Annotated in this window: 48 protein-coding genes and 1 other annotated feature (1 of these 49 running past the window's edge); of the genes, 38 read left to right on the forward strand and 10 right to left on the reverse strand. The window is 46.8% G+C overall.

What is annotated here, in order from left to right:
• The first annotated feature begins 751 nt into the window (after positions 1–751).
• From BMW94_RS10250 to imm48, 3 genes are all read left to right on the forward strand, one after another.
• A complete protein-coding gene (locus BMW94_RS10250; RefSeq protein WP_090997940.1) occupies positions 752–6,427 on the forward strand; it encodes a S8 family serine peptidase in 5,676 nt (1,891 codons plus the stop codon).
• Between the two features lie 182 nt (positions 6,428–6,609).
• Entirely contained in the window at positions 6,610–7,857 is a 1,248-nt protein-coding gene (locus BMW94_RS10255; RefSeq protein WP_090997943.1) for a hypothetical protein, read from the forward strand.
• Between the two features lie 125 nt (positions 7,858–7,982).
• On the forward strand, positions 7,983–8,426 hold the full coding sequence (gene imm48 / locus BMW94_RS10260) for an Imm48 family immunity protein (RefSeq protein WP_090997947.1): 444 nt from the start codon (positions 7,983–7,985) through the stop codon (positions 8,424–8,426).
• A gap of 191 nt (positions 8,427–8,617) precedes the next feature.
• Here imm48 and BMW94_RS10265 read toward each other — a convergent pair whose 3' ends face one another.
• The 5 genes from BMW94_RS10265 to BMW94_RS10285 all read right to left on the reverse strand — a co-directional run bounded on the left by BMW94_RS10265 (position 8,618) and on the right by BMW94_RS10285 (position 13,254).
• Complete coding sequence (locus BMW94_RS10265; protein ID WP_090997950.1) at positions 8,618–9,475, reverse strand: SDR family oxidoreductase; 858 nt, start codon at positions 9,473–9,475, stop codon at positions 8,618–8,620.
• 137 nt (positions 9,476–9,612) lie between these two features.
• Positions 9,613–10,038 carry an Rrf2 family transcriptional regulator gene (locus BMW94_RS10270; RefSeq protein ID WP_090997953.1) on the reverse strand — a complete coding sequence of 142 codons (426 nt, stop codon included), beginning with the start codon at positions 10,036–10,038 and terminating at the stop codon, positions 9,613–9,615.
• 103 nt (positions 10,039–10,141) lie between these two features.
• Entirely contained in the window at positions 10,142–10,966 is an 825-nt protein-coding gene (locus tag BMW94_RS10275) for a carbohydrate ABC transporter permease (protein ID WP_090997956.1), read from the reverse strand.
• Positions 10,967–11,839, reverse strand: a complete 873-nt coding sequence (locus tag BMW94_RS10280; RefSeq protein ID WP_090997959.1) for a carbohydrate ABC transporter permease — start codon at positions 11,837–11,839, stop codon at positions 10,967–10,969.
• Positions 11,840–11,952: 113 nt separating this feature from the next.
• Complete coding sequence (locus tag BMW94_RS10285) at positions 11,953–13,254, reverse strand: ABC transporter substrate-binding protein (RefSeq protein WP_090997963.1); 1,302 nt, start codon at positions 13,252–13,254, stop codon at positions 11,953–11,955.
• Between the two features lie 176 nt (positions 13,255–13,430).
• Between BMW94_RS10285 and BMW94_RS10290 the strand changes: the two genes are divergently transcribed.
• Both BMW94_RS10290 and BMW94_RS10295 read left to right on the forward strand, forming a co-directional pair.
• Positions 13,431–15,311 (forward strand): cache domain-containing sensor histidine kinase, encoded by a 1,881-nt coding sequence (locus BMW94_RS10290; protein WP_090997966.1) that lies wholly within the window; start codon positions 13,431–13,433, stop codon positions 15,309–15,311.
• 5 nt (positions 15,312–15,316) lie between these two features.
• Complete coding sequence (locus tag BMW94_RS10295; protein ID WP_090997969.1) at positions 15,317–16,075, forward strand: response regulator transcription factor; 759 nt, start codon at positions 15,317–15,319, stop codon at positions 16,073–16,075.
• Between the two features lie 52 nt (positions 16,076–16,127).
• Here the strand turns inward: BMW94_RS10295 and BMW94_RS10300 are convergent, their stop codons facing one another.
• Entirely contained in the window at positions 16,128–16,757 is a 630-nt protein-coding gene (locus BMW94_RS10300) for a YfbR-like 5'-deoxynucleotidase (RefSeq protein WP_064636321.1), read from the reverse strand.
• Positions 16,758–17,008: 251 nt separating this feature from the next.
• Between BMW94_RS10300 and BMW94_RS10305 the strand changes: the two genes are divergently transcribed.
• Positions 17,009–17,716 carry a metal-dependent hydrolase gene (locus BMW94_RS10305; protein WP_090997972.1) on the forward strand — a complete coding sequence of 236 codons (708 nt, stop codon included), beginning with the start codon at positions 17,009–17,011 and terminating at the stop codon, positions 17,714–17,716.
• Positions 17,717–17,874: 158 nt separating this feature from the next.
• Here the strand turns inward: BMW94_RS10305 and BMW94_RS10310 are convergent, their stop codons facing one another.
• On the reverse strand, positions 17,875–18,948 hold the full coding sequence (locus tag BMW94_RS10310) for a M42 family metallopeptidase (protein ID WP_090997975.1): 1,074 nt from the start codon (positions 18,946–18,948) through the stop codon (positions 17,875–17,877).
• Positions 18,949–19,565: 617 nt separating this feature from the next.
• On the opposite strand from BMW94_RS10310, the gene spoVAC reads away from it, so the two are divergent.
• The 17 genes from spoVAC to leuS all read left to right on the forward strand — a co-directional run bounded on the left by spoVAC (position 19,566) and on the right by leuS (position 36,869).
• On the forward strand, positions 19,566–20,069 hold the full coding sequence (gene spoVAC, locus BMW94_RS10315) for a stage V sporulation protein AC (RefSeq protein WP_090997978.1): 504 nt from the start codon (positions 19,566–19,568) through the stop codon (positions 20,067–20,069).
• A complete protein-coding gene (gene spoVAD / locus BMW94_RS10320; protein ID WP_090997981.1) occupies positions 20,066–21,082 on the forward strand; it encodes a stage V sporulation protein AD in 1,017 nt (338 codons plus the stop codon). Before spoVAC ends, spoVAD begins: the two co-directional genes overlap by 4 nt.
• 3 nt (positions 21,083–21,085) lie before the next feature.
• Positions 21,086–21,436, forward strand: coding sequence for a stage V sporulation protein AE (gene spoVAE / locus BMW94_RS10325; RefSeq protein ID WP_053781314.1), 351 nt, complete (start codon positions 21,086–21,088; stop codon positions 21,434–21,436).
• Between the two features lie 207 nt (positions 21,437–21,643).
• The gene (locus BMW94_RS10330) at positions 21,644–22,600 is read left to right on the forward strand and encodes an AAA family ATPase (protein WP_090997984.1); all 957 of its coding nucleotides are present in this window, start codon (positions 21,644–21,646) and stop codon (positions 22,598–22,600) included.
• A gap of 3 nt (positions 22,601–22,603) precedes the next feature.
• The gene (locus tag BMW94_RS10335) at positions 22,604–23,851 is read left to right on the forward strand and encodes a DUF58 domain-containing protein (RefSeq protein ID WP_090997988.1); all 1,248 of its coding nucleotides are present in this window, start codon (positions 22,604–22,606) and stop codon (positions 23,849–23,851) included.
• Positions 23,848–26,061, forward strand: a complete 2,214-nt coding sequence (locus BMW94_RS10340) for a DUF4129 domain-containing transglutaminase family protein (protein WP_090997991.1) — start codon at positions 23,848–23,850, stop codon at positions 26,059–26,061. The genes BMW94_RS10335 and BMW94_RS10340 overlap by 4 nt, the downstream gene beginning before the upstream one ends.
• A 108-nt stretch (positions 26,062–26,169) precedes the next feature.
• Complete coding sequence (locus BMW94_RS10345; protein WP_076288052.1) at positions 26,170–26,697, forward strand: YqeG family HAD IIIA-type phosphatase; 528 nt, start codon at positions 26,170–26,172, stop codon at positions 26,695–26,697.
• A complete protein-coding gene (yqeH, locus tag BMW94_RS10350; protein WP_090997994.1) occupies positions 26,694–27,821 on the forward strand; it encodes a ribosome biogenesis GTPase YqeH in 1,128 nt (375 codons plus the stop codon). Before BMW94_RS10345 ends, yqeH begins: the two co-directional genes overlap by 4 nt.
• Before the next feature lie 41 nt (positions 27,822–27,862).
• The gene (gene aroE / locus BMW94_RS10355) at positions 27,863–28,726 is read left to right on the forward strand and encodes a shikimate dehydrogenase (RefSeq protein WP_090997997.1); all 864 of its coding nucleotides are present in this window, start codon (positions 27,863–27,865) and stop codon (positions 28,724–28,726) included.
• Between the two features lie 278 nt (positions 28,727–29,004).
• A complete protein-coding gene (gene yhbY, locus BMW94_RS10360) occupies positions 29,005–29,298 on the forward strand; it encodes a ribosome assembly RNA-binding protein YhbY (protein WP_063567269.1) in 294 nt (97 codons plus the stop codon).
• Between the two features lie 15 nt (positions 29,299–29,313).
• The gene (locus BMW94_RS10365; protein WP_090998000.1) at positions 29,314–29,904 is read left to right on the forward strand and encodes a nicotinate-nucleotide adenylyltransferase; all 591 of its coding nucleotides are present in this window, start codon (positions 29,314–29,316) and stop codon (positions 29,902–29,904) included.
• On the forward strand, positions 29,888–30,454 hold the full coding sequence (gene yqeK / locus BMW94_RS10370) for a bis(5'-nucleosyl)-tetraphosphatase (symmetrical) YqeK (RefSeq protein ID WP_090998003.1): 567 nt from the start codon (positions 29,888–29,890) through the stop codon (positions 30,452–30,454). Before BMW94_RS10365 ends, yqeK begins: the two co-directional genes overlap by 17 nt.
• A gap of 200 nt (positions 30,455–30,654) precedes the next feature.
• A complete protein-coding gene (gene rsfS, locus BMW94_RS10375) occupies positions 30,655–31,002 on the forward strand; it encodes a ribosome silencing factor (protein WP_072734522.1) in 348 nt (115 codons plus the stop codon).
• Positions 30,999–31,904: a CvfB family protein gene (locus BMW94_RS10380; RefSeq protein WP_090998005.1), complete on the forward strand. Its 906-nt coding sequence runs from the start codon at positions 30,999–31,001 to the stop codon at positions 31,902–31,904. The genes rsfS and BMW94_RS10380 overlap by 4 nt, the downstream gene beginning before the upstream one ends.
• A 139-nt stretch (positions 31,905–32,043) precedes the next feature.
• Positions 32,044–32,814: a class I SAM-dependent DNA methyltransferase gene (locus tag BMW94_RS10385; RefSeq protein ID WP_090998008.1), complete on the forward strand. Its 771-nt coding sequence runs from the start codon at positions 32,044–32,046 to the stop codon at positions 32,812–32,814.
• 215 nt (positions 32,815–33,029) lie between these two features.
• Positions 33,030–33,986 (forward strand): phosphotransferase family protein, encoded by a 957-nt coding sequence (locus tag BMW94_RS10390; RefSeq protein WP_090998011.1) that lies wholly within the window; start codon positions 33,030–33,032, stop codon positions 33,984–33,986.
• Positions 33,987–34,084: 98 nt separating this feature from the next.
• Positions 34,085–34,352, forward strand: a binding site (T-box leader).
• 72 nt (positions 34,353–34,424) lie between these two features.
• Positions 34,425–36,869 carry a leucine--tRNA ligase gene (gene leuS, locus BMW94_RS10395; protein WP_090998014.1) on the forward strand — a complete coding sequence of 815 codons (2,445 nt, stop codon included), beginning with the start codon at positions 34,425–34,427 and terminating at the stop codon, positions 36,867–36,869.
• Here the strand turns inward: leuS and comER are convergent.
• Positions 36,850–37,695 carry a late competence protein ComER gene (gene comER / locus BMW94_RS10400; RefSeq protein WP_063567276.1) on the reverse strand — a complete coding sequence of 282 codons (846 nt, stop codon included), beginning with the start codon at positions 37,693–37,695 and terminating at the stop codon, positions 36,850–36,852. The genes leuS and comER overlap by 20 nt on opposite strands.
• 187 nt (positions 37,696–37,882) lie before the next feature.
• On the opposite strand from comER, the gene BMW94_RS10405 reads away from it, so the two are divergent.
• The 3 genes from BMW94_RS10405 to BMW94_RS10415 all read left to right on the forward strand — a co-directional run bounded on the left by BMW94_RS10405 (position 37,883) and on the right by BMW94_RS10415 (position 42,060).
• Positions 37,883–38,470: a ComEA family DNA-binding protein gene (locus tag BMW94_RS10405; protein ID WP_254790206.1), complete on the forward strand. Its 588-nt coding sequence runs from the start codon at positions 37,883–37,885 to the stop codon at positions 38,468–38,470.
• Positions 38,471–38,565: 95 nt separating this feature from the next.
• Entirely contained in the window at positions 38,566–39,087 is a 522-nt protein-coding gene (locus BMW94_RS10410; protein WP_090998018.1) for a deoxycytidylate deaminase, read from the forward strand.
• Between the two features lie 111 nt (positions 39,088–39,198).
• Complete coding sequence (locus BMW94_RS10415; protein WP_254790207.1) at positions 39,199–42,060, forward strand: ComEC/Rec2 family competence protein; 2,862 nt, start codon at positions 39,199–39,201, stop codon at positions 42,058–42,060.
• A gap of 615 nt (positions 42,061–42,675) precedes the next feature.
• On the opposite strand, the gene BMW94_RS10420 is transcribed toward BMW94_RS10415, so the two are convergent.
• Complete coding sequence (locus BMW94_RS10420; RefSeq protein WP_053781298.1) at positions 42,676–42,978, reverse strand: hypothetical protein; 303 nt, start codon at positions 42,976–42,978, stop codon at positions 42,676–42,678.
• 350 nt (positions 42,979–43,328) lie between these two features.
• On the opposite strand from BMW94_RS10420, the gene BMW94_RS10425 reads away from it, so the two are divergent.
• From BMW94_RS10425 to holA, 3 genes are all read left to right on the forward strand, one after another.
• Positions 43,329–43,877: an RNA polymerase sigma factor gene (locus tag BMW94_RS10425; protein WP_024628507.1), complete on the forward strand. Its 549-nt coding sequence runs from the start codon at positions 43,329–43,331 to the stop codon at positions 43,875–43,877.
• Positions 43,874–45,133, forward strand: coding sequence for an anti-sigma factor family protein (locus tag BMW94_RS10430; protein WP_090998021.1), 1,260 nt, complete (start codon positions 43,874–43,876; stop codon positions 45,131–45,133). The genes BMW94_RS10425 and BMW94_RS10430 overlap by 4 nt, the downstream gene beginning before the upstream one ends.
• Before the next feature lie 257 nt (positions 45,134–45,390).
• A complete protein-coding gene (holA, locus tag BMW94_RS10435; RefSeq protein WP_090998022.1) occupies positions 45,391–46,407 on the forward strand; it encodes a DNA polymerase III subunit delta in 1,017 nt (338 codons plus the stop codon).
• Positions 46,408–46,573: 166 nt separating this feature from the next.
• Here the strand turns inward: holA and rpsT are convergent, their stop codons facing one another.
• Positions 46,574–46,846: a 30S ribosomal protein S20 gene (rpsT, locus tag BMW94_RS10440; protein ID WP_090998024.1), complete on the reverse strand. Its 273-nt coding sequence runs from the start codon at positions 46,844–46,846 to the stop codon at positions 46,574–46,576.
• Between the two features lie 175 nt (positions 46,847–47,021).
• Here rpsT and gpr point away from each other — a divergent pair, with 175 nt between their 5' ends.
• The 9 genes from gpr to dnaK form a co-directional block, all read left to right on the forward strand.
• On the forward strand, positions 47,022–48,023 hold the full coding sequence (gpr, locus tag BMW94_RS10445; RefSeq protein WP_063567283.1) for a GPR endopeptidase: 1,002 nt from the start codon (positions 47,022–47,024) through the stop codon (positions 48,021–48,023).
• Positions 48,024–48,185: 162 nt separating this feature from the next.
• Complete coding sequence (locus tag BMW94_RS10450; RefSeq protein WP_090998026.1) at positions 48,186–49,481, forward strand: stage II sporulation protein P; 1,296 nt, start codon at positions 48,186–48,188, stop codon at positions 49,479–49,481.
• A 69-nt stretch (positions 49,482–49,550) separates the two neighbouring features.
• Positions 49,551–49,910 (forward strand): hypothetical protein, encoded by a 360-nt coding sequence (locus BMW94_RS10455; protein WP_090998029.1) that lies wholly within the window; start codon positions 49,551–49,553, stop codon positions 49,908–49,910.
• Between the two features lie 146 nt (positions 49,911–50,056).
• Positions 50,057–51,871 carry a translation elongation factor 4 gene (gene lepA, locus BMW94_RS10460; RefSeq protein ID WP_090998032.1) on the forward strand — a complete coding sequence of 605 codons (1,815 nt, stop codon included), beginning with the start codon at positions 50,057–50,059 and terminating at the stop codon, positions 51,869–51,871.
• 274 nt (positions 51,872–52,145) lie between these two features.
• Positions 52,146–53,330 carry a radical SAM family heme chaperone HemW gene (hemW, locus tag BMW94_RS10465; protein WP_090998035.1) on the forward strand — a complete coding sequence of 395 codons (1,185 nt, stop codon included), beginning with the start codon at positions 52,146–52,148 and terminating at the stop codon, positions 53,328–53,330.
• A 117-nt stretch (positions 53,331–53,447) separates the two neighbouring features.
• Positions 53,448–53,918, forward strand: coding sequence for an N-acetyltransferase (locus BMW94_RS10470; RefSeq protein ID WP_063567287.1), 471 nt, complete (start codon positions 53,448–53,450; stop codon positions 53,916–53,918).
• Between the two features lie 253 nt (positions 53,919–54,171).
• The gene (gene hrcA / locus BMW94_RS10475) at positions 54,172–55,203 is read left to right on the forward strand and encodes a heat-inducible transcriptional repressor HrcA (RefSeq protein ID WP_090998038.1); all 1,032 of its coding nucleotides are present in this window, start codon (positions 54,172–54,174) and stop codon (positions 55,201–55,203) included.
• Between the two features lie 39 nt (positions 55,204–55,242).
• Positions 55,243–55,818 (forward strand): nucleotide exchange factor GrpE, encoded by a 576-nt coding sequence (gene grpE / locus BMW94_RS10480; RefSeq protein ID WP_090998042.1) that lies wholly within the window; start codon positions 55,243–55,245, stop codon positions 55,816–55,818.
• 156 nt (positions 55,819–55,974) lie between these two features.
• A protein-coding gene (gene dnaK, locus BMW94_RS10485) for a molecular chaperone DnaK (RefSeq protein ID WP_090998045.1) crosses the window boundary here: on the forward strand, positions 55,975–57,671 show its 5' portion. Its footprint extends 148 nt past the window's final position; only the first 1,697 of its 1,845 coding nucleotides appear in the window; the start codon lies at positions 55,975–55,977; the stop codon falls past the right edge of the window.

Below are 57,671 nucleotides of genomic sequence, written 5' to 3' on the forward strand. Positions count from 1 at the left end.
GAAATGGTGGTCTTCTTACTGTCCATTTTAACCTACGATGTGCAGCAATATGGAGGGCTATTTTTTTGCGGTTACGTTCATCATAGCTAGCGCTTGGAGCGAGCCAGAATTCCTTTTGAGACAGCCCCAATTTCTGTGAGTTGAATAACTCTCTTTGTGCATCTGTTTTTACAATACGGTCATTGCAGGTGATAACTCTCATCAACACTGCGATGAATATCCCTTGGTCTGCTGTGGGTCTTTTTTTGTCCTGCATAGATATTAGTACTTGGTTTCTCGTTCCAATAACGTTTCTTTTTTACCCAGCCTCCAGCCAGATTCGTCCGGACTGTGGTTCGCACAAGATATTATAATCAATATATAACCAAAAAAAGTTAAAAAAGCTCACATGGATCATATCTATTGGATAATGATGTGAGCTTTTTTACATTTTTATTTAGATATCATGTATTGAACCTATTGAAAAAATAACATAAAAAGTAATTTTCTTTTGAAAAAACTCTTCATTTTCGAAAGTGGTTTTAGGTCTAAAGATACTTGTTTCGCAAAGTTGTCTTTAAATAAAAGAGCGGAATCCTGGATTTGTAAAATAAAGTATGTAAATCAGATAATTCGGTCTATTTATATGTAAATTTTTTCGAAGATTATCAGAACATTTCAATCTATTAACATACTCAATTACCCCAATTTACATTCCATACATCGCGGAATACGATAATTCTAATCTAATCCAAACCGCAGGAGGTATGAAATGAGACGAAAATCAGCCCGATGGTTATCCGGTATTATAGCAGCAGGAGTCTTGTTATCTTCTATGTTTTCCATGCCTGTTTATGCAGCGCCTGCCTATGGTGCTCTCCAGCAGAGTGAAAGCGCTAAGTCCATTCTGCAATCTCTAACGAAGGAAGAAAGACAAGCTCTAAACCAGCTTCAAGTGATGGATGGAGAAGTTATTGACGCCAAGGTGAATACTAAAAGTTCAGATTTGGTAAAAGTGATTGTCCAATTCAAAAGTGAACCCGCTGCGGTCGCCTTGAAACGGGCTGCTTTGAACAATGAGAAGATGTCCGAGCTTACAGCTACAAGCAGAGTGAAACAAAATCACCAGCAGTTTAAACAGCATATTAAATCTTTGCAGCAGAAGAGAGGGCTATCTTATGATGCTGCCTCGATCCAAATCACTCAAGAGTATGAAACCGCACTAAATGGTGTTGCTCTAACCATTCCCGGCGTAGCCGTAGAAGATTTGATGAAATCCGGGGTAGTGAAAAAAGTGTGGGTTGACCAGGAAGTGGCTCTTGATCTGCCAGAGACAGAAACATCAAATGAATTTGCATCTACATCCGGAATGCAACCTCGAATGGCTGATAGTGTACCTTATCTTGGCATCGACAAACTTCATGAAGAGGGCATTACAGGGAAGGGAATCCAGGTAGGTGTACTGGATACGGGAATTGATTATAATCATCCGGATTTAACAGGTGCGTATAAAGGGTATCGTGCCCATGCGGGTGAGGATCCAAAACAAGTGGATCCGGCTACCGTTAAAGGTTGGGACTTTATCGATAATGATGCTGACCCGATGGAGACGACTTATGAAGATTGGGAAAATTCAGGCTATAAAGAACAAGGGGTATCAGCAGCAGAATATTATACTTCCCACGGCACACATGTATCGGGAACAATAGCTGGACAGGCCAAAAATGACGTAGGGTATGCTGTAAAAGGGGTTGCTCCAGACGCAGATTTGTATGTATACCGTGTACTGGGTCCTGGGGGTAGTGGTGAGATGAGTGGCATTATTGCTGGGATTGAAAAAGCGATTAAAGATGGAATTGATGTTATCAATCTATCTTTAGGGGCTGCTACGAATGATCCGCTAGATCCTTCTTCAATTGCACTGAACAATGCGATGCTGCAAGGTGTTGTGAGTATGGTTGCTGCAGGTAACGATGGGCCCAATGAAGGTACATTAGGTTCACCGGGAGCCAGCGCTTTGGCCATTACGATTGGTGCTTCCGATGTTCCGTTAACTATTCCTACGGCTACTGTGACTTTGGATGTGTATAGCAATCCAGGTGCGGGAGAGACAGAGGAAACACCTGTAATGGAAGAAGAAGCATCTTCTGAGGGTGAGGAAACATCTGTAGAGGAGCAAGAAGAAACACCTGTATTAGAAGAAGAGGCATCCGCAGAGGAAGAAGAAACTCCTGTAGTGGATGAAGAAGCTCCACCAACAGCAGAAGAGATACCAGCAACAGATGAAGAAGCACCATCAGCAGAAGATACACCTGCAGTAGAAGAAGAAACTCCCGCAGCAGAAGTGCCAACGGCAGCAGGAGAAGAAGAAACACCTTCTGAAACTTATACGGAGGAGTTACCTCTGTTTGGTAAAGACTTTACTGATGATCTGACCACCCTTGAAGGCAAAACCTACGAACTTGTTTATGCAGGTCTTGGTGATGTTTCTGATTTTGAAGGTATTGATGTGCAAGGCAAAGTGGTCCTTATCGCTCGGGGGGAAATTGCACTCGATTCCAAAATTGTCAATGCAAGAAAAGCAGGGGCAGCAGCCGCAATTATTTATAATAATGTTGAAGGAACAATCCCCAATTATTTGGGTGATATGAATGGATATATTCCTACATTCCAAATGATGAAAGAGCTTGGAGAAAAACTTAAGGGTACGAACGGCGTGGAAATTACGTTTGGCATAACCGGCGAAACCACTACGGAAGGAAACAAACTGGCTGATTTCAGTTCCCGAGGTCCGGCTGCCGTCAATGATGATATTAAACCAGATATCGTAGCCCCCGGCGTAGCTGTATTTTCGACTTACCCAGTATTTGTGAACGATCACACAGGTGCGAATGATGATATTGCCTATGCCAGAATTTCGGGTACTTCCATGGCAACACCGCATATGGCGGGTATTGCCGCACTTATGCTGCAGGCACATGGAGACTATTCGCCTTTTGATGTGAAGACAGCTCTTATGAATACAGCTGTCGATCTGAATGGTGATTATTCCGTATATGAAGTAGGTGCAGGTCGTGTAGACCCTTATCGAGCAGTCCACACATCCGTATTTGCCAAAGTACAGGATAAAACCATTCACTTCTCGAATGATGAATCCATTCTGATTGATGAAATTACAGGTTCAATCGTATTAGACAGTGCATACCTGGAAGAAAACGGCCAGGAGATCTTATCTGACAGCCGAGTCGTTAAAATAGAGAATAAAGGGGACCTTGCCAAAACGTATAACACTTCCATCAAGCTGTTAAACGATATGAATTTAAATGTAGATCTTCCAGAATCGATTACTGTAAGTGGCGGAAGTACGGAAGAGATGACTGTTTCAGTGGATATACCACAGGACACGCCAAGCGGTCGTTATGAAGGATATGTATATCTGGATACGGAAAATGCGGCGGATCATATTCAGATCCCATTCTCCGTCCGTATTAGCGAAAAGGGCATTACTTCGGTGGAGATGATTCCGCCATCCGTTACAAACGATACCCCATTCCATCAGTTCCTGAACCGGATGACACTGAGTGCCATTCTTTTGGGCAGTCCCATTGATTCTGTAGATGTATTGCTGAAGGATCGCGAAACCGGCGAGGAAATCGGGTTTGTAGGTACCTTGAATTCGCAGTCCCTTCTACCGGGAGTGGAATATCTGATCCTGAATGTGTTTAGAGGTTATGCATTTCCAATTGAAAACGGGGAGATCTCCAACGTTGCACGATTTGTCCCTGAGGGCAGCTACACACTTGAATTCATCGGGACCGATTCGGACTCCAACCAGTATTCATACGAAAGATTGGTAGTTGTGGACAATACAGCCCCAGAGATTGATTTGGATATAGAGCCTGGCGTATACGAAATCAATGATAGTATGCTGACGGAAAGGGAAGGTGGACAGGGCGTCTGGTATGATGGCACAGCTATCGATTCAACCATCCAAACCTTTGTTGATAATGGAATTACGGCTTATGATCAATCGTCCAATCGTGTCATCTTCTACGAGAATGGCAGTCCCTTCTATTCCGGTGATTTGCCTGTTTCCAAAGAAGGAAACATATCATTTGGTATTACCAAAGAAGAATATGATAATGGTTACGAACTTCGACTCTTTGGAATGGATGTGGGTACAGCGGCAAATGCCGTCAAGGACCATCGTTATGGGTTTATTTCCGAAGGAAAACCTTATGTGACCAGCAAATATGACAAAGACCAAGTCCGTAAAGGAGATACGATTACCCAGACTATTCAATTGAACAATGTGGAGAAGTTAAACGGTATTTCGTTTACCCTGGAATCGATGTATGACTATAAACAATTTAACCGGATTGAGCCAACGCCTGAGCTGCAGGCATTACTGGATGAGACAGGTGCTGAGGTGAAATTCAGTGATCCTGTAGTGGACCAAAGAGAACTCAGCTTTGAGGCATCCATCTCAGGTGGGTCCTTTGAAGGAATCACAGGGGATCTTGATTTGTTCCGTGTTGTCTTTGATGTACCCAAGGATGAATTCTATTTTAAGAAGAGCGACGTACCATTTCTTGAAGCGAAATACACGACGGTTGGCATGAAAGAGAACGAAGAGAAATTGGCTTTAGTCGCGTTTAACACAGACAGCTATGATGTAATCTCCAAATCTTCAAGAACATATGGTTTCGTACGTCCCGAAGCTTTTATGGTCAATGGAGAGTATCTGGATTTTGCAAATGACTATTCGGCAATGGGTATTGAGATTTATGCGGAGACGGCTTCCGGAGAAAAATATGAAGGCACCATGCAAAAATACGGTGAGTTCCTGATTGATGGGATTCCGGCAACAGGAGAAACGACGACCATCTACTCACGAGTACCAGGCCATTTACCTTCCAGACTGGCAGTTGTTCTGAGCAAGACGATTAATGGCGAATATTATGGCATCAATCAACTGAATTCTTCTGACTTCACGTATGCGGGAGATATTAATGGGGATGGAGTCATCGATATCTATGACATGGAGCTTGTAACGAAACATTATCATACTTCAGATGAGATCGCTGATATCGACCAGGATGGTTATGTAGGAGACGCGGAAGTGAATTTTATTACAAATAACTTTGGAATGACCGCTAACTATTCTAGCAAGGAGCCTGTCTTGCAAATTGATGACAAAGACCTGGGTTACTTCCTCAATAAAATTCAGGAAATGAATAGTGGTGGTTCTGGTAATAATGGTGGCGGTTCGGGAAATAGCGGTGGCGGCGGATCTTCTGCGACCCCTGCACCTGTCCCAACACCTGCAACAACCACAGAACCAGATCCAAGCCAAAATCAGGTCATAACGGAAAAAGAGTTGAAAGCTGCGACAAATGGTACCGCAAACGTGGATATTACCGTCGGTAAGAAGATTGAGCTGCCTGTCAATACGGGGGATTTGTTGGGTACGAATACACTCACATTATCTCAGCAAGGTGTGCTATCACTCACCATTCCATCTAGCGTATTAAAAGAACTGCAAACAAAAGGAGGTCCTGGTGCTGCTGGTGGCAAGATCATTTTGGATGTGAAGAAACAAGATGTACAAGCACCAGAAACGAAACAAGGTCTTACGTGGACACTTGCAGGGACGGCTTACGAATTCGAACTGTACCTTCAGGTTTCGAGTGAGAAGTTATCCTTGTCCACACTCCCGGAAGATATTACGCTGACACTCTTTTACAATAAGGATCTTAATGGTAATCTCATTGGATTGTACAATGAAAACTCAACTAATAATAACTGGGACTATGCCGGTGGAATTGTAGATCCACAGCAGGGTACTGTTACTTCCAAAGTGTCTCATTTCGGCTCGTTTGCACCATTTGTTTACGATAAATCGTTCGTAGACGTGGCTTCAACGCATTGGGCAAGTGTAGCAATCAAGTCTCTTTCGGCGAAACATGTGCTGACGGGTAAAACAGAGACTGCGTTTGATCCACAAGGTCAAACGACTCGTGCCGAATTCGCCGCCTTAATCGTGAGAACCCTTGGTTTAGAGGTGAAAGATACCGATACACCATTTGGTGATGTGAGTAAGGATGCCTGGTATGCAGATAGCGTGGCTGCAGCATATCAAGCAGGTTTGGTTCAGGGAATAGCTAATGATAGGTTTGCTCCGACCCAAACCATTTCACGTGAAGAGATGGCAGTGCTCATGATGAGAGCATACGAATATCAAACCCAATCAAACCATACCCAGTCGGTTAAAGCCGGTTATACGGATGAAGCAAACATTGCATCTTGGGCAAAAGAAGCTGTCGTTAAAGCTTCCGAGCTCGGTTTAATGAAAGGTTCTACTGGTGGGGCATTTAAACCGAAAAATAGTGCCTCACGTGCTGAAACAGCCCAAACGGTTCACAATGTACTGTCGTTGCTCAAATAAGATATACGAGTATAAGGGGTTCCTCCAGCTTTGGGGGAGCCTCTTATTTTGTTATCATTGTACCTTGTTTTTCTATCCTGAAATTCTCTTCATGAACACGCCAGTCTCCAATATATGCTGGTAGAGTCCACATTCGATCCCTATAATTAGGGATAATATAATGGATTAAAAGAGGTGTAGTGATGATTGAAGGGAAGATTATTAAATTTTACCGGGAGAAACATAGACGAACTCAAGGAGAACTGGTGAAAGGGATCTGCTCGGTCACACATCTGAGCAAAATTGAGCGGGGAATGACAGAGTATTCGCAGGAAATTATGGATATGCTCTGTGAGCGATTATACATTGATATGGCAAGGGAAGTAACGAGATATCATCAAATGAACGATATTCTGGATTCATGGCAAGAGGCCATTATTATGCAGAGAACAGCTGAAGCTATTCGTCTCAAAGACAAGTTGGAAGAAGAACCGTTAAAAGGTATACCTGACTTGCGTTTATCTTATGACTTGCTGCAGATCCGATTTTACTTGTTTATGAATGATATCGATGAAGCAGAAGGACTTATCGCCGAGATGGAGATTCCGGATGAATCGGAGCATTCGTATGAGCATTATTTTTATCACCATGTGATGGGGATTTACTATTTTCTTACCGGCCATTATACCAAATCAATCCAGACCCTAACTTCAATAAATCAATCCAAATATACGAATCACGAGTACTTTTATCATTTGTCTCTCGCCTATCACTCGATATATTCGAATATTACGTCTTACTATTACGCTGAGAAAGCTATCCAGCATTTTCGAAAAACTCTTAATATGGTGCGGATCATTGATACCGAAACCATTATGCTGGTTCAGCTCAATTCACGTGAGTACCATGATTTTCCTGAGACGAAACGCAGATATGAGAATCTCATTCGGATTTGTGAGGATTGTGGTTTTATCGACCGAAAGGCCAAGCTGCTGAACAATCTGGGTTATGAATATAACCGGCGAAATCAATATGAGGATGCTGCCTATTGGTACAAACAAGCGCTTGATATTGTACCGGAGAAACAACCGTTATACCTGATGGTGCTCAATAATTACATAGAAACGTGTAGACTGGGTAAGCTGATTCCTGCCGACACGCTATTGGATATGTCTCTGAAAGCCTTGCACAACTCTAAACTTGTTGCAGACGCAAGTTATATGGAATTGGAACTCCAGTCTGTCATTTTACAAGGGCAGGAGCAAGCGTATTATGAAATGATAGAAGAGCGGATTCTTCCTTACTATCGTGAACTTGGTTCCCAATATCTCGCCGAACGTTATGAAGAGATATTGTTTGAGTACTATTTTAATCATGGTGAACAGGATAAGGCACTTAGGCTCGCAAAAAATCGTTTCAAATCGCAAGCGACTTTACTTATATACGGGTAATAGAAGAGTATGAGAAGTGTCGACGACATATGGGTGATTTGAAACGAACACCCTATCTCCGATACAATGTTCTCATAGAGTTTGAGAGAGTGGAGCAATATGGCTCAGAAATGGAGAAATACAATATGACTGATTTTATCAACGCTGACGATATTAATGACGTAATTTTGGCTGCGGCGGCTTCAGAGTTGGAGCAGATGGTGGGCAAAATATGTGAACTGATCGGTACGCCTTTGGAACAGACAACGGAACTGGAGCGTCAGGTGATAGCTGCTTTTGGATTTGGCGCTGTATATGGCATAACCCATCGGGATCAACTTGCGGAGCCGCAGGCTCATGCATTGAGCATCCGTATGCTGATTAAGCCCTTTAACTATAGTGAGCAGCAGGCAGTGGATTTTGCCGATGATCTGATCCGGGTTGCTTCAGACCGTGAGGTGCATCCTGTGATGAACACGATTATTCAACGTGGCATTGACGGACACCGTCAATTTAACCAGGAAGACGATGAAGGGTTGAGTCGCAACATTCAGGAGATTTTGGCGGCGGTACAACCGGAGAGAAGCTAAGGAGCAGAGCACAATGGATCTGATGAAATGAAGTAAAGAGCTCTAAGTCTCAATTAAACTAGTTTAGTATAAAGAGTACGTTCAACTGCTATATCGTTTTAAAGATTGTTTTATAACACCAAAAGGGACACATCGAACATTCGTTGGTGTGTCCCTCTGTTATTCCCACTCTATTATCTTTTATTCAAAACTTACTTGTCCAAAATCGCTTTAACACCCTCACTCAATGGTTGAGCCGGACGGCCAAGCAATGTCTCCAGTGTATCGCTCTCTACAGCCAGTGCGCCTTCACGGATGGCACTTTGCATATCAACGAGCATGGAGACGACAAAGTCAGGCAATCCTGCACCTTTCATGATGTCAGCGTAAGCAGCATCGTCTACGTTTTGCACGTTGATGTCCTGTCCAAGCACTTCCCCAACGATGGCTGCAAGCTCAGCTTGAGTACGAAGTTTACCAGACAACTCATATACTGAATGCTCATGTCCCTCACCTGTAAGTACTGCAGCAGCAGCATGCGCATAATCACTGCGAGTAGCCCAGCCCACTTGGCTGACGTTAGTTGCATGCACCCAAGGTGCGCCCAGGGTAGCTGCTTGAACGCTGCCTGCTTCATTTTCCAGGTACCAGTTGTTGCGCAGGAAGGAATAAGGAATGCCGGATTCGCGGATAGCCTGTTCTGTGGCACGATGTACTTCAGCCAGTGAAAGGCTGTTTTTCTCCGCATTCACAACGCTGGTATAAGCGATGAATCCAACGCCTGCCTTTTTGGCAGCGTGCACGGCAGCTTGATGTTGGCGAATACGTGTTTCATTGTCACCGTCTGTGGAGATCAGCAGCAGCCGATCCACGCCTGCAAATGCTTTTTCCAGCGTTTCTGGTTGATCGAAATCACCTTGACGAACGTCCACACCTTGAGCGCGCAATGCTTCCGCTTTCTCCGGGTTGCGTACACTTACAGCCAAATCCCCAGCAGATACCGTTTTTAACAAAGCCTCTACGACCAGTGAACCCAAATGACCTGTTGCGCCAGTAACTAAAATTTTCATTGTATTTTCCTCCTATAAGGTATGTTTTGTGTCGACACAAAAGTGGAATGTCAACGACATGAATAGATGTAATCGGTTGTGTTATAACAGGTGTGATTACAACGAAAGGTTTAAAAAAAGCTCGTAATGAGCTTTTTTTATTCAGAGACGTGAACCTGATCCATCATCTGTTGTATCGTGACACGTTTCAAACGCTGTTCCATAGCTAGCTGAGCCTCAATAAGTTCGGCGCGCAAGGTTTGTTCGATCATGCTGCCAACCGGACAATTTGGGTTTGGATGTTTGTGGAAGTTAAACAACTCACCATCCTCCACAATCTCAAGGGCACGATATATATCCAAAAGGGTAATGTCCGCGGGGTCCTTTAACAAAGAAGCACCGCCGACACCGGGTCTGACCTCAATCAGGCCGGAATGCTTCAGCTTGGACATAATGCGCCGAATAATGACGGGATTGGTATTCACGCTTTTGGCAATAAAATCTCCCGTGCACTCATTGGGCACAACAGCGATCAGAGACAGCGTATGAACCGCAATGGAAAAGCGACTGCTGATTTGTTTCATGGATGATCACCACCGTTGTAACTATAATAGTTACAAATAAACCCGGTGTCAATGATAAATTTCGAAGTAGCCAGGTGTATTGAATTCTCATTTCGGATACATCTCAACCCTTAACCGCCCCGGAAGTCAGACCACCCACAATATATTTTTGCCCAATCAGGAACACGATCAACACAGGCAGGGAAGTAAGCACGATATCCGCACTCACCAGATTCCACTGAGCACTGAATTGTCCGAAGAAGTTATACACAGCAAGCGTCATTGGCCACATCTCTACCGTGTTCAGCATATAGAGTGGAGCAGTAAACTCATTCCAGACACTCAGGAAATTAAGAACAAATACCGTAACCAGTACAGAGGTTAACAAAGGCACAATAATTCGGAGAAACAGCTTGATCCCATTGCATCCGTCCATAATCGCTGCTTCATCCAGTTCTTTTGGAATATTGGATACAAACGCATATGTGATGAATAGCGAGATCGGAATACCCATCGCGGTATAGAGCAGAATCATGCCCACATGCGAATTAATCATGCCCAGCGACTTCATGACCTCCATTAATGGAATGTAGTTCAATGGCAGCGTAATGCCCAGAATAAGAAAGAAATATAGGAACTTGCTTAACTTCGAATAATTTCGTGATAACGTGAAGGCAGAGAACGCCACAACAAACACCAGCAGTAGGGAAGAAGCCGTTGAATGCAGCAAACTGTTAAGAAAGGAACCACCCAAGTGTCCCTGTTCATAGACGATTTTATAATTTTCAAAGATGAACTTCTCGGGTAGGGTTAGTTTCAATACTTTGGCTTCGGCATCGGACTTGAATGAATTCAGCACAATGACGACAAAAGGAATCAATACCACCAGGCTAAGCAGCCAGGCAAGTACATTTAATCCGATGGAAACCAGCCGTTTTTTCACTCGCATCTAGTATTCCACCTTTCGGTTCATCAATCGGATGATAAAGAAGGAGATGATCGCCATAATGATAAACAGAATCGTGGATAATGCACTGCCAAGTCCCCAATAGCCTTTAGCAAAAGAGGAATACACCGCTGTGTTAATCACATCTGTAGCGTTGCCTGGTCCACCATTGGTCAGTACATATACCGCATCAAACACCCGCAGCCCATACGTAATATTGAGTACTGTGGCGATGGTAATTGTCGGCATCAGCATCGGTATCGTGATTCGAAACAGCTTCTGCCAGAAGCCGGCACCGTCAATCGATGCCGCCTCATAATAATCCCGAGGAATGGCGAGCAGTCCGGCAATGAACAGCACCATAATGTACCCCATGCCTTTCCACGTATCCACCGCCATAATGGATGGCATCGCCCAGGTCAGGGAGCCCAGCCAGTTCTGGGCCAGAACGTCCAGCCCCAGCGAACGCAGCGTCACGTTAACGAAGCCGTTGTTGGGGTCGAGCAGGCTTTTGAAGACCAGACCGACAATCAGGAACGAAAGTACTTGGGGTGAAAATATGATCATCCGGTGCAGATTGGCGGCCTTCACACCGCTGACCAGCAATAGAGCTAGGAATAGGCCCAGAACCGTCTTGGCGATCGAAGTAATCAGAGTGAAAAGGACTGTATTCTTAATAAAAAGTAAATACGTTGGATCACCCGCCAGAATGGTTCGGAAATGCTCCAGACCAATAAAGTTTTTCTCCGAACTGTAGCTGTTCCAATCGGTGAAGGAATAATAGATGCCCAGCAGGGCGGGAGCGACGATGAACAGCAGATACAGCACAATCGCTCCAGATGAGAAATACCAAGGATATATCTTGTTCACATTCATAAACTGTTACACCTGTCCTTCCTGCCAAAATTCATGAGTGCATGGTGCCTCACCTCGCTGCATGTAATGGTGGTCAGCCACATGCCTCATGTGTTCATCCAGAATATGCGCTGTTATTGCCACGCATCATCTTTCAGCACTTTGGCTTGTTCAGCCCTGCGTTTATCAATATTTTGCAGAATTTGATCCGGGGTCATCGCTCCAGCGAACATGCCAGAAAGATCCTTGCCGATATCCATCCACTGCGGATCAATATACTTTACAGCGGCCTGCATGACCGTACCTTTCTCATGATTTTTCTCGTAGTCGATATAGTCCTGTGTCAGCTTCGGTTCGATTTCCGGCCAGCAGATGGTCAGGTTGCCTTCACCCCCATCGAATACACGCTGCAGATGATCATGCTCCGTAATCCACCGGAAAAACTTCAGTACCTCTTCCGGGTGCTTGCTGTTTTTGTTGCCAAACATCGCAGCCGAACCGCCCGGATTTACACCAATCGTCTGATTATCGCCCCATGGCATCACGAAAAATCCCATATTGTCCTTCATGTCCGGATACGCCTCAGACACTTCCTTTTCGGTGCCCGGAACTCGGAGCAGCATCGCTGCCTTCTCCTGACCAAAGGCTTCAATGCCAGCCTCGACCGTATTGGACAGAAAATCCTTGCCGAAGTAACCCAGATCCGCAAATTCCTTCAATTGTTCAATGACCGTCTTGAGCTGCGTCAAATCTGCCACTTTCATCTCATTGTTGTTCAGCTTCTCGTACGTTCCCGGCGCAGCTTTCTCATAGTTTGGACCGGTTTCGAATAAAGGCAGCACCTGATACCATCCGCTGGCAGGCGCCTGATAGAACGGAATGATGTTCTTGTCCTTGATTTTCTGGCTGATCGCCTTGAACCCGGCGTAGGACGTTGGCGGCTGGATGCCGAGCTCTTCAAAGATGCGTTTGTTATAGTACACATACCATATTTTCGATGGTGCAAAAGAAACCCCGTACACCTTCTCTTTATAGCTAACCGTTGGTAAAATCTCTTCAGACATGCGTCCTGTAAATTCCTCATTGGTCAAATCAATTGCATTTTCCTCAGGTCTTACGTTGGCAGGCATGCTCAGCGGGTCCACATCCACATTAAAAATATCAGGAGCTTCACCGGAGGCGAGCTTCACCTTAATCAGGTCACGCCACTGGGCATCAGGGACCACCTGAAAGTCAATTTTCACACCCGTTTCCTGCTCATATTCTTTAGCCATCGTTTGCATGATACCCGTACGTGGAATGCCGCTCTGGCTTGTTCCGAACGTTAACGTTACCTTCCCTGAACCTTCGGAACTGTCACCGGAGTTGCACCCGGCAAGAAGCAGGCTGGACAGCAGCAGCGTACCTATGAAGGATAATAGAAATCGTTTTCTCATCAATAAACCTCCCATGGAATAAAGAATAATGGCTCTTGCCGAAACGCTTCATGTAAGCGTATTCTTATGTGGATAACTTTACGCGGAACAAAGAATGTGCTCAATAGACAAAAGCGTTCTCTTGGGTGGACATTTTCGAGTAAGTTGCAATACATCATCCGATAACGAGGTGTGAGATGGTTAAGTACCGATTCAGGACGCTCCAGCAAAGTCTGTTTGCCTACTACTCTGCGGTTTTTATTGTATTTTCATTGCTTGTAGCCAGCCTCTTGTATGTTTTTCTTGCCAATGACATTCGTAGTCGCAGTGCGGAACAGCAGAAACAGCTGGGGAACTCGATGGTGGGCAATCTGGATCAGGAAATCGTCAAAATGAATAATTTCTCCATGAACATCGTATATTCCAATCTGGTCAAGGAGCACTTCAGTCACTATTTATCTCCAGCGGAGGACAATGAACAGACGCTGACAAGTGACCCGGCGTTTTACAAGGATACAACAACGCTGATTGATGTCATTCTGGCGATCATTAGCAGCTCCAACACAGCGAAACAGGCCAATATCTATGATGTGAACGGTAAAATGCTGGGTGCTGGTGCGTTCAATGGACAGCTATCTGTAGATCTAACCCAAAGACCGTGGTATGAGGAAACGTGGGCGCGCAATGGCTGGCGTGTCCTAAGTTTACTCGATGGTGGGGCTTTACCGATGCCAACGGGGCAGGGGGAATCTGCCAAACCATATCTTTCCCTTACCCGGGTGTATAAGGATGGAAATTATGTCTCGCAAGGAGTAGTGGAAATTTTGCAGGATGCCGGAACCCTGTTCCAGCATTTGAACGATGTGCAAGCGGGGAACGAAGATCTGAGCGTCTATGTAGTGAATGAACGTAATGAGCTTTTATATCCTTTGTTGTCCAATGAACATCCGTTAACAGCAATCCATTCCGACGTGGTTGACTTGATTCATAACGACCAATATCCACCGGAAACGATGCAAGAAGTGTTAGATCCCCATGGAAATTCAAAGCAAATGATGACCTACACGACCTCGCAGGAGACCGGATGGACGGTTATTGTGATGCAGTCCAAACAATCCCTGTTTGCGAATCTGAATCGCATGGCTCTTCTGTTCATGGGGGCAACTTTAGCTACCTTGATGCTTATTCTGCTCCTCTCATACCTGATCTCCAAACGTGTTACCTTACCGCTCCATCGTTTGCAGCGCATTATTCAGAAAACTGGCGTCCACGATCTGACCACGGGTCAGGACTCTGGTCAGTTGTTCAAGTTGGAAGTTCCAGGTTCCATCCGTGAGATGGATGAGTTGAATGATACGTTTATCCAATTGAATCAACAGCTTGTGCAGTCTTTTCAGGACATGCTGGCGATCAAATCTCAGGAAACGGATGCCAGGCTGCTGGCGTTGCAGTCCCAGATGAACCCTCACTTTCTGTATAACAACATTACGAACATTAGCATCATGGCAGAGGAGGGCATGAATGAACAGATCGTTGCGTTCTGTGGTCACATCGCATCCATGCTGCGTTACATCTCGGCTCCGAACAAAAGCGGTGTTCCATTGGAAAAAGAAATCGACTACTGTGAGCGATATTTGGAGTGTATGAAAATTCGGTTCGAAGATGATCTGCTTTATGAATTCCATGTTCCGGACTCGATGAAAAACCTTCAAGTGCCTATGCTGCTGATTCAGCCTTTGCTGGAAAATGTCATGAAATATGGACTGCGTGATACGCCACCCTGGAAGCTGCATATCATTGGAAAGCTGGACACCTTGCAGGAAACCTGGCTAATGACCGTCGAAGATAACGGACCTGGCATGGAACCCGAGGCGCTTACGCTCATCCAGCAGTACATACAACAATCACAGGAATGGGAGCGTATGCCTGAACTTGAGATCAACGGGATGGGATTGAAAAACATCTGGATCAGACTCCAATTATGGTATGGTTCCGCGGCACATATGCATATTTCAAATAAACCTTCTGGCGGCGTCAGCATTACGATTGGCGGTTCCATTCGAAAGGAGCACAGTTAAAACGCATGGTGATGACATATAGAACTATTATTGTGGAAGATGAGGCGTTGATTCGCCGCAACGTATCCCGGAAATTCAGTGAGTTGGGCACACGGTTTGAGGTTATCGGTGAGGCTAGGAATGGGCAGGAAGCATTGGAACTGATTGAACATACGGTGCCGGATCTGGTCGTTACCGATATTCAGATGCCGGTCATGAATGGGCTGGAACTGGCGAAACATCTGTATTTTGCCTATCCGCATGTCAAGATCGTGATCCTGAGCGGCCATCATGAGTTTGAGTTTGCACGTCAGGCAATCAGTTACAAAGTGGAGGATTATCTGCTTAAGCCCCTCACGGAAGAACAGCTTCGGTCGCTGCTGGATGCAATGGAATTAAAACTTGGCAAGGCAGGGGATTCGCTGGTACATGTCAGTGCAATGCTGGATGAACAGGTGAAGCCGGAGGATATCGCAGAGGCAGTCAAGTTGTATCTGAAACAGAACTATATGCATGAAATTACGTTACAGGACATGGCAGGACAGATGCATTTTAGTGTGGATTACCTGGGGAAGTGTTTCAAAAAGGTGACAGGTGAAACCCCGCTCAAATACATGACAGGGCTTCGAATCAACGAAGCAAAACGCATGCTCGCGGCCTTTGAAGATATGGATATCAAGACAGTGGGTAAAGCGGTGGGGTATAGTGATTCTCATTATTTTAGCCGTATTTTCAAAAACAAGACAGGACTGTATCCCAGCGAGTATCGCCAAAGGTTACAATAATGCAAAAAAGCCCTGTCCATGGCTCTTGAAGAACCACGATGACCGGAGCTGATTATTGTGACAAAGCATCTTCCGTGATTTGGCGGATATCAAATGGGGAACGGTTACCTTCCTCAATGATGTCGGGGAGAATATGTTCGAGGAAATAGTGTACACAGTGAAGGTCAATATTCTTGATTTTGATCAGGGCATATCGGTACATCACGATAAATTCCTTTTCTGTATTGCCACGCTGCAGTTCAGCAAACGCTTCGTACACCTGATCCATTTTGTCGGCCACTTCAAGAATAAGTCCTTCGACAGAGTTATCTTTGCCTTCACGCAGCTGTCTGCGGAAAATCGGCTGGAACTCTTCAGGAATATTTTCGTTAATAAAATGCTCAACCATGCCTTCTTCTACCTGCTGCAGCATCGAACGAAGCTCCAGTGAATAATGTTTAACCGGCGTTTTGATATCACCGATGAAGATTTCGCCATAATCATGACTGCTGGTGATCTCGTAAAGCTTCTTCCAATCGATGGCGACCCCATGCTGTTCCTCAATATCGGCGAGTGTTTTGGCATATTGCACGACTTTCCAGGAGTGGGCGGATACGCTGTGCTCCTCAAACTTGAATTTCCCCGGCGTACGAATAATGCGTTCGAGATCGTTGAGTGATCTAAAGTACGTATGAATTCCCATATAAGTAATCATCCTTTGTTGGTTGGGTATGAACCGACTATACACCAGTGATGTTAACACAGGATTAACGCCGTATGAGGTTAAGGTAAAATCAGTTCGCATATTAGTCTGCCCATAGATCCGATGGTAATTACATGGTGTGGAGTGAGTAAATTAAGAAATGCGAACTATTGTTCTTATATTGTTTTCGTTGTAAAATCTGGAGTGGACGGTTTATGTTCCCTATTTCTTCGAAAGGAAGTTTTTGCACCATGATGGGAAGATCCCACCTGATTATCGGGACCACTGTATCCCTCTCTGTTCTGCAATTGGCAGGTATGCCTGTAACTGCACCGGCGGTTACCGTGGCTCTGATTGGTTCGCTGCTGCCAGACATTGATGAGCCCAATTCGCTATTGGTATCCAAGGCATTGCCGAACAGCCTCATTCGGCTATTACAGACAATCCTGCTGCCTGTCGCTGTATTTGTGTACTTCTATGTACAGGCAAAGCCATGGAATCTGCTGCTCGCCATTCTGATTGCAATGGTATCTTTTCTACCATCTCGGTCCCTGCGCAAAGTGTTGATGTTTGCAATCGGATTGGGGCTTGTATTCTATGGGCATGCATTCGCACCATGGAATCTAATTGCTGGCAGTCTGTTAATGCTGTGTACCACGTTAACCCACAGGGGATTGACACACACATTATACGGAACCGCCGTATGGACTGGGTTGCTCTACAGTACAACTCATTTGCAGGGGCCCGAGATCTGGGTAGCCGGAGGCACAGCCTATGTCATGCATCTATTGGCAGATTCGTTGACGAATCGCGGCATTCGTCCATTGCCGCCACTCAAGTGGCGTATAAGGATCAATCTCATGAGTACAGGCACGAAGCATGGAGCCGTCGTGGAAAATGTGTGCATTGTGCTGGCTCTTATTTTGGCCTGGATTGCGTTCTCTCCTTTATTTCTGTAAACCCAATATGCCAGCTTCTGCTAATGCAGAGGCTGGCATTTTATAATCCCTCTCTATTTCTCCATTTAGCTACATCTACATTTTTAAAGGGAATTTCCGTGTTCTGAACATCAAAAAAAAGATGCCCTGAAAATCAGGACATCTCTTTATAGAAGAAGTTACGCGTTTTGGATAATCGTGTTCAGTGTTGTCTGATCCAGACCCTTCACCAGTTTCACGAGCAACTCTTTTGCCGCATCATAGTCATCCGTATGAATAATGGAAGAAGAAGTATGAATGTAGCGGGCGCAGATGCCAATTACCGTTGAAGGTACACCGATACCGCTCAAATGAACCGCTCCGGCATCCGTACCGCCAGGAGAGATGAAATATTGCATTTTGATCTGATTTGTTGATGCTGTGTCCTGAACATATTCCACAATACCGCGATGGGTGAACATGCCCGGGTCGAAGATTCGCAGCAAAGCGCCTTGTCCGATATGTCCGAATGACTGTTTGTCTCCTGTCATATCATTCGCAGCACTGCAATCCAGTGCAAAGAAAATATCCGGTTCAATGAGATTAGCAGCCGTGCGTGCACCGCGAAGTCCCAATTCCTCTTGGACTGTTGCACCGCAATAGAGGGTGTTTGGCAATTTTTCCTTATGCAATGCTTCAACCAGCTCAAGTGCAAGTCCTACGCCGTAACGGTTATCCCATGCTTTTGCCATAATTTTCTTCGGATTGGCCATCGGTGTGAATTCACAGATCGGCACGATCTGCATGCCGGGGTGAATGCCCCAAGACTCTGCTTCTGCACGGTTATCCGCACCAATATCCAAGTACATATGATTAAGATCAACCGGTTTATTGCGCTGGGATTCATCAAGTAGATGCGTAGGTGTTGAACCGACAACCCCTGGAATCCGGCGATCCGGAGTGATGAGCTCCAGACGTTGAGACAGCACAGCCTGACTCCACCATCCACCGAGTGGGCGGAATTTGATCATGCCTGTTTCGGTAATGCCTGTGGTCATGAAGCCAACTTCGTCGAAGTGACCTGCAACCATAACTTTGGGTCCGGACGCCTCTCCTCGCAATACACCAAAAAGGCTGCCCAGGCGATCCTGGACAAATTCATCCGTGTACGGAGACATTTGCTCCTTCATCCATCCGCGAAGCTCGCGTTCAAACCCGGAAACGGAAGGGAATTCCGTTAACGTGCGAAACATTTCCAACGTTTTTTGATTCATGTGTCGACAACTCCTCTGCTTGTATGTAAGTCAGGTCTCAGCAGAACGGCTGCCGGACTGTTGTTCTTCGAAAGAGAAGAACGTTTTATTTAACCACTGGTCACACTACAGTATGAACCTTGCGCAAGTAATTGTCCATGGTTATGTCACGTATCTCAGGCATGAATGGTTGCTCGTTTGAGGAATCATCGGGCCATTAAATCCGCGCCAAGCACAGTCGCCAAGCAGCTGTATTGAATATGCATATAGTAAGGAACCGTTTTGCTTAACGAGTATTCCATAAGGTATTCAATAAACCACTAATTTCACTTGCCTGACAACAGGAAGGAGCTGGGACAATAGATGATGCCACCCGATGAAGGCTATGAAACCATCCTTTGTATCGTCCTTTTTATTTTGCTCGTGATCATTCTGCTTTATTTATAAATTTCACCAGACCTCTGATCCGGCGCTGAGTGACTCATCTGATTCGGCTGCTTCATCGTGCTGGAAACAAATGCTGTCTTTCGCCGGATACATAACTTTCCCAACCTTAACAAACAATGAATACAGGATTACACACAGTACATGCAGTCACATCTGTTGACTCATTTTCACTTTAAGGGAGGTTCTGTATCTTGCCAGCTCAAACTAAGGGTAGTAGTAAAAAATCATCATCATCCCTGTCCATCAGTGAACAGGAATATAAAAAAGTCGCCAAAAAACATGAGCCTGCCCGTCCAATCTGGACCAACTGTATCAAGGCATTCTTTGTCGGCGGATTGATCTGCGTCATTGGACAGGCTATCCAGGAAGCATTTATGGCAGGGTTCCATATGACATCGAAAGAAGCTGCCAGTCCAACCGTTGCAGTCATGATTCTCATTTCAGTCATCCTGACTTGTCTCGGTGTTTACGATAAAATGGCGCAATGGGCTGGTGCCGGGACGGCTGTCCCTGTCACCGGGTTTGCCAATTCCATGTGTTCGGCAGCACTGGAGCATCGTGCAGAAGGACTGGTGCTGGGTGTTGGTGCCAACATGTTCAAGCTGGCCGGTTCAGTCATCGTGTTTGGTGTAGTGGCCGCCTTTGTCGTGGGGATCGTATACGCCTTTCTCGGCTTCGGAGGTGGACATCTATGAAACGCCTGGGACAACAAACCTGGCAATTTGAGAACCGTCCACGGATTATCGGCAGGTCAGCAGTTGTAGGGCCGGATGAAGGACAAGGGCCTCTGGCATCTGATTTCGATTATGTATATGACAATTTGGAGATTGGGGAGAAGACCTGGGAAAAGGCAGAGCGCAAGCTCCTCGAACAGGCTTCCCAAATGGCATTAATCAATGCGAATATTACGAAGGAAGAGCTTCAGTTCTTTGTAGGCGGGGATCTGATGAACCAGATTATCAGCAGTTCCTTTTCTGCCCGCAAGCTGGGTGTACCCTATCTGGGCGTATTTGGTGCCTGTTCAACCTCAATGGAAACGTTAGCTTTGGCCTCGCTCATTGTGGATTCGGGTGCAGGGGATTATGTACTCGCGGGTACGGTAAGTCACAACTGTACGGTGGAAAAGCAATTTCGTTATCCAACAGAGTATGGTTCCCAGAAGCCTCCGTATGCCCAGTATACGGTTACGGGTTCAGGGTGTAGTGTGATATCCCGTTCAGGTCAGGGGCCGGTAGTCACCAAAGCAACCATTGGCCGAATTATGGATATGGGTATCAAAGATCCGTTTAACATGGGGGCTGCCATGGCTCCTGCGGCAGCGGATACCATTGTTTCACATTTCCGGGATACAGGCCTGGAACCCGGTTATTATGATCTGATCGTTACAGGGGATCTGGCTTCGGTTGGATTGCCCATCGTGAAGGAGCTTTTGCATAAAGAGGGTGTTCCAATGGAACAAACGGTCTTCAATGATTGTGGCCTGATGATCTATAACCTGGAAAAGCAGCCTCAGGTTGTGGCTGGAGGAAGCGGCTGCGGATGTTCAGCGACCGTAACCTACGGTCACATTTTGAACCGGATGCAAAAGGGTGAACTCAATAAGGTATTGGTGGTCGCTACCGGTGCATTGTTGTCTCCACTTTCATATCAGCAGGGCGAGAGCATTCCTTGTATTGCGCATGCCGTAGCCATAGAAAAGGAGGGATAAAGGATGCAGTTTTTATGGGCATTTATTGTTGGCGGGTTGATATGTGTTGTGGGACAACTTCTGATGGATGGGGTCAAACTGACTCCTGCACACACGATGAGTACACTTGTTGTGGCTGGTGCGGTTGCGGATGCGTTCGGGCTGTATGATCCACTCGTCAAATTTGCAGGGGCAGGCGCTTCCATCCCCATTACCAGTTTTGGTAACTCCCTCGTGCACGGGGCATTGACGGAGCTGGAGAAAGAGGGATGGATCGGTGTCATTACGGGGATATTCGATTTGACCGCGGCGGGTATTTCCTCAGCGATTATCTTTTCATTTCTCGCGGCGTTGGTGGTTCGGCCGAAAGGGTAACAGAGCATGGCAGAGCTAACCATTATACATGGAATTTGCAGAGGCTTCGGATAACTTCTATCCGGGCCTTTTTTTGTCGTAATCATGCGATAACTGCGGTGAATCTGACGGCTGGATACAAATGTTGAGTTCCTTCGAGTGTACTCGCGCCCTTGGATCATGTACAATAAAAGGAAATCTGTATGCTTTTTTAGGAGGTTAGACCACATGCCTGTGCGCAAAGAGTCGATCCAAATCATATCAGCAGTTCGTACTAATCTGGAATCTTGCATCATGGGGAAATCCTTTGAAATTCAACTTTTGCTCACAGCTTTGCTTGCAGGTGGACACGTTCTGATTGAAGACGTACCAGGAACAGGCAAAACGCAGTTGGTTAAAGCGTTATCGAAATCCATGCGCGGAGAGTACCGCCGCATTCAATGTAATCCTGATATTTTGCCAAGTGACATCACGGGGGTATCCGTTTTCCATCCACGTGACGAGCGCTTTTACTTCCGTCCGGGTCCGGTCATGACTAACATCTTGCTGGCTGACGAGATTAACCGGGCAACAACGAAAACGCAGTCCGCTTTGCTGGAAGTCATGGAAGAGCGCAGTGTGACGGTAGATGGCGATACGTATGATCTGCCTCATCCATTTATGCTCTGTGCCACCCAGAATCCAATCGATTTTGAAGGAACATACACATTGCCGGAAGCGCAGCTGGACCGGTTTATGTTGAAAATAAGTCTGGGTTATCCCGACAAGGATATCGAGAAAACGCTGCTGAAGCAGCATCAGTCGGGTCAGCCTGTTGATCGGCTTGAATCTGTAACCCATATGGATCAGATATCTGCCATTCAGCAGGAAATCAAGGAAGTATTCATCGGTGATCCGGTCATGGATTATCTGCTTGATGTCGTTCGCAAAACTCGCTCCCACCCATCCGTATTGCTGGGCGCCAGCCCGCGGGCAGCTATTTCATTTATGATGGCCGTGAAGGCTTTTGCCTTTTTGCAGGAACGTGACTACGTGCTTCCGGATGACGTGAAAACGATGGCGCCTTATGTCATCTCCCATCGGATTGTGCTGCGTCCCGAATCGAGATTGGACAGCATGAGCTCCGAGGCTGTTTTAAAATCCGTACTTCAGCACGTTCGAGTGCCCGTCTCCATGGGGCAATAATTGATGAAGCCGCTTTTGAGTACAGTCAGAAGGGGAATACGCCACCCCCGCGTATGGAGCATCGCGGCGGTGTGGATGTGCTGTTTGGCTTATGTTTTGTTCCAGGGCGGGAAGACCTCCCTGATGCTGCTGTCGATGGTGACGCTGCTTTGTATTTACCTTGCAATTGCTGGTTTTAGCGGTGTACGGCGAACTCACGGCGTGCGTAAGCTCTCTTCCGGTCAGGATCATGAAGAGCTGCTGCATGCCGGTGACCAGGTACAGGTGCAGTTAAGTCTGAACATCCCGGGATTTCTGCCACTTCCTTATGTGGTTGTGCGCGAAATGCTGCATCGGCATAACGGTGAATCCTGGTCTTTCAAAGAAAGCCTCATTCCGAGCATGCGAGGGTATGGTGAATTGTCATTTCAGACCCCGCCGCTGGAGCGGGGAAAGTATGTCTTTTCAGAAACGGAATGTGCCAGCGAGGACATCTTTGGGCTGATCGAGCATCGGGGAACGTTCAAAGCCAAAGGGGAATTCCGGGTGCTTCCGCGGACGGTATTTATTCCGTACTGGCAGCTGTATGACCGCAAATCACGGTTATCCGGTCCACAGACGGCCTTGACCCGCTCGCGCAGAGAAACGACCCAGATTAACGGCGTGCGTGACTACGTTTACGGTGATCGCCTTTCCCGGATTCACTGGAATGCAACGGCAAAGACGGGAACGTGGAAGTCCAAGGAATTTGAACATGAGTCGGTGCCGAAAACGATTCTGGTGCTGGATGCGCTGTCAGGCAGCTATGAACATGGTGAGGCCTTTGAACTGGCTGTGTCCACGGCAGCCTCACTGCTGGAGTATGGCACAAGAGAACGAATGGGTGTGGGACTGCTGACACTGTCAGAAAAGATATCATTTTTTGCTCCCAGCGAAAGTCCGATGGAGCGGCAGAAGATGATTCATCATCTGGTGGATATCCAATATAACGGCCAGGAGAATCGGCTGCTGCCCGGTGTTGAGAAGATGTCGCGTCAGTTTCCTCAAGGCGCTTATTTTGTAGTGATTTCTCCCCAGAAGGATGAAAAAGTTCTCGAACTGCTGCGATGGGCTGACACACGGGGGATGACTCCATGTCATGTTCTGATTGAACCCACCGATTCCCGCCGGAGTTCCGAGTGGAATGCGATGCTGCGCGGAAGAGGCACAAGATCCTTTACCGTTTCCCATTTGCAGGAGCTTCCAACGGTTATGGGGGGAGGTAGTGTATGAGTACTAAAGGCAAAGAGCTGACAGTGGGGAGAAGATCCTGGTATCATGCAGCTTCGTTGCTCTGGATTTTCCTGATTGGCATGCAGTGGATATCATTCACACAGGAAACCTGGTATACCGAGACCACTTCATTGGTGCTGTGGACGCTCGCAGCGGTCAGCATTCTGGAAGTGATTCTGCCTTTCAAAATGTTGGTGCGAACCATAGTCAAGGCGGTTGTCCTTGTATATATTTTGCATAAGACATTAATTGACTACACCGTTTATATTCCTTATGGCACGTTAATAGAGCGTACAGAGCAGTTTATACTGCACCTGACACCTTACATCTGGTTCACCCTGTGCGCCTGGGTCATGCTTGAAGCTGCCCTTCGCCTGGTGACCACAACACGCCGAATTCTCGTTTTTCTGGGGATCAACATTATCTCGATGGGGATTCTTGACTCCTTCACCCAGATTCCACTCTGGATTGAAATCGCCTGGGTTATGTTTGCGGGAATGGGATGGCTGGTATGTCAGCACTTCCGTAATTTCCAACTGCAATATCCACAAGGGTGGAAGCGAATTATCCGGTATCCTTACAAAATTCTGGCCAACATTGCCATCATATTTTCTTTGATTATCGTAGCTAGTGTGAACATGCCGGAAGTTCCACCTACCTTAACGGACCCGTATACCGCGTGGCGTAATTACACCGGAAGTTCGGCGAGTCAGACAGGCAACGGAACATTGGACATTCCGACAGCGACCGAGTCAGGATACAGCAGGGAAGACAACCAGCTTGGCGGCGGATTTAACTTCGACTATACACCTGTCATGTCTGTCACTACCAATGAGCGCAGTTACTGGCGTGGTGAGACACGGGCAGAGTATACGGGAACAGGCTGGGATGATCGCGGACGAGGTGCCACAGAGGATGTTGAGGCGGGACAAGCACTGGAGAATGATGAACCCGGAAATGTAACCACCAAGCAAGTCACTCAGAAAGTGACGATGTTGAATGACAATGTGTATCCGATCCTCTTTGGCGCTTATTCCATCTCGGAAGTTATATCTGTCAATGGTGAGGCGAATTCCGACCGGATGTTATGGAATCCGGCGCAGGCAGAGCTGCATGTCGTAACAGACCGTCAGCAACCACAATATCCGAAGACGTATACGATTGTATCCGAGGCGCCGGTTATTGTGGAAGATGAACTGCGTACCAAATCTTTTGATGATCTGTATACGAGCAATCCGGCAGATAATATGTATCTGCAGCTACCATCCAGATTCCCTGATCGGGTGACGGATCTGGCCGCTGAAATTACAGCATCGGCAAATACGCCGTATGAAAAAGTGGCATTACTGCAAAACTATTTACAATTAAATTTTGATTACACAAACAATCCGGATTTATCCCGAAAAGTAAGCAGTGACTTTGTGGAAGGATTTTTATTTGACATTCGTGAGGGGTATTGTGATTACTTCTCGACTGCGCTGGTTATGATGGCACGCTCCGAGGGTATTCCCGCTCGTTGGGTGAAAGGGTACGCACCTGGACAGCTTTCGTTGAATTCAGACATGCAGGCCCCGCGACAACCTGGAGCTGAGATCGAGACGACGTACACGGTAACGAATGCAGACGCGCATTCTTGGGCTGAAGTTTATTTTGGCGAGTATGGCTGGATTCCGGTTGAAGCAACGCCGGGCTTTGACATGCCGCTGCTCACGGAACAACCAGATGTACAGCCTGTAGATGAGCCTGAAGAACAACCTGAAGAGGAACCGGTAAAAGAGGAAGAGCAGACCCCTGCGCCTGAACAGGCTTCATCGAGCATCCCGGCTTTTGTAATCTGGGCAGCGGGAGCCATTATCGTATTGTGGGTAGCTTATATGTTCTGGCGAAACCGCCTCTCGCTTCGATTCTTCGTGCTTCGTCTGCGGACAGGTGGACCGCTAACGCCTGAACAAAAGGTAGTGGCGGAGACAGAACGCTGGATACGTTATGCGAAGCGTAAAGGCTTGACCCGGAGCGGGGACGAGACACTTCGTGAATCCGTAACCCGCTGGAGCCAGGCGAAACCAGCTGCAGCAGCCACATTGCATGAACTTCTAGCGAAGTTTGAACAGACTCGCTATAGTCCAGCGTCTGTAACTGCGGACGACTGGAAGGCCGTCTATCAGACCGCGTCGAAGCTGCGTAAGGAACTTAAAGCGGAACGGGCGTAATGTCGCCCGTCCCGTTTTTCCTTTTTCCTATGCTATCAGGCGCTGTATGCATTTTCAGGAAAGACGGATTTGTGATATAGTGTGTCGTATGAAACTGAGGTGACTTCTTTGTTTGAAATGTTAATGCCCAAGCTGCGTGTAGACACGGTTTTTGACATTAATCTGGAAGAGCTATACGCTCAAGGCTACCGTGGAATTATAACTGATCTGGACAATACACTCGTTGGGGCCAAAGCTCCTGACGCCACGCCCGAACTGATTGAGTGGTTCGCACGTGTCAAAGAGGCTGGTTTCCAGCTCATGATTGTGTCCAATAACAATTTGAATCGTGTATCCCTGTTTGCGACGCCACTGGATATCCAGTTTGTGCATAGTGCACGCAAACCATCGAATGTTCCGTTTCGTAGAGCAATGAAGATGATGGAGTTAACTCCTGAAAAAACGATTGTGGTAGGCGATCAGATGCTTACAGATGTCTTTGGAGGTAATCGACTGGGACTCTATACGGTTCTGGTGTTGCCAATCTCCATTGGAGATGAAGGCTTTATGACCCGCTTCAATCGGCGCGTGGAACGGATTGCTCTAACGAGTTTGCGCAAGAAAGGCTTATGGCTTGAGGAGGAAAAGAAGAAATGACAGAACCGCATAACGGCAATATTGCCGTAAGGTGCAGCGGATGCGGAGTGCATCTGCAAACGGAAAACCCGGAAATACCTGGATTCATCCCCGAAAAAGCGTTGGATCGTGAACCCGTTATTTGCCAGCGTTGTTTCCGTATCAAAAATTACAATGAGTCATCATCCGTTACAGTGGATCAGGACGAGTTCTTGGCCCTACTGAGCAAAATCGGGGATAAGGATGCACTTGTCATCCATATCGTTGATCTGTTTGACTTTGATGGCAGTATCATCTCTGGTTTGCAGCGTTTTGTAGGCAACAATCCGGTATTGCTTGCCGTGAACAAAACGGACTTGCTTCCAAAAGTAACCAACTGGAACAAGGTTCGCAACTGGGTGCAGAAACAGGCCAAAGAACAAGGTTTGCGTACGGTGGATGTCGTTCTGTGCAGTGCGAAGCAAAATCAGGGCTTTGACCGACTGCTCGAGCTTGTCGGGACGTATCGCGGAGATCGTGACGTATATGTGGTTGGTGGTACCAATGTGGGCAAATCGACACTGATTAACCGTCTGATTCGTGATTACAGCGATCTCGAGCAGGAACTCACGACATCCCGTTACCCGGGGACGACGCTGGATATGGTTAATATTCCACTGGACGATGGAAAAGCTATTATTGATACGCCGGGAATTGTATACCCTTGGCGTTTCAGCGAGATTGTATCCCGTAAAGATCTGGCTGCCATTATGCCGGAAAAACCGCTTAAACCGGCGGTTTATCAGTTAAATTCTGGTCAGACGCTCTTCTTTGGCGGCATGGCTCGTTTTGACTTTGTGGAGGGTGATCGTCAGTCCTTTACTTGTTTTATCAGCACTGCGCTGGATATTCACCGGACGAAGCTGGAACGTGCAGACGACTTGTATCGTGACCATCTGGGTGAATTGCTGTCTCCACCAACGCGTGAAGATGCAGCGGATATGCCTGAATGGACCAGACATGAATTCCGTATCAAACGTGGCAGCCAGTCGGATGTATTCATTTCCGGACTGGGCTGGATTAAGGTTAACGGTGAGAATGGGGCGCTTGTAGCTGTTCATGCTCCAAAAGGTATTCGTGTACTGATCCGCCCATCCTTGATCTAATGTAATTACAGCAGTATTTTCACCAGATCGGAGGCGGAAGTATGTCGGAACAGAAAAAAACAAATCCTTCACTCCCTGTCCTGCTTGGCGTCATGGGTGATCCCATTGCACATTCCAAATCGCCTGCTATGCATAATGCAGCTCTGCAGGCTGCAGGAGTGAATGGAATGTATATGCCACTGCATGTTCGTCCCGAGCAGCTGGAATCAGCCATTCGAGGCATTGTGGCGCTGGGGTATCGCGGTGTGAATGTAACCATTCCGCACAAAGAACAGGTGATGCAGTATCTTGATGTCATTGATGAAAGTGCACGCCTGATTGGCGCGGTGAACACCATTGTTAATGATGAGGGCAAGCTGACAGGTTATAATACGGATGGCATCGGTTATGTGCGTTCCTTGAAGGAGGAAGCTGTTCCGGAACTCGCAGGTAAACGGATCGCTGTTCTGGGGGCTGGCGGAGCAGCAAGAGGTGTGATATACGCCCTTGCTTTGGAGAAGCCTGAACGGATTAGTATTCTTAACCGTACAGCCGACAGAGCCGTTGCCCTTGCTTCTGATCTGCGCGCTCATGGACTGGGTGACATCACAGGTAGTGGAATGGAAGAGGCTGCTGCGATACTGGCTTCGGCCGATATTGTGATTAACACGACAGCCGCGGGCATGCATCCGCATGTAGATGACGTACCTTTTGACCCTGCACTCATTCGAGCAGGCGCAGCAGTCAGCGACCTGATCTACAATCCGCTGGAAACACGCCTGCTTCGCGAGTCAAGGCAGCGTGGATGTACTGTGCATGGTGGTCTGGGTATGTTTATATACCAGGGCGCGGTAGCATTCGAGCACTGGCTCGGCATCCCGGCTCCCGTGGAGACGATGCGGCGAGCTGTGTTAGAGAGTTTTTGATATTGTAAAATGAAAACAATATTACACGATGACGAAGAGTGCAGAACCAATCTGAAGAAACGAAGTGCTCGCCTTTATCACCGGATTTCCCCCTTTATAAATGAAATGAAGAAATCTGGGGATAACAGCGATCGTAAGATGGTACTGCAATCGTAGTCACACTGTGTAAACTTTGTTAGTTCGTTTTATGAATGTAAAAATATAATTGAACGGTCAAGCCTAGGGCAGACACTGTGCTGTTGCTGAGGCTTGCTCACCATAAGGAGTATGGAGTATTCATGTTAAACGGTAAACAAAAGCGCTTTTTGCGTTCACAAGCACATCATCTGACCCCTGTATTTCAAATCGGTAAAGGGGGAACGAATGAGCATCTGTTCCGTCATATCGAAGATGCAATCGAGAAGCGCGAATTGATGAAAGTGCAAGTGCTCAACAACAATGACGAGGACAGAAAAGAGATGGCCGAAGAAGTTGCCCGTGAAACGGGTAGTGAGCTTGTACAAGTCATCGGTAACACAATCATTCTGTACAAAGAATCACGTGACAACAAACAAATCGAACTACCTAGATAAGGGAGTGTGACGCGGGTGAAGATCGGTATCATGGGTGGTACGTTTGATCCGATCCACATGGGACACCTCCTGGCAGCTGAAGCGGCCAGGGATTCGCATGCACTGGATGAGGTCTGGTTCATGCCTTCCCATGTTCCACCTCACAAACGCGGCGCCGGAGCTTCGGGACAGCAACGTCTCGAAATGACGGAAGCGGCTGTGAAAGGTGTGCAGCAATATGAGGTGCTGGGTATCGAGATGGAACTTGGAGGTGTGTCCTATACCATTGATACCATGAAGGAGCTTTGGCGCCGCTATCCGCAGCATGAATTTTACTTTATTGTTGGAGCGGATATGGTGAACTATCTTCCCAAATGGGAGCAGATCGAAGAGCTCGCCGAACGTTTAACCTTCATCGGTGTGGGAAGACCGGGATTCCAGTTACATCTGGATGACCTGCCGGACGCGTTGCAGGATCGGGTATTGTTGGCTGAGATGCCCCTAGTGGATATATCATCCACAGCAGTACGCAGACGTCTTGCCAAAGGTCATTCGGTACGTTTCATGATTCCTGATGAGGTGCACCAATACATTGTAAGGAGCGGTTTATATGGAACTAAGCCGTGACGAACTGATCCGCGCAGTTTCCGGTCAAATGCCGGAGAAGCGTTGGAAGCATACGCTGGGTGTCATGGAGTCGGCAGTGTTATTGGCTGAAAAATATGGTGCTGATCCTGTAAAAGCGGATTTGGCAGCAATCTTGCATGATGTGGCCAAGTATTGGCCCGTATCCGAGATGGAAGCGGTCATCCGTGATAATGGTTTGAACGAAGAACTTTTGCAGCATGACAAGCAGCTCTGGCATTCCGAAGTGGGTGCTTTTGTTGCCGAGCGTGACTACGGCATCGATGATGCCGAAATTATTAATGCTATTCGTTGGCATACCTCGGGTCGAGTGGGCATGAGCCTGCTGGATAAAGTGGTATGTCTTGCGGATTATATTGAACCGGGAAGAGACTTCCCGGGAGTAAATCATATTCGCGAACAGGCTGAGCTCAGTCTGGAAGAAGGTCTAATTGCCGGTTTTGACTCGACAATCAGTTTGTTGATCTCGCAGCGCCGTGTCATTTACCCTTTGACCATGCTGTCGCGGAATGACTTAATTGCACAATTATAGAGGTTGTTCAAAAAGTCCACTTTTGATTACGAAGGATGCCTAGCGGCATCATCAGCATCGAAGATGAAATTCAGCCGAAATGTCCGTTGCTCACGTAGTTTGCCTACGCTCCGCTACTCCATTTCTAGCTTTATTCCATCTTCTCGGTACTGAAAACTGATCTTTTTGAACACACAATTATAGATTATGGAGGTTGGTTCATGACAGTATCATCGAAAGAACTTATGAATATGGCGGTTGCGGCCGCTGACGATAAAAAAGCATCCAACATTGTAGCACTGGATCTGATTGGCATCTCGCTGGTAGCGGACTATTTTGTTATCTGTCACGGGAATTCTGATACACAGGTACAAGCGATTGCAACAGAGATTCGCAAACAGGCTCATGCAGCCGGAGTAAACATCAAAGGCATTGAAGGTATGGATTCGGCACGTTGGGTATTGATGGATATGGGTGATGTGGTTGTTCATATCTTCCACCGCGACGAGCGTGAGTATTACAACATTGAACGACTGTGGTCTGATGCCAAAGTGGTGGAAACGGTATGAGTTTGATCGCAGGAACAGTCGTCAACTTGCCGGTTTCACGTGAAGTGTCTCCATTTGGCTACTTTTTGACGACAGGATCGGAAGATGTACTGCTTCACTATACGGAGCTTACACGGGACGTTAAAATTGGAGAAACGCTGGAGGTCTTTTTGTTCTTTGATACGGAAGATCGTCTGGCGGCAACCATGAAAAAACCATACCTTACACTCGGTGAAATGGCACGTCTGGTTGTGGCTGACATTCATCCACGCCTCGGCTGTTTCCTCGAGATGGGGCTTGGGCGGCAATTGCTGCTCCCGATTCGTGAATTGCCTGAGTTGGAAGAATTACGTCCTCATGTAGGCGATGAAGTTTTTGTTCTGATGGAGCATGACAAGCAAGGACGTTTGCGGGCGAAACTGGCTGGGGAACGTGAGCTTGCACCATTGTCCTTCCATGCCCCAACCTCATGGGTCAACGAATGGGTTGAAGCAACGGTGTACAAGCCACTTCAGATGGGTACTTTTGTGCTTGTTGATGGTGGAGTACTGGGCTTTGGCGCTATTGGCATGATCCATTCCTCGGAACGAAATCGTATGCTGCGCCTTGGTGAAAAGGTGAAATGCCGGGTAACCATGGTACGTGAAGATGGACGTGTCAATCTGGCGATGTCTCCTCTCAAAGAGGTTGGTCGCAATGAAGATGCAGACAAACTGCTTGCTTTCATGAAAGAGCGCCCTACGGGCGGCATGCCGTATTCGGATGCAACCCCGCCGGACATCATCAAGCAGCGCTTTGGTATTAGTAAATCCGCTTTCAAGCGGGCCTTGGGCAAACTGATGAAGGATGGTCTGGTAACTCAAAAGGAAAACTGGACTTATCTGACAGAGTCTGTACCCCAGGAACAGAACGAAGATAAGTAAGTAAACGCGTATCATGGATCAAGCATGAGCTTGAATCCATAAGTCAAGGCAGGGCAAGGCTGGGTGAACTCCGGACGCCCCTGCTTTTTCTTTTGTTCAAAAGAGATTCGAAAATGAAATTGAAAGTGCGGTGCCTGACATGTCTTACCGGAAATTTGCCTATGTGTACGATGAATTAATGGAGGATATGCCTTATCCGGACTGGATAAGGTTTGCGAGAACGGCTTGGGAACGGCATGGCATGCCGAAAAGTGTGGCTGAACTGGGCTGTGGAACCGGCTCAATTACGATCCCACTGGTGAACTCCGGCTTTGAAGTTACAGGTATTGACCTGTCAGCGGACATGCTGTCTGTTGCACGCAGTAAAATGGAGGCCACGCCTCAAGGCCACCGCTTATATCGCGAAGGCAGTGTCCGCTGGGTGCAGCAGGATATGCGGGACTGGAGAGTACCGGAGCCTGTGGACTCGGTGATATCGTTCTGTGATTGCGTGAATTATCTGCTTGAAAAAGAGGATGTCGTTCGTACCTTTCAGCGTACTTACGAGATGCTAAAGCCGGAGGGCACATTCCTGTTCGATGTACATCATCCGAATACCCTTATTCGATACGAAGAGGAGCAACCCTTTGTGTTGGACGAACGCTCCGTGTCGTATATTTGGACCTGTGATATGGATCATGATCGGTGTGAGATTGAGCATCATCTGAGTATCTTTTCGCGGGTGGCTGAGAGCGGCAAGGATATGTACCAACGGTTTGAAGAGGTTCATGTTCAGCGTGCGTATGATCCGGACTGGATGAAGCTGGAGCTTACGAAGGCCGGTTTCAGAGATGTACGTGTATATGCTGATTTTGAGTGGAAAGAGGCGGGAGAAGGCGCACAGCGTCTATTCTATGTAGCCGTGAAATAAGATTAAGATATAGAACTGGCCTTATAATGCATAAGGGCAGTTTTTCTTATGTATTTTGAATCTCTGTTTACAGCGTTAACATTGTAAGAAAAATAATAGTCTTTTTGTAACAATGGCTATTGTCAGACTAGGTAATGGAAGCCATAATAGTTGAATGGAAAACGTTTTCTAATTAGTGCAATCCTGAAAATTAAAATTCTGGGTGGGGTGCAAGAATGGAAAGTACCTACAAAACAAGGCTGACTTCCGAGCAGTTAGACGGAATTGTGCAGCAGCATTTTAACACAGGTATCCAAGAATACAAAGAGATGATCGACGGCTGGGCAAACCACGCTTACTTTATCACCAAGAACGACGGACAGAAGGTAGTACTCAAAATAGCTCCTTCTAATGGCATTAAGCTGATGCGCTGCGAACAGCATGTCATGGTTGCTGAGGTTGAGGCATTGCGACTCGCGGCAGAGCTTCAGGATGTACCCGTTCCCCGGGTATTGGCCTATGATCCATCGCTCACCCTGGTACCGGCAGAATATTTTATCATGGAATACATGCCAGGAACGCCGTATAACAAAGTCAAGGATCAGTACAGTGCAGAAGAGCAGGAATCCATTGAACAGCAGCTGGGTGCATACAATCGCCGGATCAATGATATTAAAGGGGAGAAGTTTGGTTACTTTTCCTCAAAGAAACCGCATTATACGACTTGGAAAGAAGCTTTCCTGAGCCTAATGGAGGATATGCTTGCAGATAGCAAAGCAGCGGGTGTGGAATTTTCCATTCGTTATGAGGAACTGGAGCGTTTGATTCAAGAGAAATCGGATGTGCTGGATGATGTCAAAGAGCCAGTGCTTGTACATTGGGATTTGTGGGATGGGAATGTATTTGTGGAGGCGGGGCAAATCACGGCCATTATCGATTTCGAACGTTGCCTCTGGGCAGATCCTCTGATGGAGCATTACTTCAGTCATTTTAATAATACACCGGGATTCCTCAAAGGCTATGGTAGAGCAGTTACAACTGACAGTGAACGAAAAAGAAGAAGTTTATATGATCTGTACTTTGATCTGGCGCTGAGAATCGAGTGTCCGTATCGTCAATACGATAACAAGGAACACATTCAGTGGACGATTGATAATCTAGAAGAAGGAATCAAGCGATTCCAGTCGTCTTAATGTGTATACTGATGCATAGCATTGCTTATACTCAACAGACAGTGTAATATTGACTTTAATGCTGCTTTTTTATATAATGTTTCCGATCATATCGTATACATATTTCGATGATAAGGATCAGTAGTGAATCCTGTACATGACAGAGAGCCGGCGCTTGGTGCAAGTCGGTTGACAGTATTTCACGAACTCGCCTTGGAGAAATGCGGTGATTACACCATCTTGCAACCGAATGAGCTAACACTCGGGTTCAGGAATGGAAATCCGCATCGGTTAACCGCCGTTACAGGTCCAAAGGGAGTGGATGACGAAGCACGTTCGTCCGCTAACTAGGGTGGTACCACGGGAATTCAACCTCTCGTCCCTAGCGCTGCAAACGCTACGGGATGCTGAGGTTTTTTTGTTGCAATAAAAGCGAATAACCAAGAGGAGGAACAATAGATGAGTGAGAATCAACAGCCGAAACACGGCTATAAGCCACAAGACATGGAGAAAAGTTGGCAGCAATACTGGGATGACAATAAAACGTTTAAAACGGGTGAAGACCCCGCTAAACCGAAGTTTTATGCCCTGGATATGTTTCCGTATCCATCCGGCTCAGGTCTGCATGTAGGTCACCCGGAAGGATATACGGCAACGGATATCGTATCCCGTTTCAAACGTATGCGTGGTTTCAATGTATTGCATCCAATGGGTTGGGACGCTTTCGGCCTGCCTGCTGAGCAGCATGCATTGGATACGGGTGAGCATCCACGGGATATTACATTCCGCAATATTGACAATTTCCGTCGCCAGATCAAATCACTGGGTTTCTCATATGACTGGGATCGGGAGATCAGCACAACAGACCCTGACTACTACAAATGGACGCAATGGATCTTCATCCAGTTGTACAATAAAGGCCTGGCTTATGTAGATGAAGTACCTGTTAACTGGTGCGAAGCTTTGGGTACGGTACTGGCGAACGAAGAAGTTATTGACGGTAAGAGTGAGCGCGGTGGACATCCGGTCGTTCGTAAACCGATGCGCCAATGGGTATTGAGAATTACGGAATATGCAGAGCGTTTGCTGGAAGACCTGGAAGAGCTGGACTGGTCGGAAAGTATCAAGGATATGCAGCGCAACTGGATTGGCAAATCGACCGGGGCGGAAGTTACTTTTGCCATTGAGGATCATGAAGAAGTTATCAAAGTGTTTACGACACGTGCAGATACTTTGTTTGGCGCAAGTTATGCTGTATTGGCACCTGAGCATGAGCTGGTGGAAGTCATTACAACGGCTGAACAGCGTGAAGCAATCAAGGCATACCAGGAACAGGCTGCTCGCAAGAGTGATCTGGAACGTACTGATTTGGCTAAAGACAAAACGGGTGTATTCACAGGAACTTATGCAATCAATCCGGTAAACGGAGCGAAGGTGCCAATCTGGATCGCCGATTATGTTCTGGCTGGATACGGCACAGGGGCGATCATGGCCGTTCCGGGACATGACGCTCGTGACTGGGAGTTTGCAAAACAGTTTGGTCTGGACATCATCGAGGTTGTACAGGGTGGCGACGTGACACAAGAAGCGTATTCCGGAGACGGACCGCATGTGAACTCCGATTTCCTGAACGGATTGAACAACGAAGAAGCGATTGCGAAGATGATTGCCTGGTTGGAAGAGAACGGTAAGGGACAAGGCAAGGTAACCTATCGTCTGCGCGATTGGCTGTTCAGCCGTCAGCGTTACTGGGGTGAACCAATCCCGATTCTGCATCTGGAAGACGGAACGATGAAGACGGTGCCGGAAGATCAACTGCCTTTGCTGCTGCCGGATATTGACCAGATCAAACCCTCGGGCACTGGAGAGTCACCACTGGCGAATGTTACGGAATGGGTTAACACCGTAGATCTGGAAACGGGAATGAAAGCACGTCGCGAGACGAACACAATGCCACAATGGGCAGGTAGCTGCTGGTATTACCTGCGCTTTATTGATCCACACAATGACAAGGAACTGATCTCTCAGGAGAAACAGCAGCAATGGCTGCCAGTTGATCTGTATATCGGGGGAGCAGAGCACGCGGTGCTTCACTTGCTGTACGCTCGTTTCTGGCATAAAGTGCTGTATGATCTGGGTGTGGTGCATACCAAAGAGCCGTTCCACAAACTGGTCAACCAAGGGATGATCCTGGGAACCAACAATGAGAAGATGAGTAAATCCCGTGGTAATGTTATTAACCCGGATGAGATCGTCAATGAATTCGGTGCAGATACATTGCGTCTGTATGAAATGTTCATGGGGCCTCTGGAGGCGACAAAACCATGGAACGCTAACGGGGTTGAGGGCATGCACCGCTTCCTGTCACGTGTATGGCGTCTGTTCATCAATGAAGATACAGGTGCAATCAACGACAAGATCACAGCAGATGGTGGAACCGATGAGTTCAAGCGGACTGCACACAAGACAATCAAAAAGGTTACAGAGGATATGGAACATCTGCGTTTCAACACAGCGATCAGCCAGTTGATGATCTTCATCAACGATGCGTACAAAGCAGATACGCTGCCGCGTAAAGCAATGGAGAACTTTGTACAGCTGTTGTCACCGCTGGCACCGCATATGGCAGAGGAGCTGTGGAGCCGTCTCGGTCATGAAGGTGGAATCTCTTACGTAGCTTGGCCTGAGTATGATGAGTCCATGACGGTGGACGCCGAAGTGGAGATTGTTGTTCAAGTGAATGGCAAAATTGTAACCCGTGCTACGATCGCGAAGGATCTGGACGCACAGGGCATGCAAGACTTTACAATGGAACTGGCACCTGTGAAACAGGCACTGGAAGGCAAGACCATTCGCAAGGTCATTGCCGTTCCAGGCAAACTCGTTAATATTGTTGCCGGTTAATCTCACCGGCTTTGAATAGCTCATCCAGCTTCAACAAATCTTCATCATATTTGTCGTGAGTCGTCTGGATCAGGCTGTCAAAAACCCCATTCAGACTTACCTTTAGCAGGGCAAGTGCCTGTGCGGTGATGCCGCCAGGCACAGCCACGCGAGCCTGAAGTTCTTGCGGTGTGTATCCTCCTTCGGTGAGCAGCTTGCCTGTTCCCAGGAGCATCTCGCCGGCAAGAGCGCAGGCGTCGGCTCGTTTGATGCCTGTAAGCTTGACGGCACTCTCAATCCATTGCTCCAGAAAGAACGATATGAATGCAGGTCCGCAGCTGGAGAAGTCGGATGTGATCCGGGTGCAGGCTTCATCCACTTGATAGGGTCTGCCGATATGACTGAGCAGCCCTTCCAGCACAGCGCGGTCTTCGGTAGTCATTCGCTCACCGTGTATACACAGGGACGCTCCGCTGCCGACCTGGTGCGTAACGCTGGGGATAACTTTGGAGACTTTGCAAGGAAGTGAAGATTCCAGATGGCGCAGCTGCACGGGACTGGTGATCGAGACGATTATATGATTGGGATTCACGACAGGCAGGATGTCGTCAATGACATGTTTGAATTCAAGTGGCTTCACGCACAAAAAGATGATATTGCTGCGGATGACGGTTTCCCGGTTGCTCTGTGATTCATGCAGACCGGGGTAACGGAGGGATAGCTGCCGTACTTTGGAAGGGGTTCTATTGCTGGCGGCGATCTGCCGTGGCTCAAGTGCACCGGATTGAATCAAGGCATAGATCAGCAGGCTGCCCATGCTGCCGGTTCCGATAAATCCAACCTTCATTGTTCAGGCCTCCTTTCATGCTTTACGGTAATGGCGCAGTTCTTTCCCTCTAGTGTATGCGTCAGGACCTGCTTCACATGACATGAAAATAGTACAGCTTGGTTTACCAGGCAAATCCAACGGTTCGGAAGCACCGCCCGTGTTCAGAATAGATGTATTTTGAATCCAGGGAGAGGTGTGGAAGAAAATGAGATGGAACAAGGGGATGACCATTGCTGCGGCGGTGGTCGGATGTATACTGATATTATGGTCGGGCAAAAGTGAACAGCCGCCTTCTGGCTGGGAACCTATGCAGCTCGCCACCGAGAAGCCGACGATAAAGCAGGAACTCCCTGCTGTACAGTCGGCTACTTTGGTTCAGGAACAAACGAAGACTTCCGATGCAGAACAGCCACCGTCAACAACAGAGGCGCCTGTAGAGACTAATCCAATTGATGCCACATTAGGGAAAGTGGCTGATCAGCCGGTTGTTGGCAAGCAAACGGATGCTTCTACAGTTGGAACTCAAACGAAATCCGAGGCAGCGGTTGTTTCACCATACAATAACCAAGCTTTGGTAAGCAATGAAGCTGTCGACAATGGCAAAATTGATGTCAATACAGCTCCGGCAGCGAAGCTGATGGAGCTTCCTGGAATTGGGGAGAAAAAGGCGCAAGCCATTATTGATTATCGTAATTCCCATGGTCCTTTTACCAAAGTCAGCGATTTGACCAAAGTGAAAGGAATCGGAATGAAGATGCTGGAGAAAATGGCTCCTTATGTGCAGATAAAGTAATCACGCAATATTAAAGATTAGGATATAAGTTGAATTGGAAATGACATAAGAACGATGTAGGGGTTCAACTTTCATCATGTGGGAGGGAAACGGTTATGAGCACAGCAGACGTACGCAAAGACTGGGATACGTATTTCATGGACATCGCATATATGGTCTCTACCCGTTCCCGCTGTTCACGCCGTCATGTAGGCGCCGTACTTGTTCAGGGGAAGAAACTGCTTGGAACAGCCTATAACGGTGCGCCCATGGGGGTTCCGGACTGCTCTGAAGCAGGATGCATGATCTCGGAAGAATATGAGCTGGTGGTAACCGACGGTCAGGAGGAAATGGTGAAAAAGCAGCGCTGCATTCGTACCATTCATGCGGAGCAGAATTTGCTTTTGTTCACCGATCGAATTGACCGCGAAGGCTCTTCTGTATATGTCACGGATGAACCTTGCTGGACTTGCTCCAATATGCTCGCGAATAGCGGTATTACAGAAATCGTGTTTCATCGCCCATATCCGAAGGATACAGGCAAGGTTACCAATATGATGAAGCAAAAAGGCATTACGTTTCGTCGGCTGGAAAACTACCAGCCTCCACGGGAGACGATGATGACGGTAAGTGATTAAAACCAATATCATATTCAAATTTGCGGGGAAGAACCTCCGGTTGCTGTATCAGCTGCCGGGGGTTTTTCTGTTTTTTTTGTTTATACGGGTGACACAAAGGAGGGGATGGAAATGAAAGGCAGGCCTTTACTGGTATTTACCGTCTGCTGGTTATGCGGTAGTGGGATGGCATGTGTATTATCGGGTTGGTCCTTGATCGTGGGAATGATCGGGGCATTCGTTTGTCTGCCACTTTTACTACGATGGATTGATATACGCGGTTGGTCCATCTTGTTACTGATTGGAGCACTCGTTGGCGGTGCTGTGCACTGGGAATGGAATGATGCGCGGAATCGGAGTAGTCTGCCCGATATCACACATACGACAGCCGAGGATTTGGACGGTTATGCAGCTACACTCGAAGGAACCCTTATGTCGGATGTACGCATAGATGGGGATCGGGCCGATTTTGAAATGCAGGTCACGTCGATGCTTCCACTATCCGATGCATCCTCGGCACCAGCGTCGGAAGCGCGAACTGTGCCTAACGTGAGAGAACGTCTAATGGTACAAGTTCGCCTGGCTGAGGAAGAAGAACAGCAAGTAGCAGCAGGGTGGAAGCGAGGAGATACGATCACGTTGACAGGTGCGTTTGCGCTTCCCAGCGAAGCTAGAAATTTTGGTGGGTTTGACTATCGAAATTACTTAAGGACTCTTCATATCCATTGGTTGTTTAAAGTGAAGGGTGCCAGCTCGGTAACCACCGTTCCGCCTGAGGGGCTGGGGAAACTCAATATACTCCGGTGGAATGACATCGTCAGGCATAAACTTGGCGCAGCGGTAGAACAGATATTTCCCGAACCTCATGCGGGCTATATGAAGGGTCTGATTATCGGGATGGCTAATGATATCAATCCGGATACATATGGACAATTTTCACAGCTTGGTTTAACTCATATATTGGCGATCTCCGGAACACATGTTGCAGTCTATGTGGCATCACTGCTGCTCCTATTATCCTGGCTTAGGTTAACCCGAGAAACCTCGCTCACCATTGTGTTGCTGCTAATACCTGCATATGTACTGTTGTCTGGCGGTTCGCCATCAGTCATTCGTGCGGGGATCATGTCCATGATTGGTTTGTATATGGCGCGGCGCGGGCTTGCGAGGGATGGATTGCAGATGATCAGTGCAGCAGCGTTGTTGATGATGTGGTGGAACCCGTATTTTTTACTTAGCGTGAGCTTCCAGTTATCTTTTCTGGTAACAGCCGGACTGATGATTTACATGCCACTGATTAACCGGATATTTAGCAGTTGGCCCAAAGGACTTGCAGCAACAGCTTCTGTGACGGTAACAGCGCAGCTCATTTCTTTTCCGGTCACGATTCTGTATTTCAACCAGTTTTCATTGCTTTCATTTGTTGCAAACTTCCTGCTTGTATCTTTAATCAGTGCTATTGTACTTCCTCTTGGAACGGTTGCCCTGATTTTATCGTTTCTTTGGATGCCTCTGGCTAAACCTTTGGCGTGGATTGCTATTATGCTGAACAAATTGACCTTTGCAAGCGTGGAATGGATGAACAGTTTGCCTGGATTTGTGCTGATCTGGGCTACGCCATCGCTACTGTGGATTTCAGCTTATTATGCCGTTCTCTATGCACTTTTGCGGTTCCTTCATCGCGGCCGAGGTGACCAGCCTATAGTTCAGGGTACAGAAGAGGATACGGCTCCGCTGCAACAGCGATATGTTGGGGGAAAGCCTAAAGCGGCTATAGGATTATCTGGGTTGTCTAGTGTATCATCACAGGGATTAAACAAAGGTGGAAGTGAGGCCAGTCCTGGTTCCATGACGACACTAAGTGCAAGTATTGCCTGGCCGGAATATACCAGTGCATTTGCTGCGCGAGGGGCGGGTTTTTACGCTGGTGAACGGATGAACGCCTTCCACAAATGGATGTGTGCGCTACTGGCTTTCAGCCTTGTGGTGGGATTATGGTGGGCCTACCAGACACCGCAGCCTGCGGGGACAGGCGTGGTGCAGTTTTTGGATATCGGACAAGGGGACAGTACACTTATTACAACACCTGAAGGTAAACATATATTAATCGATGGTGGAGGTACAGTCCAGTTCGGGAAGTCAGAACAATCCTGGAAGACACGACGTGATCCATACGAAGTAGGGGCCAAGGTAGTCGTTCCTTTATTAAAAAAGCGGGGCATTCACCGGCTGGACGCCGTAATCGTAACCCATGCCGATCAGGATCATGCCGGGGGATTACAGGCCGTGCTTGAACAGATCCCGGTGGAACGATTCATGTTCAATGGAACAACCAGCGGTACAGCCAATTTCGAGAAATTGCTGGATACCGTTATAGACAAGCAGATTCCGTTATATGCTATCCGGCAAGGGATGTCCTATGCTCCGGATGGAGAAACCAGACTGCATTTTATATATCCGGATCTGGAGAAAGCGATGGCTACAGGAGAAAGATTGCCCGTCTCGGAACATCAGAATCATGATTCGGTTGTCTTTGTGCTGGAAATGGCAGGCGCCTCATTATTGTTCACGGGAGACATGGATGCTGCAGCCGAGCAGGATCTGCTCTTTATGATTCAGGATGGATCGCTTGCAGCCTCGTTTGGACAGTACGATGCAGATGCTACGTTAGTAGATGTTACTATTCAGGAGATGTTTACACGTCATTCGGGGGAGAATCATGAGGTTCCTGTCACCATAGACGTATTAAAAGTTGCACACCACGGTAGCAAAACATCGTCAACGGAAGCTTGGTTACAGTACTGGAATGCATCTGCATCCGTGATATCTGCTGGGGCCAACAATACATATGGACATCCCAATCCTGGGGTGCTTGAACGTCTTGTAGAATCGGGTACAGAGATCTATCGAACAGATCAAATGGGGGAGGTACAGATGAAGATCAAAGAGGGGAAGATTGATGTGCGCTATAAGTTGACGATGGATGATTCATGAATTTCTGTGCAGTGGGAGTTGGCTAAAATGGATTACTCTCTTGCTTTTGAAATACCAACTATTAAGCTAATTATAGTCGCACTGAATAAGTTAATTGTGTGATCGATTTGATCCCAAGTTTATCATATTGAATACAATGAATGATAGACTACAGAGTAGAAAAAATCCTAGAAAGTATTTTAAAAAGATTTTCAATTCATTTAATCTGCCTCATATCTGCTTAGATAATTTTGTTGCGCCGTTGTGAGTTTTAATTCGTGTGTGCGGCTTGGATTGCTATAGAAATAATGTCCAGTTTTCCGTTAGTTGTCTGATTTCGCTTCTCTACGTACCTATATTTTCTATTTTAAGTTATAAAGTGGGATTAATTATGCTGTTTATGCGAAACTAATGTAAAATTTCGTGAATGATGCGTAATACTTCTGTGTTCATCATGTTTGCTCTATAAAGATAAAATCTACACATTCCCAATCCACAACTGATTGTCATGTATTAATTTTCTGTATGAAGTGCATCATTTGCTCGTAGAATGAAACCAAAAGCCCGCTTTCCGGTATACTCCTCGGGGAGATAACCGGCAAGCGGGCTAATTTTGAAATGACTTATAACAACGAATTATTCAACGCCATCTTTGAAGTGTTTACTCCAATGTTTGTCGCCTTTGTGCAACAGATCTTCTACGGTCTTCTCAAGCGTCAGCAAGAGCTGTGCTCGTACATCAAGCACGGTTTCTCTGTACAAGCGTTCTTCCGATCCGACGATTTTATCGCCGTATAAAGCCTGTGCAGCGGTGTATTTCCGATGTTCCTCAACCAGGGTATCGATAGACTGCAATGCATGTTCCACAAAATGGGATATGCTTTGATATTCTTTGGGCATTTGTTCTTTTAACGCTTGAATTTTTGCAAGAGCTGGCATGCTCATCACCTCGTGTTATGAATGTAAATTTACAATACACTGTTTTCATGAAAATTACATTAAAATGAGCTTAAATTTGTACAAAATTTGAACTTTTTCATTTTCAATGCTATAAGTGTTGTTAGCTATAATGTATGCCATTGTAATAAAATTGAGTCGTGTAAGTACTGGAATGACTTTTGAGCAGGCTTGATGACTCGTTATGCAATTTCTGTTATTCTAAGAGAAGATTTCAGCGGCCCCAAATACATAAGCCGTTATTTTGTTATGGCAATAAAAAAAATACTTAACTTTGCAACAATTTTATTGATGGTCACGTCTGTAAGGTTGCAGGGAGAGGGGGATCCTTTGTGGTAGAGCCGGAACTCATCAGAGCCGCTCAATCGGGCGATCGCGACGCTCTAATTACCCTATTGCGGGACATTGAACAGCATGTTTATCGGACCGCATATTACATTCTAAATAATGAACAGGACGCTTTGGATGCTGCTCAGGAAGCGTTGATCCGAATTTACACCAAGATTAATTCATATGAGGAAAAGGCCCAGTTTAAGACATGGGTTCAGCGCATCGTCACGAATATCTGTATTGACAAATTCAGAAGGACCAAGCCCTCCGTCTCCATTGACGAGCATGATATGGTTTTTCAGGACAATCAGGATGTGGAATTCGAAGTGATGTCCACATATGTGGCAAAGGATATTCAGGATGCCATCAACAAGCTGCCTGAGCATCATCGTACCGTTATTGTTCTAAGATATTTGCAGGACTTATCCTATAACGAAATTGCGGATTGCCTCGATCTTCCGTTGAATACGGTTAAATCTTATTTATTTAGAGCCAGACAGCAATTACAGAATCTACTACAGGAGTATCAGAAAGGTGGTGTGACAGGATGAAATGCGAAGAGGTGGTGGAATGGATGCACCGGTATCTGGATCATGATCTGGGCGAGGCGGAAACTGCGCAGATGCTACAGCATGTGGCCCAATGCGCGGAGTGCGCCGAAAATTTTAGTTTGCTCAGAGCTCTCTCCAGAGAACTGGAAGATTTGCCGCAGGTAACCCCGAGATTCAGTCTGGTTGATGCCATTATGCCGCAGCTGGATGCAATCGACGAAGCGAAAAGGGAACAAAGCAGTACCATACAGGAAATGAGTCCTGTCCCTGCTGCATTTGAGAATTTACAGCGTTCAAGTGAGCGGAAACCGAAGCAAAAATGGTTGAATTCTATGGCAGGCCGGATGTCTATGGGCGCAGCAGCAGCCGCTGTTGTACTGGGCGTTGCCATTTTTGGATATCAGCCAGAGAAGATTGAAAATGCAGAAATGATGATGAGCACGGGCAGTACCCAAGAAGGCGGGAATGAGGATCAAAATCCACTGAGCAGAGAGATCAACAATGAAGATTCTTCCTCCTCTCTACAGAGTGATAACAGTGTGTGGGTTGACAATTCGGAAAGTCAGCCATCCGCCCAAGATGAACCAACTCAAGAGGTTGGTCCTGAAGAAAACGGTTCAGAGAAGGTGCAGGAACCGGAATTGAAGGAAGGCCAAACTCCTAAACAGCCGGATACGGGATCGGAATTGAACAAGAGTGATGCAGCGAAAAACGCCCCTTCCAGTTCCAATCCTGCTGATAGTACGAAGCGTGCGGATCAGCAAAAAAGTCAGGATTCAGGAGCTGCTGCCGGACCTTCGGCAGGTTCTACGGAGAGCGGAGCAACGGAGCCTGAAAATGGGGATGCACAATCATTCATTACTTCTCAGGATATGCCTGATGTTAAGGTAGAAGAGCCGACAGCGGGCGTGACAAGTCCTGATTCCGAGACAAACATGGATGCAGCGGGAGGAAATAAGGGATTGGCTGCCACGGATTCAGGTGCCCTTGCCACGACGACTCCAAAAGAATGGAAGTCACCCGATGGCTCCTATCTGGTCATGCTGCTCGGCGATCAGATCAGCATTTACTCTAAATCTGCCGCTGACCCGGATGTGCTTAATCTGGTCGAGCAACGTAATGTGGAGGGTACACTAAAATCTGCGAGCTGGTCCAAGGATAGCACCGTATTCAATTACGAGACGGATCAAGATGGGACAACAGTGAAGAAATCGTTTAATGTGTCCACTGGTTCAAGCGGGACCTCTGGCAAATAGGCTGTAAATTATACGTTTGGCCTTAAGACTTGCCGAACATTTCTGTTGTATCAAGAATATATTGAAAGTAATAACAACGTCCTATCTCAGTTTGCATAACTGACGTCGTATGACCGCGCACCAGCTTTTTCTAGAATTGTTGGTGTCAGCGTTTATATAGATGTAGGACAGGGGCCTTCATCCGTTAACCGGATGTAAGGCCCCTTTGTTGTCTGTCACGTTTTCTGGTAGGATAATAGGGATAAGGGGGCACCGTGATGGATGTAAAGAGTGCGACAAAGGCAATACGTAATGGAGAAACGGCTCCGGTATATGTGCTGTACGGAACGGAGAAGTACCAGATACAGCAATTTACGGATATGTTAAAACAACAGGTAATTGAAGAAGAACACCGAGAATTTGCGATCATTCCATATGATCTCTCTGAGACACCTGTGGAGGTGGTTATTGAAGAAGCGGAGACGGTTCCTTTTCTTGTTCCACGTAAACTCATTATCGTTCGCGATGCTAATTTGTTTACAGCAGGCAAGGATTCCAAAATGGATCACCAGATTGATCGGCTGCTTACATATATGGACAATCCGGCAGATTATAGTACGATTGTGTTTCTGGCCCAAGGGGATAAGCTGGATGAGCGTAAAAAACTAGTCAAGGCAGCTAAGAAACAAGCCATTGTCCTTGCATTCGCTCCGCTAAGTGGTGAAGAGCTGCTGGGTTGGATTGTAAAGCTGGCGAAGCAACGGGATGTATCTTTTGAGACGGGAGCAGCTGACACGCTTGTGAGTTATGCAGGAACAGGCTTGCAGACGTTATCTGCGGAAGTGGACAAGTTGTGTTTGTTCGCTGGTAACGGAGGCACGATCAAACGCGCGGATATCGAATCACTGGTGGCGCGAAGTACCGAGCAGAATGTGTTTGCGTTGGTGGAGGAGCTTGCTAACTTGAGATTAGAGAAGGCTTTGGGTCTTTTTTATGAGTTGCTGAAGCAGCGTGAAGAACCGATCAAAATTGCAGCGTTGATTGCCCGTCAATTCCGAATTATGATTCAGGTAAAAGAGTTAGGGCAGCAGAGTTACTCCCAACAGCAGATTGCCAGTCAGCTTGGTCTGCATCCGTATGCTGTCAAAATTGCTGGTGAACAGGCTCGCAAGTTTCAGGCAGAACGTTTGAGGCTGATTCTGAGTCATCTCAGTGAACTGGATTATCAGATGAAGACCGGGGCAGTGGATAAAATGCTCGGACTGGAGCTTTTCTTGTTAAGGCTCGGAGCTTAAACTTAGAGAAAACTGTAACACAAGGCGGCCTTGATTCCGTTGATGGTGAGATCATCGGAATCAAGGCCGCTTCGTTTAAATGAGTGCTTATAGAATCAGATACTAAAAAATCCTGAAAGCTCGTGCTGTTCAGGATTTTTCCATTAGATCGTATAAGTAACGCTTCTTACGCTTGTGCGGAAAGAGCGTTCAGTTTTTTCGCCAAGCGAGACTTTTTGCGGGCTGCAGCATTTTTATGAACCAGACCTTTAGTTACAGCCTTGTCCAGCTTTTTGGAAGCAGCTTGAATCGCAGCTTTTGCAGTATCAACTTCGTTACTTACCAGAGCAGCATCAGCAGCTTTAACAGCTGTACGGAGTGCAGATTTCTGGGAAGCGTTGAGTGCGCGGCGCTTCTCGCTCGTTTTTACGCGTTTAACAGCGGATTTGATGTTTGGCATTACATTCACCTCCTGTAAGGCATTTGCATGAATACAAACGTTTCACAACTTAAAATATTCTAGCACGCTGGCATGCAAATTGCAACCAATTTTCCTATGATGTTCGATGGTGCTGCATAAAGCACACCATTTTCCCACACAATATGCTCAAATGCGGTAAGGGAGGCAGGGACAGATGACACTGGATTTGCAAAATTATGCAGTTCGTACCGACTTGGCAATTGACTCCAAGGAGATGGCTCAGGGGGGACAGAAACAGACGATTCCCGGGCTGCGGGAGGATGTGGATGAGAAAGACGGTATCAAAATCACACGTATTGATGTGCTTGATGATGCAGCCGCTACAGCAATTGGGCGTGTAAAGGGGCACTATGTCACTTTGGAGGTCCCATCGCTTCGTAACGGGGATACCGATCTTCAGGAGCGGGTGGCGGCAGAATTCACGCGGGAGATGGAAGATTTTTTGGCCAAAGCGGGAATTAACAAGACGTCCAAGGTGCTGATTGTGGGTTTGGGCAACCTGAACGTCACGCCTGATTCACTTGGTCCGCTGGTCGTGGAGAATCTGATGGTTACCCGTCAGTATTTTGAGCTGGTGCCGGATCAGGTTGCCCCGGGGTATCGGGAAGTCAGTGCCATTGCGCCAGGTGTGCTGGGTACAACGGGTATAGAATCCAGTGACATCGTGCAAGCGATCGTGGATCGAACGAAACCGGATGCAATCATTGCGATTGATGCGCTGGCTTCACGCTCCCTCGAACGTGTTAATACAACGATTCAGGTGGCAGACATCGGCATTCATCCTGGCTCAGGTATTGGGAACAAGCGACGCGGACTGACACGTGAAATATTGGGTGTTCCCTGCATTGCCATTGGTGTACCTACCGTATGTTATGCGTCAACCATCGTGAATAACGTCATCGAAATGATGCGTACTCATTTTCGTCAAGAGACCGATCAAACGAAACAGATTATGGGCATGCTGGACGATATCGGTGAAAATGACCGCCTCAGTTTGGTTAAAGAGGTGTTGGAGCCACTAGGTCACGATTTGATCGTTACCCCCAAAGAAATCGATGAATTTGTCGAGGATATTGCCAATATTATTGCAACAGGTCTGAATGCAGCGCTCCATGATGCGGTGAATGCTGAGAATGTAGCTGCCTACACCCATTAATTAATATTTTGAAGTCTAAAATGTTTGAGACTCCTGTGAAGAAGGTCCGAATCTATCGGACTTTCTTTTTTTGTGCAATCTTCTTTTTCCTGTTCTATCAAATCTGGCAGGCTCATAGAGTTGAAGTATAAGCGTTGTCCAGCAGGGAAGGAGACAGAAGCAATGAACAAAATATTGGCCTGGAATATTGGTAAATGGAAAAAGAGATGTTTGCACGTGCTGGCCATGGGCCGTACGTTGTTGTTGCTTATGATCATATCTGCTTTGTTTTTTGTTGTACTCGGTCTGGGAGGCATGGCAGAAAAGCGTTTGAATAGCTCACCCGTTTCTTCTATGAAAGGATTCGCGGGAGCCGTATCAAGCAGCTTTTTTGTGGACATGCTCGGCATGGAAATGCCGCATCTAACTCAGAAGGAACAGGTTTCTGCATTTTCTGGTGAGAATCTGACTTCGTTTGTATTCCAACTGCTGACGAATGTGAATCCGCAAGACCCCAAAAGCCTGATCGCTAGAGAAATGCCTGGCATGGGTTCCAATCAACCCGTACTACTGAGACCGGGGTCAGGAAATGAAAAAGCTGAAGCTCCTGAAGATTATCAGCCGGGTCCTGGACTCATTGATACCGCCTCAGCGGGCGGAGGAAAGTCAGGTGGCGAGCAGCATATCCCACCAGGTCAAGATGATACCGATCCATCCGATCCGCAGGATCCGGGTGATGGTGAAGTAAAGGGGGATCCCCCACCGAAGAGTGGCGGTCAAGATGAACCTAGCAAACCAACGACAGGGAAAAAAGCAATCCTTGTTTACCATTCCCATCCACGTGAAGGATATAATCCACTCTTGGGCACGAAGAGTGACAATCCTTCCTCCGGCAAATCAACGGGCAATGTTTTTCAAGTGGGGTCCTACTTGTCGGACAGTTTAGAGAAGCTTGGGATTGGGGTGGAACATGCACAGGAAGATTATCCGACCAAGGTCAAGGATTATAACTGGAATTATTCCTATAAATACTCTCGTCAAACGGTGAAAGCTGCACTCGCTCAATATGATGATCTTACGTATCTCATCGATATTCATCGTGATTCACAACGTCACAACAAAACAACGACGACCATTAATAATCTGGGTTATGCCAAAGTATATTTTATTATAGGGCATGAAAATCCAAACTGGCAGCAGAATGAAGCCTTTGCGGCCAAAATTCATAAGAAGCTGGAGGCGAAATATCCAGGGGTATCTCGGGGCGTCTGGGGCAAGGACGGCGGCGGGGCCAACAATGGTGAATACAACCAGACGCTTTCTCCCAACAGCATATTGATTGAGATTGGCGGCATCGACAATACGGCTGCTGAACTGGAACGGACATCCAAAGTACTCGCCGATATGATTGCACAGGTGTACTGGGATGATCAGAAGGTGGACAAAGCAAGTGCGGAAAAATCTTCACAAGGTGGTTAATGGCTAGTATTCCTGAAATGGAAGAATGGAAGAATAGAAGAATCGAAGATATAACAGGAGGCGAGGAATGTGTCCAGATTCGGCAAAAGATTGTTTTCCATCTGTGTATTAATGTTGCTGGGTGTTCTGTTTGGAATGCAGCTGGCAGGCAGCAGCTTTAATAGGGGCGATGATTGGACCGGCAACCCCGCAGTGGTGAAAACGGAGCCGGTGTCACCGGCTGCCGAGTCTGTTCCGGCCGCGTCAGTACAACAGGAGGTCAAAGAACCTCCAAGGGTACCTGTTCTGTCACCGAGTCAGGTGCTTGGCGCAGAGCAGAGCAAAGCACCGGTCGACGTGCTGGCTGACAAAACGGCAGGTCTTCTTCAAAATCTGTCCCATAACGGGATGAAGTGGGTAGTATCCTTATTTAGCGGAGTCGCTGAATAAAAGGCTATGATATATAGGCAAAATATACCCTTGGGATTTCGCAATGGTGACGATAATTATAAAGTTGAGGCAACGCGGGATTGATGCACCCTGCATCAACTGTTATAATGAAGTGATTGACACTAGGCTGTTTCTGGGGGTAAGGAATGACTGACATTCGGGCAAGACAACGTAAAATTCGTAACTTTTCAATTATTGCACATATAGATCACGGCAAATCAACACTTGCGGACCGGATCTTGGAGTACACAGGTGCGCTAACTACACGTGAAATGCAAGAACAAGTATTGGACCAAATGGACCTTGAACGCGAACGCGGAATTACGATCAAGCTGCAGGCGGTAGCGCTGACTTACAAAGCCGATGACGGCGAAGAGTATCTGTTGAATCTGATTGATACACCTGGACACGTAGACTTCACATATGAAGTATCACGCAGCCTTGCTGCATGTGAAGGTGCTTTGCTGGTAGTGGATGCGGCACAGGGAATTGAAGCCCAGACACTGGCTAACGTATACCTGGCTTTGGATAATGACCTTGAAATTTTACCGGTAATCAACAAAATTGACCTTCCAAGTGCTGACCCGGATCGGGTTAAACAGGAAGTGGAAGATGTCATTGGATTGGATACAAGCAATGCAGTTTTGGCTTCAGCCAAGGCAGGCATCGGTATCAAAGAAATTCTGGAGCAAGTAGTGCAAAGTGTTCCAGCTCCACAAGGTGATCCTGATCAGCCTTTGAAAGCGCTGATTTTTGACTCGCACTATGATCCGTACAAAGGCGTAATTGTTTACGTACGTGTTGTAGACGGCAAGATTAAATCAGGTTCCAAAATTAAAATGATGGCAACAGGCAAAACGTTTGAAGTCATTGAAGTTGGAGCGTTCAAACCGCGTATGACCATCGTGGACGAGCTGAACGTCGGAGATGTTGGGTTTATCGTTGCAGGTATCCGGCATGTAGGTGATACACAAGTCGGGGATACGGTGACAGATGCCAAAAATCCAACACCTGAACCTTTGCCAGGCTACCGCAAAATTAATCCAATGGTGTACTGCGGTCTCTATCCGATTGAAACATCGGATTATGTTGACCTGCGTGAGGCCTTGGAGAAATTGCAGTTGAACGATGCATCACTCAGCTTTGAGCCGGAGACGTCCAGTGCACTCGGTTTTGGATTCCGTTGCGGATTCCTTGGACTGCTTCACATGGATGTTATCCAGGAGCGGATTGAGCGTGAGTTCAACATTCCATTGATTACGACTGCACCAAGCGTAATTTACCACGTGACGTTGACCAATGGTGAAGTCATGCAAATTGACAACCCATCCAACTATCCTGAGGTGGGCAGAATTGATTTTGTTGAGGAACCATACGTTAAGGCAGCCATTATCGTACCGAATGATTACGTAGGTACTATCATGGAGCTTTGTCAGAATAAACGCGGTGAATATGTGAATATGGAATATTTGGACACAACTCGGGTTACCATTACGTATGAGATCCCATTGTCCGAGATTGTATATGACTTCTTCGACCAATTGAAATCAAGCACCAAAGGATATGCATCCTTCGACTACGAGCTGTCCGGTTATCGTCAGTCTAATCTGGCGAAAATGGATATCTTGCTCAATGGTGAGCAAGTCGATGCCTTGTCCTTCATCGTTCACCGTGATCGTGCGTATAACCGCGGCCGCATTATCTGTGAGAAGCTGCGCGAGCTGATTCCACGGCAAATGTTCGAGGTGCCGATCCAGGCATCTGTGGGTACCAAAGTTGTAGCTCGTGAAACGGTAAAAGCAATGCGTAAAAACGTACTTGCCAAGTGTTATGGTGGTGACATCTCGCGGAAACGGAAACTGCTTGAGAAGCAGAAGGAAGGTAAGAAGCGGATGAAGCAGGTTGGTAACGTAGAGGTGCCGCAGGAAGCATTCATGGCGGTGCTGAAAATTGATGATTAAACAATCTAATTTGAGGTACAGCACAGAATGTGTGTATTCAAACTAGATTAAAGACGTTTGCTTGCAAACGTCGCGTGAACCCTTTCGGTACATCAATAATTTGTGTATGAAAGGATAAACGATATTTTGTCTCGGGTACAGCACAGAATGTGTGTATTCAAACTAGATTAAAGACGTTTGCTTGCAAACGTAGGTACAGCACAGAATAACCAATAAACCAAGCTGAAAGGGAAGCCGGATGGCTTTCCTTTTTTCAAATAGAGGGGGACTTGCCATGACATTGGCAGCACACAGCCGGAAAACAGGTGCACCCCAAGCGGTGTATCTTCACATTCCCTTTTGCACAAATAAATGTTTCTACTGCGATTTTAACTCCTATGTATTGAAGGACCAGCCTGTTATGCAGTACCTTGAAGCGCTGGAACGGGAGATGGAACATACGGTTAAAGCGAATCCGCCGGGAGAAATCAAAACCATATTTGTGGGCGGCGGTACGCCGACTGCACTGAAACCGGACGAAATGGCCGTATTCCTGAAGTCCGTTAAGACCTATTTCCCGAATTGGGCAGATGATATTGAGTTTTCAATGGAAGCTAACCCGGGCACGACCGATGCAGAGAAGCTCGCCGTTATGAAAGAAGGCGGAGTGAATCGTGTCAGCTTTGGGGTACAGGCTTTTCAAAATGATCTGCTGACAGGTATTGGCCGGATTCATAATACAGATGATGTATACCGCAGTTTGGAAAATGCCCGAGCAGCTGGATTGCATAATTTGTCCATTGACCTCATGTTTGGTTTGCCAAACCAAACTGTCGAGATGCTGAACGAGAGTATCGACAAGGCGCTAGAACTGGATCTGCCGCATTACTCCATATACAGCCTGAAGGTGGAAGAGAATACGCTTTTCCATACGTTGTATCAGAAGAACCAGCTACCGCTTCCTCATGAAGACGACGAGCTGCAAATGTATCTTCTATTAATGAAGCGTATGAAAGAAGCAGGTTACGGACAATACGAGATCAGTAACTTTGCCAAACCCGGCTTCGAGAGCCGTCACAATATCACGTACTGGCGTAATGAGGACTATTACGGTCTGGGTGCAGGTGCACATGGATATGTAGGCCGCGAACGCCATATGAATATAAAAGGTATAAACCCGTATGTGGAAGCTTCCAAAGGAGGTCTGCCGCGTCTCGATCATTTTGAGATCAGCCGCGCCGAGGCAATGGAAGATTATCTGATGGTTGGATTGAGAATGCTGGAAGGTGCTTCATCCTCACGGTTTAACGATCAGTTCGGGGAGCCTATGGAGGAAGTGTTTGCGAAGCCTTTGGGCAAAATGCTGAATGCAGGACTGCTGGAGAAGACGCCAGACGGCTTCCGGCTTAGTGAACAGGGCATCCTGTTCGGAAATGACGTTTTTGCCGAGTTTATCGGGTCTATATCGCTGAATTCGTAGCTTGAAATTCTATACGCTCTGTTGTATATTTATTCATATTGATTTTACAGAGCGTGTAATTTATACAACTACGAAGTCAGCTTTCCTCTGGAAAGCTTCTTATAGGAGGAGAGCTGGATGTCGGCCATATGCAGAAAAGCCGTACCGGAAGATGTTGAACCATTATTTGAAATGATTAAGGGCTATGCAGAGCGTGGGATCATGCTTCCGCGTTCACGGGAAGTACTGCAACGGCAGCTGGAGCACTTTGTTGTAGCAGAAGTGAATGGTCAGGTTGTAGGCTGTGGATCTCTCTGCCGTTTGGGAAATGATCTGGTGGAAGTCAGATCGCTCGGCATCTCCGAAGGTCACAAAGGCATGGGCATTGGCTCACTGCTGCTGGACCGGCTGGTAGAGGAAGCGGAGAAACAGCAAATTCCCAAGGTCATGGCGTTGACATATGAGGTGTCCTTTTTTCTCAAAAACGGTTTTGCCGTTGTGAACAAGGAAATTTTTCCGGAGAAAGTATGGACCGACTGTGTTCATTGCAGCAAGCAGGATTGCTGTGATGAGATTGCTGTATTGAAAGAGTTGAATATTTCAGCCTGATAAATGAATGAACCGTATGGATTGAGCCGAGTATACTCTATCTCACCTGCGGTTCTTTTTAATTCATGAGATGTACAGTAAAGTTGTTATGTCTTGGAGACATTGGTCTATACTATAAATAGATGAGCGTACTCATCAAACTGACTTGACAATGCTCACGTCATTTTGGTATTTTTGTATTACCGCTTAGCACTCATCTAACCGGAGTGCTAACGACATGGGACAGTACAGTCAGAAGGAGGGAATACTCACCATGTTAACAGAGCGTCAACGAATGATTCTGAACGCTATAGTGGATGACTATATCCGTTCAGCTGAGCCCGTAGGGTCCCGGAGCATTTCCAAAAGGGGAGATGTTGGATACAGTCCGGCGACGATCCGTAATGAAATGGCGGATCTTGAAGATATGGGCTTTCTGGAACAGCCGCATACATCGGCAGGACGCATACCTTCACACAAAGGCTATCGATATTATGTCGATCATTTGGTTCCCTGGAATCAGGTGGAGCCGCATGAGCTGGACGATCTGAAGTCATTTTTTGCAGAAAAGCTGAACGTGATGGAACAAGTTATTCAGCATGCCTCAGTCATTTTGTCACATATGACGAATTATACTTCGATCCTGCTCGGACCGGAAGTTTTTCACACGTCACTTCGTCATTTTCAACTGCTTCCGCTTAATGAAAACGAAGCTGTAGCCATCATCGTAACGAACACGGGTCAGGTGGAGAACAAGACAGTTCAGATTCCACCCGAAATTTCGGTAGCGGAGATGGAGAATGTAGTTCGTTTATTAAACAGCAAGCTGGTCGGCGTGCCGATTTACAAATTAAAGTCTCGTCTCTACACCGAGCTTGGGCAAGAGATGGAACGGCATATTACACGTTATGAGGAAGTCATGCAGGTGCTGAACAGCGCTTTTGACAACGAGCATGACAATCGTCTGTTCCTTAGTGGGGCCACCAATATGTTGACCCAGCCAGAGTTTAAAGATATTGAAAAGGTAAAAGATATTCTTGACCTGCTGGATGAGACACCAACACTCATGAAATTGATGATGCCCGTGCAGGGTGGATCTGGTATTCAGGTGCGAATAGGCACCGAGAATGATCATGAAGCCTTCGCCAATTGCAGCCTGATAACGGCATCCTATTCATTGGATGGAGAGGCTTTGGGCTCCATCGGAATTTTGGGACCTACGCGAATGGATTACGCACGTGTCATTCATATTTTAAATACATTATCCCGTGATTTGACGGCCATGCTAACGCATCGCTTCAAATAAGGGAATGAACCATTTCATTCTTATAAGGAGGTGAACATCTTGAAAGAGGAGCAATCATTCGCAGCAGAAGAACAGGAACAGCAAACAACTACAGCAGCGGAGCAGGAGCCTGTCAACGAAGCCGGAGCTGCAGAAGCACAGGCAAAAGAGATGATAGATCAGGAGCAAGGTGAGATCGCACGCTTGAAGGCGGAAGCTGAGGAACATCAACAGCGTTTTGTCCGTGCGCAAGCTGATTTTGATAACTTCCGTCGTCGTACTCAAAAGGAAAAAGAAGAACTGGCGAAATACGCTTCGATGAAGCTGATCACCGAACTGGTTCCAGTCATTGATAACTTCGAACGTGCAATGGCTACTGTACCGGAAGGTACGGAAGTCGAGTCTTTCTCCAAAGGCATTGAAATGATTTTCCGTCAGCTGGAGACTGTGCTGAACAATGAAGGTCTGACGTCAATGGATACGGTAGGACAACCGTTCAACCCCGAATTCCACCAGGCAATTATGTCCGTGGAGAGCGACGAGTATGAAGAAGGTACCGTTGTCGAGGAAGTCCAAAAAGGTTATATGCTGAAGGATAAAGTACTTCGTCCGGCTATGGTTAAAGTTAGCTCATAATTTCGATTACAGAATGAATTGAGTTCACTCTTGATTGTACGATGCCACCGAAGTTTAATATAAAGGTTAGTACACACATAGAGCACGATTAGGAACAACAAATACAAATAAGGATCAAGCTGATCCATTTAAATTGTCGAGGGAGGAAATTTTCCGATGAGCAAAGTAATCGGTATTGACTTAGGAACAACAAACTCATGCGTAGCGGTTATGGAAGGCGGCGAGGCTGTCGTTATTCCAAATCCGGAAGGCGCACGTACAACCCCATCCGTAGTGGGTTTCAAAAAAGATGGAGAACGCGTTGTCGGTGAAACGGCTAAACGTCAAGCGATCACAAATCCGGATCGTACAATCATCTCGATCAAACGTCATATGGGTACATCCCACAAAGAAACAATCGATAACAAAGACTACTCTCCACAAGAAATCTCTGCAATCATCCTGCAAAAACTGAAATCCGATGCTGAAGCTTATCTGGGACAAACGGTAACTCAAGCGGTTATCACAGTACCAGCTTACTTCAATGACAGCCAGCGTCAAGCAACAAAGGATGCAGGTAAAATCGCAGGTCTGGAAGTTCTGCGTATCGTCAACGAGCCAACAGCAGCAGCTTTGGCATACGGTATGGAGAAATCCGAAGACCAAACGATTCTCGTATATGATTTGGGTGGCGGTACATTCGACGTATCCATCCTTGAACTGGGTGACGGCTTCTTCGAAGTTAAAGCAACTAGTGGTGATAACCAACTGGGTGGCGATGACTTCGACCAAGTGATCATTGATTATCTCGTAAGTGAGTTCAAAAAAGATCAAGGCATTGACTTGAGTAAAGATAAAGCAGCGGTTCAACGTTTGAAAGATGCAGCGGAAAAAGCGAAAAAAGAACTTTCCGGCGTATTGACTACAACTATTTCCCTGCCGTTCATTACTGTGGCTGATGGCGTTCCTCAACATTTGGAGTTGAACCTGAGCCGCGCTAAATTCGAAGAGATCTCTGCTGGTCTGGTTGAGCGTACGCTTGAACCAACTCGTCGTGCACTGAGCGATGCTGGAATGACAGCTAACGATATCGATAAAATCGTATTGGTTGGTGGTTCCACACGTATTCCTGCAGTACAGGAAGCCATCAAAAAACTGACAGGTAAAGACCCTCACAAAGGTGTTAACCCGGATGAAGTTGTAGCTTTGGGTGCTGCTGTACAAGCGGGCGTACTGACAGGTGACGTGAAAGACGTTGTATTGCTTGACGTAACTCCATTGTCCCTGGGTATTGAAACTGCGGGTGGCGTATTCACGAAGATGATCGAGCGCAACACAACGATCCCTACAAGCAAATCCCAAGTATTCTCCACTTATGCAGACAACCAACCAAGCGTTGAGATTCATGTTCTGCAAGGGGAGCGCGAGATGGCAGCGGGTAATAAATCCCTCGGTCGCTTCATGCTGGGAGATATTCCTCCAGCTCCACGTGGCGTTCCACAAATCGAAGTTAGCTTCGATATTGATGCCAACGGTATCGTTAACGTATCTGCAACAGACAAAGGTACAAACAAAACTCAAAAAATCACCATCACTTCTTCCAGCGGTCTGAGCGATGCTGAAGTTGAACAAATGATGAAAGATGCTGAGTTGCATGCGGAAGAAGATAAAAAACGCAAAGAACTCGTTGAAGCGAAAAACAGCGCAGATCAACTGATCTACTCTGTTGACAAAACGATCAAAGATCTTGGCGAAAAAGCTGACGCTGGTGAAGTTGAAAAAGCGAATGCTGCAAAAGAAAAACTGCAAGGCGTTCTGGCTTCCGACAATCTGGAAGACATCAAAGCCGCTACAGAAGAACTGACAGAGATCGT

The organism is Paenibacillus sp. OK003 (assembly GCF_900109515.1).
GTDB classification, from domain to species: Bacteria; Bacillota; Bacilli; order Paenibacillales; family Paenibacillaceae; genus Paenibacillus; species Paenibacillus marchantiae.

Excerpts from the sequence above, each read along its gene's own strand:
- BMW94_RS10310 (WP_090997975.1), bottom strand. The coding sequence starts at position 18,948 with ATGAATCAAAAAACGTTGGAAATGTTTCGCACGTTAACGGAATTCCCT.
- BMW94_RS10470 (WP_063567287.1), top strand. The coding sequence starts at position 53,448 with ATGTCGGCCATATGCAGAAAAGCCGTACCGGAAGATGTTGAACCATTA.
- rsfS (WP_072734522.1), top strand. The coding sequence starts at position 30,655 with ATGACAGTATCATCGAAAGAACTTATGAATATGGCGGTTGCGGCCGCT.
- leuS (WP_090998014.1), top strand. The coding sequence starts at position 34,425 with ATGAGTGAGAATCAACAGCCGAAACACGGCTATAAGCCACAAGACATG.
- BMW94_RS10295 (WP_090997969.1), top strand. The coding sequence starts at position 15,317 with ATGGTGATGACATATAGAACTATTATTGTGGAAGATGAGGCGTTGATT.
- lepA (WP_090998032.1), top strand. The coding sequence starts at position 50,057 with ATGACTGACATTCGGGCAAGACAACGTAAAATTCGTAACTTTTCAATT.
- comER (WP_063567276.1), bottom strand. The coding sequence starts at position 37,695 with ATGAAGGTTGGATTTATCGGAACCGGCAGCATGGGCAGCCTGCTGATC.
- BMW94_RS10305 (WP_090997972.1), top strand. The coding sequence starts at position 17,009 with ATGATGGGAAGATCCCACCTGATTATCGGGACCACTGTATCCCTCTCT.
- holA (WP_090998022.1), top strand. The coding sequence starts at position 45,391 with ATGGATGTAAAGAGTGCGACAAAGGCAATACGTAATGGAGAAACGGCT.
- hemW (WP_090998035.1), top strand. The coding sequence starts at position 52,146 with ATGACATTGGCAGCACACAGCCGGAAAACAGGTGCACCCCAAGCGGTG.
- BMW94_RS10300 (WP_064636321.1), bottom strand. The coding sequence starts at position 16,757 with ATGGGAATTCATACGTACTTTAGATCACTCAACGATCTCGAACGCATT.
- BMW94_RS10335 (WP_090997988.1), top strand. The coding sequence starts at position 22,604 with ATGAAGCCGCTTTTGAGTACAGTCAGAAGGGGAATACGCCACCCCCGC.
- spoVAD (WP_090997981.1), top strand. The coding sequence starts at position 20,066 with ATGAAACGCCTGGGACAACAAACCTGGCAATTTGAGAACCGTCCACGG.
- BMW94_RS10385 (WP_090998008.1), top strand. The coding sequence starts at position 32,044 with ATGTCTTACCGGAAATTTGCCTATGTGTACGATGAATTAATGGAGGAT.
- BMW94_RS10250 (WP_090997940.1), top strand. The coding sequence starts at position 752 with ATGAGACGAAAATCAGCCCGATGGTTATCCGGTATTATAGCAGCAGGA.
- BMW94_RS10380 (WP_090998005.1), top strand. The coding sequence starts at position 30,999 with ATGAGTTTGATCGCAGGAACAGTCGTCAACTTGCCGGTTTCACGTGAA.
- BMW94_RS10430 (WP_090998021.1), top strand. The coding sequence starts at position 43,874 with ATGAAATGCGAAGAGGTGGTGGAATGGATGCACCGGTATCTGGATCAT.
- BMW94_RS10290 (WP_090997966.1), top strand. The coding sequence starts at position 13,431 with ATGGTTAAGTACCGATTCAGGACGCTCCAGCAAAGTCTGTTTGCCTAC.
- hrcA (WP_090998038.1), top strand. The coding sequence starts at position 54,172 with ATGTTAACAGAGCGTCAACGAATGATTCTGAACGCTATAGTGGATGAC.
- spoVAE (WP_053781314.1), top strand. The coding sequence starts at position 21,086 with ATGCAGTTTTTATGGGCATTTATTGTTGGCGGGTTGATATGTGTTGTG.
- BMW94_RS10265 (WP_090997950.1), bottom strand. The coding sequence starts at position 9,475 with ATGAAAATTTTAGTTACTGGCGCAACAGGTCATTTGGGTTCACTGGTC.
- BMW94_RS10420 (WP_053781298.1), bottom strand. The coding sequence starts at position 42,978 with ATGCCAGCTCTTGCAAAAATTCAAGCGTTAAAAGAACAAATGCCCAAA.
- BMW94_RS10280 (WP_090997959.1), bottom strand. The coding sequence starts at position 11,839 with ATGAATGTGAACAAGATATATCCTTGGTATTTCTCATCTGGAGCGATT.
- BMW94_RS10405 (WP_254790206.1), top strand. The coding sequence starts at position 37,883 with ATGAGATGGAACAAGGGGATGACCATTGCTGCGGCGGTGGTCGGATGT.
- yqeH (WP_090997994.1), top strand. The coding sequence starts at position 26,694 with ATGACAGAACCGCATAACGGCAATATTGCCGTAAGGTGCAGCGGATGC.
- imm48 (WP_090997947.1), top strand. The coding sequence starts at position 7,983 with ATGACTGATTTTATCAACGCTGACGATATTAATGACGTAATTTTGGCT.
- BMW94_RS10415 (WP_254790207.1), top strand. The coding sequence starts at position 39,199 with ATGAAAGGCAGGCCTTTACTGGTATTTACCGTCTGCTGGTTATGCGGT.
- yqeK (WP_090998003.1), top strand. The coding sequence starts at position 29,888 with ATGGAACTAAGCCGTGACGAACTGATCCGCGCAGTTTCCGGTCAAATG.
- BMW94_RS10410 (WP_090998018.1), top strand. The coding sequence starts at position 38,566 with ATGAGCACAGCAGACGTACGCAAAGACTGGGATACGTATTTCATGGAC.
- BMW94_RS10275 (WP_090997956.1), bottom strand. The coding sequence starts at position 10,966 with ATGCGAGTGAAAAAACGGCTGGTTTCCATCGGATTAAATGTACTTGCC.
- yhbY (WP_063567269.1), top strand. The coding sequence starts at position 29,005 with ATGTTAAACGGTAAACAAAAGCGCTTTTTGCGTTCACAAGCACATCAT.
- BMW94_RS10330 (WP_090997984.1), top strand. The coding sequence starts at position 21,644 with ATGCCTGTGCGCAAAGAGTCGATCCAAATCATATCAGCAGTTCGTACT.
- BMW94_RS10450 (WP_090998026.1), top strand. The coding sequence starts at position 48,186 with ATGAACAAAATATTGGCCTGGAATATTGGTAAATGGAAAAAGAGATGT.
- aroE (WP_090997997.1), top strand. The coding sequence starts at position 27,863 with ATGTCGGAACAGAAAAAAACAAATCCTTCACTCCCTGTCCTGCTTGGC.
- rpsT (WP_090998024.1), bottom strand. The coding sequence starts at position 46,846 with ATGCCAAACATCAAATCCGCTGTTAAACGCGTAAAAACGAGCGAGAAG.
- gpr (WP_063567283.1), top strand. The coding sequence starts at position 47,022 with ATGACACTGGATTTGCAAAATTATGCAGTTCGTACCGACTTGGCAATT.
- BMW94_RS10340 (WP_090997991.1), top strand. The coding sequence starts at position 23,848 with ATGAGTACTAAAGGCAAAGAGCTGACAGTGGGGAGAAGATCCTGGTAT.
- BMW94_RS10390 (WP_090998011.1), top strand. The coding sequence starts at position 33,030 with ATGGAAAGTACCTACAAAACAAGGCTGACTTCCGAGCAGTTAGACGGA.
- BMW94_RS10255 (WP_090997943.1), top strand. The coding sequence starts at position 6,610 with ATGATTGAAGGGAAGATTATTAAATTTTACCGGGAGAAACATAGACGA.
- BMW94_RS10285 (WP_090997963.1), bottom strand. The coding sequence starts at position 13,254 with ATGAGAAAACGATTTCTATTATCCTTCATAGGTACGCTGCTGCTGTCC.
- BMW94_RS10270 (WP_090997953.1), bottom strand. The coding sequence starts at position 10,038 with ATGAAACAAATCAGCAGTCGCTTTTCCATTGCGGTTCATACGCTGTCT.